Here is a 42,415-nt window from a genome sequence, read left to right as displayed (position 1 = left end):
CGCCATCCAAGCGAAGAAGTTCGCCCGCTATATCGAGCCCAACGACACCCGCCTCGTCACGGTGGGGAACGAGCGTGATCATGTCTACCGCTACGAAGGCGCGCTCAACGGTCTTGATGACGCGGTGGTGCTGCTGGCTTGGAAGGCAGATCAACCGATGACACCGGATCACTTGAGCACCGACCGGAAGCTGAGTGACGAAGACATCTTGCGTTACGATGCCCAGCGCTGGACGATCAAATGCTTTTTCCGGCAGGCCAAAGACCAGCTGAAGCTCGATGGGTACCGTGTTCGTCACATTCGGGCGGTGAAACGGTATTGGGCCGTGGTGCTGTTCGCCTGCGTATACAGCATCGCCGAATCTCAGCAAGACCTCTCTTCCGGCCTGGAGCTTCTTCGGTCTCGGAAAGAACACAGCATCGTCGAGTTCATCGATGACGCCGCAAAGCAAGAGATTCCCATTGATGTGATCAAAAAAACAGCTCCATGTCGCCTAAGGGGTCCCCTGTTTGTTTCTTAGGGCATGGAAATTATTGTAATGAAAAATGCTCATCTACAGTATTTAAATTAAACTAGACAGTACTAGTAATTATAGAACAAGGATAATATGTATTCTTACTAAGAACTTATAGTAAGTTATTACTAGTAATTTCTACTTTTATCTTACAATAAATACATAGTATTTCCAATATGGTGCTGTCAAGAATTTTTTGTAATATAAGCTATCTAGACAATTTTTGTACTTGTTCCATATAATATAAGGCATCTTCAAGACGTTTCCACCCTCAAAGATGCCTTAACACCGAAGAAAAACAAAATATATTGAAACGTTAGCAACAACCCCAACGGCTAACTAGATTACCACAAGGAACGCTTTTGCTACGCCCCCACAATATCTTCCGAATTCCGGTTAATCTCATCGATAATGCGAATGATCCTCCGCGCGTCGTCCATGTTGTCTTGAAAGAGTTCAACGATGCTGCCGACGGTTTTAAACGGTTCTTCCTGCAGCACGCGCTTGTCCATGACTCCGTTTTTTACAAAGTAATCGACGATCAATTTGACAAAACGGCTTTGTTGGATGTTCAACCGTTCGCTTGATAAAAATTCGGAAAACGCTTCGTTGGCGGCCTGCGGGTCAAGGCCGACGATTTGGCGGACGAGCTTTGTAATCGGCGTGGCGCCGAATTCTCTTTGATAATCTTCCTGTGTGCCAAGCTCATTCCAAAGAATATGCTCCAACGTTTTTACGTCTTGGATGGTCAGCTTTTTATTATTCCGCAGCTTGTAAATGGCCATCTGGTCGCGGTGTTCGTGCAGATAATGTTCCACCTTTTTGCGATAATTTTTTAGATCATTGACAGTAAACATCGGGCCGTTTTCTTTGACTTCCAAAACTTGGTCTTTGAAGTTCGTATAGTAAATTTTTTGCGTTTCTTTTTCAAGGAATTTCACTAAATCACGCAACGCTTCGCGAACGGCTTCCAATTCAAAAATATCGGCTTCGCTCCAAAACTCTTCCGTCTGCACCTTTTCGATGATGTATTTTTGTTCCTGCACTTGCGGGATCGAGCCGAGCTTAGATAACGCCTCTGCGGTGCGAATCACGCTGCGGATCGGTTTTGTGGCATTATTCGTTTGCAGCTTCGCCAGCTCAATCGTATACATCAGCAAATCAAAGCGCTTGGCCAGCTCATCATCGTTGAGCGGAACGATGAGCGGCGCCAGATGTTCTTTGATTTCATTGACATCCATGGCCGTTAAACCGTTCCATGCTTCCCGGTTTTGGAACTTGTGTACGTACTGAATATGTTGGCGCACGCGGAAGTTTTCTTCGTTTAACCGATTGATTTCCGCCAGCAGCTCGTCAATCAATTGATGGCGATAGGCAATATACTCTTCTTCTTGATATTGTAAATGCTGCAGCTCTTTAACGATTTCCAGTTTGGCGGTAAACAAACGCTCCGTTAAGCTTTCTACCGCTTTTCCTTCGATTCCTTTCGGATTTTCGCGGAAAAACGCAAAGTTGCCGCAATAATCAAAAATAAGGAAATGCGTTTTATCTTGCCCGGGTCCGAACAAGTCTTTGCATAAACGGGTGCCGCGCCCGATCATTTGCCAAAATTTCGCCTTCGAGCGTACTTTCTTAAAGAACACAAGGTTGACGACTTCGGGAATATCCACTCCCGTGTCGAGCATATCGACCGATACGGCAATTTGCGGCCATTTGTTGCGGTCGGAAAAATCATCGATTAATGTTTGGTAGTAGTTCACGCTGTAATCAATCACCCGCGCAAAGCCGCCCTTGTATTCGGGAAACAATTGATCAAAGCGCTCCACGATCCGTTCCGCATGGCGATGGTTTTTCGCAAAAATGATCGTTTTGCCGAGTTTGTCTCCACCTTCGACGCGAATTCCTTTTTCCATTACATCTCTCAGCACCGTATCAATCGTATCATCGTTAAACAGCCATTCGTTTAACGCGGAGCTGTCAATATCGTCGCCGACGTCCTCATCAAATGTTTCTTCATATCGTTCTTTTTCTTCATCAGATAACTCATCGTAACGAATGCCTTCTTCGAGAAACTTTAGCGTTGTTTCAATCGTCCGATAATCGACCAAATAGCCGTCTTGAACGGCTTGGTCCAGCTCATATGCATACGTCGGCACACCGTTTTCCAGATCAAACACTTCATACGTATTGCGGTCAATTTCATCTTTCGGTGTGGCGGTGAGCCCGAGCAATATGGCGTCAAAATAGTCAAAAATCGCTCGGTACTTCTTATAAATACTGCGGTGGGACTCATCGACGATGATTAAATCAAAATGCCCGACGGTAAAGAGGCGTTTGCCGTCTTTTCGTTTCGCTTCGTCAATCGCGTTCATCATCGTCGGGTACGTCGAAAACACCATGCGGCTTTCCTCGGGATTGTCTTTGTTGTCAAGCAAATTGCAAAGCGTCAAGTTCGGCAGCAGATGGCTAAAGCTGTTTTTCGCCTGCGTAACTAGCGTTTTGCGGTCGGCTAAAAACAAAATATTTTTCACCCAATTGTGACGGGTAAGAACATCGACAATCGAAATCGCCGTCCGCGTTTTGCCACTCCCCGTTGCCATGACCAGCAGCGCTTTGCGCCGTTTGTTCTCAAGCGCGTCACAGACCGCCAGCACCGCTTCTTTTTGATAATAACGATTCGCGATGTTGTCATTGATTTGCACATGTTTTAGCGGCTTTTTCATCGTCCGGCGGTCAATCAGCAAGCTTAATTCTTCCTTGTTGTAAAAGCCGGAAACCTTCCGCGCCGGATAGGCAAGGTCGTCCCAAAGATACGTTTCAAAACCGTTTGTGTAAAAAATGATCGGACGTTGGCCGTGCATGTTTTCGATACAGTCGGCATATAGTTTGGCTTGTTGCTTTCCTTTGTTCGGGTCAGCGGTTGTCCGTTTCGCTTCCACGACCGCCAGCGGCTTTCCGTTGTCGCCAAACAAGACGTAATCGACATAGCCGACCCCTTCTTGATTCGGCATGCCAACGACGGGATATTCGACCACAACGTCCTTTTGAAATTCCCAGCCCGCTAATTTCAAATCCAAATCAATGTATTTCTTCCTTGTTTCCCATTCGCTCAGTGCATCGACTTGGAAATGGGACTCTTTCGTGTTTTCTTCCCGTTTGGCAGCAAGCAGAGCGCGAAGCTGTTCGTTTTCTTTCATCATCTCTTCCAGACGCTTGTCTTTCGAACTGAGCCGCTCGTATAAATCTTTCAGCTCTTCCGGACGCTCGCGCTTTTCCTCGCCAATTGGCAGCAACGATTCATCAAAATCCGCCGCCGTATAGTCATCTGAATAACAATAATCAATCCAAGAGACGAACTGATGAAGATTGTGGAGAGAAAGAATCGCTTCTTCCCTCGTAATCATCGAGTTCGTATGAACCGCGACATTTCCCAGCTTGACAATGTAACGCAACGGCGGCAGCAACGCTTCATCAATAATGGCCAAAAAACCGGGGTCATGAATCAAGCTCGAAAGACGATCTTGATACGGAACTTTCAGCGCGCCATCAAAGCTGTACACCCACTTCACCGCCAGCTCCAGCGCCCGGCGCGTCAAAATCGCGCACGTCGCCGGACTGACAACCAAACTTTTCTCCGCCTCCAAACACGCATTCGCAAAGCTCTCATAATGAGGTTTGCCGATTAAAAACTGAAAGTTGGATCGCAATCAACGCCCCTCCTTAACCGGTACGAATTCCTTTCCTGTCGGTTAATCGTTGAACAACTCTCCCTTGAATGCGCGTTGCATGAGGGAGTTGAACATGTTCTCTAGTTCCAATAGCCCTCTTTGTAAAATAGCTTTCTTAGCATCTATTAATTTGATCTTTCTCGCAAAATCCTCTTGTAAATTCAATGGAGGAACAGGAATTAATATGTTTCCTAATCCTTCTGTATTTATATTATATTGTCCTGCAGAAGTTGTTGCCTTCTGTATAATTTCATGTCGTCCAAAAACTGAATTCATATATTTAGTAACATACTCGGTATTCAGCTTATCTAAATCAATTCTAGCTCTTATTAAATATGAAGCATACACATATCCTTCTTGTTTTTTTGTTACTGAAGCACATCTTCCTACATAATTAGGGTTCCCATTTGTACGTACAAAAAGAAGATCATTTTCCTGTAATTTTAACTTTAGAAAATCTTTCTCAGGAAGTTCACAATATTTTAAGTCAGATTCATCAATTATTCCATTCACTATATTTGGAATTCTTAAAATAGGATATCCAAATTCACCTGATTTAACCGATGTTCCATATCGAAACTCTTTCACAAGCTCACCGAAAAACATTTTATTCCTGTTAGATGTTAGGTAAGTCCCAAACATCTCCCAAAACAAACTTTGTACTAATTGCTCTAACGCTTCAATTTGGGCTTTTCGTTTATCAATTAACTCTTTAGATTTATTTAGAATTGAGACTACTCGTTCTTGTTGGTTTATAGTAAGCAAAGGAATCTCGATATTTCTAAGGATGCTAATAGAGATATTAGGTTGAGCACCGCCAACTGCTAATGAAATTAGCTTTTCTTTAATACTCGTTAGGTAGTAGTATAAGAATTCTGGAATAATTCTATTATTAGGTTTAAAAGCGGCACAAGCTTGGTTGGTAGCCGCATTTATTGAAAGTATCGAGCAATTCCCTATAGTAGCACCATACATAGCGATGAGCACAGTACCTTTTGGAAATAGTTTAGCTGAGGACTCATTTAGCGCCTGTTGAGTTATATACTCATCTGCATCAACTAAATACATATTCTTTAAATCCCCAGTTTTTACCCAAGGAATATCCCCATTTTCATAGTAAGCTTTATTTTTTCTAGAAGGAGTACCACCAGATGTAATATCAAATAAACTACCTAGTTTTACATATCTAAAAGACATAAAGTTTCACTACCCTCTAATCATTTCTTTCAACTCTTGTAATCCTTGCATAATCTCTTTTTCCAACGTTTCCACTCTTTCCAGTATCACACTCGGCGCTTCATACTCCACTTCCTCATAATCAATCTCTTTATACTTGTTAATCGAAAGGTCATAGCCGTTTTTCCGAATTTCTTCCACCGGCACGAAGAACGATTGGTCTGTTCGTTTTCGGTCTTTTTCCGCTTCACGGTTATGGAAGCGCGCAATGATGTCCGGGATGTCGTTTTCTTCGATTGGGGTGCGTTTGTCGTCCAATGAATAGCCGTCGGCTTTCATGTCGTAAAACCAGACGTGATCGGTTCCGCCGGCGCCTGTTTTCGTGAAAATCATAATGGCTGTCGATACGCCGGCGTACGGTTTAAACACGCCGCTTGGCATCGAAATAATCGCTTCGAGCTTATGGTTTTCGACGATTTCTTTGCGAATCGCTTTATGCGCCGTCGAGCTGCCGAACAATACCCCATCTGGCACGATGCAGGCGCAGCGGCCGCCCGGTTTTAAGATGCGCAAGAATAACGCCAAGAATAATAGCTCCGTTTTCTTTGTTTTGACCACTTTTAATAAATCGCTCGATACCGCTTCATAGTCGAGCGAGCCTTTAAACGGCGGATTGGCTAAGACAAGGGTGTATTTGTCGCGATCTTTGTTTTGTTCCGACAAGGAGTCGCGATATTCGATATTCGGGTTTTCAATGCCATGGAGCATCATGTTCATCGCGCCAATCCGCAGCATCGTGCGGTCCATGTCAAAACCGTAAAACATATGGTTGTGAAAATGTTCTTTTAAACTTTGCACTAAAAATAAGTCGCTGCGATGGTTGCGCAAATATTCGCCGGCGGCGACTAAAAACCCGGCGGACCCGGCGGCCGGGTCGACGATGATGTCTTCCGGCGTCGGTTTTACGAGTTCGACCATCATGTTGATAATATGGCGCGGTGTCCGGAATTGGCCGTTCGTCCCCGCGGTGGCGATTTTCGATAACAAATACTCGTACAAATCGCCTTTTGTATCGCGGTCTTTCATCGGAATGTGGTCAATGCCGTCGACAATTTTGACGAGCAGTTGCGGCGTCGGGATCATGAACATGGCGTCGCCCATATATTTCGCATAGGCGGACTCCCTGTTACCATGCAAGTTTTTGATAAACGGAAACACTTCGTTGGAAACGACCTCATACATATGGGCGGCTTCAAAATGTTTGAATTTGCTCCAACGCAAGTGCTGCTTATCGGGCGGAAAGATGCGTTCCGATTCGATGCCCAGCAAAGCATCTTCCTGTTCGCGCTGCGTTTCGACTTCGTCGAGACCTTTGATGAATAACAAGTATGTAAACTGTTCAATAACCGTCAGCGGGTTCGTAATACCGCCCGTCCAAAATGTTTCCCATATTTTATCGACTTTGTTCTTTAATTCTCCTGTCATCATATAGATGCCCCCTTATTATTTCCAAATTTAATTATACATCGTTTTATCGTTGGTAGAAACTTCGATTTGGCAAGATTTCGTCATTCATGATGGATGGACAACGAAAATTCTCCCCTCGCCTCATCGGTCGTGTGGAAACCCGATGGAACGCCCAAAACGTTTTTGTCGATTCTCTGTTCTGAAAATGAAATAGCAGGAAACAAACCCGTTTCCTGCTTACGTTTCTCGTAACACGATCTGCGCGACACACTCCACATGCGCCGTATGCGGGAACATGTCGACCGGCTGGATGTAGGCGACGCGATAGGCGGCCGCTAGGGTGTCGAGGTCGCGGGCGAGGCTGGACGGGTTGCACGAGACGTAGACGACTTTTTGCGGGCGGACGCGGAGGATCGTTTCGAGCAGCGCCTGGTCGCAGCCGACGCGGGGCGGGTCGACGATGATGACGTCCGGCTTCCAGCCTTCGTTCACCCATTTCGGCAGCCAATATTCCGCTTTGCCGACGACATAGTGCGTGTTCGTGAACCCGTGTTTTTTGGCGTTTTTCTTTGCGTCTGCGATCGCTTCTGGAATCGTATCCATGCCGCGCACTTCGTTGGCGTCGCAGGCGAGCCACAGCCCGATCGTGCCGACGCCGCAATAGGCGTCAACGATCCTCTCTGTTCCGGTGAGAGCGGCTGCTTTTTTCACTTCATCGTACAATTTCACCGTTTGGATCGGATTGAGCTGGAAAAACGCGCGCGCGGAGAGCTCAAATGACAAGTCGCCGAGCGTTTCTTGAATGTATTCGTCGCCGGCGAGCACTTCCGTCTCATCGCCGAAAATGAGCGATGTTTTTTCGCCGTTGATATTTTGCACGATCGATTTGACTTCGGGGAGACGGCGGCGAATTTCGTCAATGAGCAGCTCTTGGCGCGGAATGTCTTTCGTCGCCGTGACGAGAACGACTTGGATGTCGCCGGTATGAAAGCCGACGCGGGCGACGATCGTCCGCACGACGCCGGTTCTTGTCCGCTCGTTGTAAATCGGGATGCGCAAGTCTTGCAAAATCGTTTTGATGATGTTCGTCACGCGCGTCGTTTGCGGGTGTTGGACGCGGCATTCCGACAAGTCGATGAGCCGATGGGAGTTGAGGCCGTACAGCCCGGCGAGCACCTTCCCTTCTTTCATCCCGACTTGGAACTGGCTTTTGTTTCGGTAATGCCACGGGTCATCCATGCCGATTGTCGGACGGATGTCAAGTTTGTCAACATCGAGGCGGCGGGCGTGGCGGCGCAGCGCCTGGATGACAATGTCGCGCTTCGCCTCCAGCTGCGCTTCGTACGCCAAGTGCTGGAGCTGGCAGCCGCCGCACTGGTCATAGAGCGGGCATGGCGGCTTGATGCGGTTTGGCGAGCGCTTGCGGATGCGCTTGATGTTCGCCTCGGCATAGGTAGGGTGGATGTCGGTCGCCTCGACGATCACTTCCTCGCCCGGCAAGGCACCGGGGACGAAGACGACTTGTTTTTGAAAATAGCCGACCCCTTCGCCGTTAATGCCGATTCGCTGAATCGTCAGCGGAAATTGGTCTCCCTTTCGAATCTTCACCTTCGTTTGTCGCTTTGCCATATCGGTCCCTCTCATTCAATGCTTCTCCATAAATAAAGCGCCGCGTAGCTCGCATACGGCTTCCACCGCTCGCCGAGCGCCGCCAGCTCGTGGGCGGTCGGCCGCTTCGGCAGCTGAAAAAGTTGTTCCACCGCCCGCTGCAAGCCAATATCCGCCGGCGGGAAGACGTTCGGGCGGCCGAGTCCGAACAGGAGGAAATTTTGCACGGTCCATGGCCCGATGCCGCGGACGGCGGTCAGCCGTTCCATCACTTCGCCGTCCTCCATCTGCCTGAGTTCATCAAGCCGCAGCTTCCCCTCGGCAATGAGGCGCGACACATCGACGATATATTCCGCTTTCCGTCCGCTCAGCTGCAAGGCGCGCAAGTCCTCGTACGAGCGGGCGGCGATCTCTTCCGGGCGCGGGTAAAACCAAACGCCGTCCCGCTCCTCGCCGAACGTTTTCACAAACCGCTCTGTGAGCCGATAGCCGACTTTGAGATGAAGCTGTTGGTGGATCAAACATTTGACGAGGCAAAAATACAAATCAAAATCAAGCACCAACGGCAGCCCTTCATAACGGGCAAATAGCGGCGCCAGCTCGGTCGCCTGAAAATGGCCGTGCACCGAAGCGAGCGGCGTCCGCCATTGAAACAGATCGGAAATCCGTTCAATGATCTCCTGTTGCCGCTCGGGATGTGGCCCCGACACGATCAAGCGCGGGGCGTCTTTCGTACCGATGCTTTCCACCGCGACGGGCACCTTTACGTCATCGAGATGAAGCGGAACGGTGACGCGCTGCCGCTCTAGATCAACCGCCAGCAGCGGATCGAGCGCCAATCGCTCCAACGCATGGGCAAAATCGTACGGCGCGGGCACGGTAATCGTTTGTTTCCACATCGTTCTCACCTTTCTCGTTCGTCCGTGCCCTTATTATAACGAAAAACGCCCCGCCAAACCAACGAATCGGACAAGCAGCCGATCCGTTTCTGGTGGCGAGGCGGGGAATAGCCTAGCGGCGCACCCTGTTGTTTTGACCATCCGCAACGCGACGACGACGGACACAGGGACAGAAGCTGTCGGCACTGACTTCTGCACCGAAAAGCGCTCACTTCCATGAGCAGACAGGCCGCGCTGAAGGCGTTACGGACGAAACAGCCACGGATGGAGGCCCATCTTTTTCGCCATCAACTCATCTAAGCTGGCAAACGTATACCCTTGTTTGCGCAAGTCGTCGATCACCTTCGGCAGCGCGTCGGCGTTGTCTTTTGAGACCGAGTGCAAAAGCAAAATCGCCCCGGGATGGATTTGCTTCATGATTTGATCGTACGCGTATTGCCAGCCGCGCTGGCGGTCGGTCTGCCAGTCGACGAACGCCAGCGACCAAAAGACGTGGTAATAGCCGAGCTCGCGGGCGAGCGCCAACGTCCGTTCACTGAAAATGCCGCGCGGCGGGCGAAGGTACGCCATCCCTTTTTGCCCGGTCAATTTCTCGGTCTTTTCTTTTACTTTTTCCAGCTCTTCACGGAACCGCTCTTCGCTTGCCGTTGTCAAATCGGGGTGGTGCCATGAATGATTGCCGATGATGTGCCCCTCGGCGGCCATTCGTTTCACCAACTCAGGGGCGGTTTGCAAGTAATGGCCGGTGACAAAAAAGGCAGCCGGCACGTTCTTTTCTTTTAACACGTCTAAAATTTGCGCCGTATAGCCGTTTTCATAGCCGTTGTCAAACGTCAAATAAATCGTTTTTTCGCTCGTATCGCCTAAATAAAAGGCATCGTATTTGGCGAGCAGTTCGTCAAGCTCTTTTCCCGCCGATGGGGGCTGATGGTTTTCGCTCCGCTTGAATCCCCAATGGATCGGGGCATGGCTTGCCGCGAACGCGGGGGCGGGGATCAACGTGAACAGCAACAAAAGAGAAAGAAGCCATTTCATGCGCACAATGCCTCCTTGGCTGCGATCGTTTCCTTTTTCTTATTGTTTTCCCGCCTCCGCGCTTTACGCGCGCCATTTTTTGCAAAAAAAGCCCCAAACGCGCCTGCGGCACACGCGTTTGGGGCCAGGTGAGCTGAGCGACCAGCCGTTCGTTTGAAATCGCTTCTTTCTTTTTATTTGAACACCGGTTCTTTGAATTGAGCGAGCTTTTCAAGTGACGATTTTTCCACATCTTCATGCAAGCTGTTGCCGTGCGAATCCATCGTGACGACGGCGGTGAAGTTTTCGACGCGCAAATGCCACATCGCTTCCGGGATGCCGAATTCCAGCAAATCGACGCCTTCTACGGATTTGATGCAATCGGCGTAATATTGCGCGGCGCCGCCGATGGCGTTCAAATACACGCCGCCGTGTTCTTTTAAGGCTTGCAGCGTTTTCGCGCCCATGCCGCCTTTGCCGATGACGGCGCGGACGCCGAATTTTTTCATGATGTCGCCTTGGTATGGCTCTTCGCGGATGCTCGTCGTCGGGCCGGCGGCTTTGACGTGCCAGCGGCCTTCCTCATCTTTTAACATGACCGGGCCGCAATGGTAAATGATTTGCCCGTTCAAGTCGACCGGCGCGTCATGGTCCATCAAATATTTATGAATAGCGTCGCGGCCGGTGTAAATCATGCCGCTGATGCGGACGACATCGCCGACGCGAAGCTGGCGCACTTGTTCTTCCGACAGCGGCGGAACGAGGTCGATGACGCGTGTGTCGCCTTGTTCAAGCGCCGCGGCGGCTTCCACTTTTTCCAGCTCCTTAGTTAAATCGACGTCTTCGCCGTCTTGGTACAGCCATTCAACGATTTCGCCGGTTTGCGGGTCGATTTTCACGCCCATGCGGCGGAACGCCCAGCAATTGTAAGCGACGGAAACGAAGAAGCTTGCCGGGATGCGGTGCATGACACCGATTTTACAGCCCAGCAGCGTCGATTCGCCGCCAAAGCCCATCGTGCCGATGCCGAGCTTGTTGGCGTTTTCCATAATGTATTCTTCGAGTTGGCGCAGTTCTTCGATCGGATTGACGTCATCGACCGGGCGGAACAGCTGCTCTTTGGCGAGCTCATAGCCCGATGAGCGGTCGCCGCCGATGCCAACGCCGATGAAGCCGGCGCTGCACCCTTGCCCTTGCGCTTGGTACACCGCATGCAAAATGCATTTGCGAATGCCGTCAAGGTCGCGGCCGGCGCGGCCGAGCCCTTCGAGTTCACACGGCAGGCTGTATTGAATGTTTTTGTTTTCACAGCCGCCGCCTTTTAAAATCAAACGGACGTCAATGTAATCGTTTTCCCATTGTTCAAATTTGATGACCGGCACGCCTTCTCCCAAGTTGTCGCCGCTGTTTTTGCCGGTAAGCGAGTCGACCGAGTTCGGACGCAGCTTGCCGTTTTTCGTCGCTTCAACAATGGCGGCGCGGATCGCTTTTTTCATTTCGATTTGATTCACGCCGACCGGCACTTTGATTTTAAACGTCGGCAAGCCGGTGTCCTGACAGATCGGCGACACGTTTTCGTCCGCCATTTGAATGTTCTCAACGATCGTATCGAGCGCCATCGCCGCCCGAGTGCCGGCGTTTTCGCGCACTTTCGCCCGAGCGATCGCTCGGCGAACGTCCTTCGGCAGCTTCGTTGACGTCTCCACGATCAAGTCATACATGCTTTGCTGGAATTTTTCCATGTCGGTTCCACGCCCTTTCCCTTTGGATCGCCCTATCGGCAGTTGTCTCATCTCCTTCTATTATACTGCTTTTTCTCGGTTATGGAAAAAATCTTTCTTTTCTGTCTCATCAGCTCCACGCCCGCCTCATAGGAATGGGATAGAGGTTCGGTAAAACGATTGACAAGCGGAGTGACTGTTGCCGATAATGAACGTTGAGACTTTGAATGGAAAGAGGAGAAAGACATGCGTGCATCGACCATGCCAGCGATTACACCGATGTATGACCCGTGGGAGGCGTATGTCGATATTGAAGAATACGGACAACTTGAACTGACGAACATCGAGTTCACGACCACGACGCTTTGCAATATGCGCTGTGAGCATTGCGCCGTTGGCTATACGCTGTCGGCAAAAGACCCCGAGGCGCTGCCGCTTGATTTGTTGCTCCGCCGCTTGGAAGAAATCCCGCATTTGCGATCATTAAGCATCACCGGCGGCGAGCCGATGCTGTCATTAAAATCCGTCGACCAATACGTCGTTCCCCTTCTCCGCTATGCGCACGAGCGCGGGGTGCGGACGCAGCTGAATTCAAATTTGACCCTTGACTTGGCGCGCTATGAACGAATCATTCCGTATTTGGATGTGCTGCACATCTCCCATAACTGGGGAACGATCGATGACTTTATCGACGGCGGATTCGCCATGATGGAGCGGAAGCCGACGCGCGCCCAGCGCGAAAAGTATTTTCAGCGCATGCTCGACAACGCGAAAGCATTGGCGAAAGCGGGGGTCTTAGTGTCGGCGGAAACGATGCTCAACAAGCGGACGGTTCGCCATTTGGAAACGATCCACCGCCAAGTGGTCGAGGAAATGGGCTGCCGGCGGCATGAAATCCACCCGATGTATCCGAGCGATTTTGCCAGTGCACTTGAGACGTTGAGCTTGGACGAATTGCGCGAAGCGATCCACCATTTGCTTGACATTCGCAACGAGGACGTCTGGATGCTGTTTGGCACGCTGCCGTTTTACCCGTGCAGCGACAACGAAGAAGATGTGGCCCTATTGAAGCGGCTGTACGAAAGCAAAAACGTCACCGTGCGCAACGATCCGGACGGCCGCTCGCGGCTCAATGTCAACATTTTCACCGGCGATGTCATCGTCACCGATTTCGGCGATGAACCGCCGCTTGGCAACATCATCCGCGATTCGCTGCCTGACGTGTATGACCAATGGCGCCGCTCGAAACTGGCCAATGAGCTGCTTTGCCATTGTCCGGCGGCGCGCTGCCTCGGGCCGAACGTTCTTGTGAAGCAGACGTATTATCGCGACATCGATTTTACGAAGCGATCCGCGCGAGTGGCCCGATAAGCGGTATGACTAGCAAATGGAAAAGGTGCCCGTCTTTTGGGCACCTTTTACCTCGGTTGCTCGCTGACAACGTAAGACATATACAGCCGGTCCTGCACCGGGATCCACGCCCCGACTCCTCTTGTCGTGACGTTTTTGACGACAATGTTCTTTTTGTTTCCGCGCAAAACGACATACACTTCGCCGTAAGTCACTTTTCCTTTTTCATTGACCGCTGGAACATAGGCGTACAAATACCCCATCTTTTTCGCCGGCACTTGGTACGGCTGGTCTTTTTTCGTGCCAAGGCCGACGACCGTGCTGAACGCAAGCGGCAAATTCGTTTTTTCCATCGCTTTGTTCAGCATCATCCGCTTGACAGCATCCTCATTCGGCACTTTGGATGTCAACCCGCCGCGGACGTGTTTTTGCATTTCTTGTTTATAATACAATTTTTGTGCGGCATCGCCGCCGCGATTATCGAGGAAATTCGTGTTGACTTTTTGGTATTCCCAATTCGTTGATGTCTCCAGCGACTGGTAATTGAGCGGCCATTGACCTAAATAAATCGTCGCTCGATAGCCGATGGCCCATGGCGTGTCCGTCGCCGACGATTCGTTTAAAAGATGAATCAATTCAGGATTTTCGATTTTCACGTTGGCCGATTTCAACAGCTGTTTCGCAAACGAGCTTGGCTCTAAATGCGGCAAGTCTTGCGTTGGATTTGGGTACGTATTTTCTTTCGATATATCGATCACCGCGGTGGGCGCCGGTTTGCCGGAGGACGCCAACGTCGGCGCTGCGGCCGCATATAGAAGCAGCGCGCTCACGAGCAACGAAACGGACCATTTTTTCATCCCGCATGTTCACTCCTTTCGCTCCTAGGTATTCATGGTTAGTTTCTTTCAAAACCTGCTCTTTATCCGCGGCGATGAAAATTTTGTCCTGCTTCGGCGTTTCGTTTTCTTCGTCTGTCCAAACCACTAGGAGGCCGTTTTTAACGGAAGCCCCGTCACAGCAAGTAAAAGCCGATTCCCATAATCGTATACGCCGCCAGCAGCGTCGCCCCTTCAAACCAATTTGTATCCCCGTCATTGGAAAGGACGATGATGAGCAGCACGGAAGCGGCCATCGCGACCAGCTCAGGAAGCGAAAAGACGAGCGGCATTTTTTCCGGAAACAGAAGCGAAACGAGCACAAGTACCGGCGCGACGAACATGGCGATTTGCAATGTCGAGCCGATAGCGATTTCGACGGCGACGTTCATTTTGTTTTTATACGCCATAATGACGGCCGAAGCGTGCTCGGCCGCATTGCCGACAATGGCGACGATGATGATCCCGATAAACAGTTCGCTCCAGCCGAACGATTCGGCGACCGTTTCAAACGTATGGACAAGCCGTTCCGATAAGTAAGCCACCGCCACCGTGGCCAGCGCCAAAATGGTCGTCGCTTTTCCTTTTCCCCATTCCGGCTCTTCGTGTTCTTCCGTTTTATCGGATTGATGCTGATAAACGCCGCGGTGAGTGACAAGCCGAAAATACAGGGCCGCGATATAAAGCAAAATCATGATGATGGCGATGCCGACGCTGAGCGCCAGCTGCTCTCCGCGGTCCATCTGCATCGTAAACACCTCAGGGATGACAAAGGCGACAAAAATGGCAAACGTCAACAACCCCGCGTTATGGCGGGCATCATAAATGTTAAATCCTTGCCGTTTGTATTTGAGCCCACCTACAAAAAATGACAGCCCGGCAACGAGCAATAAGTTGCCAAGCACCGAACCGGTCAAGGAAGCGAGCACAACGTCAACGAGCCCAGCCTTCAAGGCAAAAATGGAAATAATCAGCTCGACGGCGTTCCCGAATGTCGCATTCAACAACCCGCCGATGCGCGGCCCGGCGACAATCGCCAAACTTTCCGTCGCCCGCCCCATATAGCTGGCGAGCGCAATGATCGTCAAACAGTATAGCCCAAACAGCAAAACGGTCGGCCAGTGAAGAAGTCCGCCGATGACGGACACCGGCACGCCGATCCATGTCAGCCAAGCGAATACTTTGTTCATTTTCGCTTCTTCCACCTTTCCATTCATTTTCGTTGCACAATCCGGCATTCGCCTGTACGATGAAGAGTGGCGCATCTACTACGATGAAGAGTGGCGCATCTACACCGAAACATTTGAAGGGCAGCGTGATCGGCCGCGGGGGAACCTTACCGCTTGGTAACGGGATTTTTGCGGAGGGCCCACGGGCGACGCTTTGCCCTCTGCCCAGGGGATGAAAGCGACCGCTTGCCGACGAGATTTCCACAGAAAATTCGACGGGTAGCGTTTTCCCTCCATCCAGGGCTGAACATCACGCGCCAGTGCGGCCTTTTCACGGAAAAGATCCATGGGCGGTGATCGGCCCTCCACCCAGACATGAAAATCTCGCGACAGTTCGGCATTTTCACGGAAAACAGGCATACCGCTGCCTTACCTCTGTCGTTCGGCAGCGGCAACGCGAACAATCCACAGAAACGGGGGCTTGCCAATGCGTTTCGCTGTTTTAACCGGAATCGTCGCCATTTCAGGCTTGTCTCAAGGAATGCTGCTTCCATTGTTGGCTCTTTTGCTTGATAAACAGGGGATTTCTTCTTCGGTGAACGGAGGGCATGCGGCCGCGCTGTATGCCGGTGTATTGCTCATTTCCCCTTTTTTGGAGCAGCCCTTGGGCAAATATGGGTACAAGCCCATGATTCTCCTTGGCAGTTCTATTGTAATATGTTCGCTTACCCTTTTTCCACTGTTCCCTTCCTTTTTCATTTGGTTTGTTCTGCGCTTTCTCATTGGGGTGGGCGATCATATGCTTCATTTTGCGACTCAAACGTGGATCACTGACTTTTCGCCGCCGGAGAAGCGCGGACGACGGCTGTCGCTGTACGGTTTAGCGTTTGGCCTTGGCTTTACCGTCGGGCCGCTGCTCGCTTCGCTCGCTTCGGTCAACGAAGCGTTGCCGTTTTTCATCGGCGCTCTGCTCAGTCTGATCGGCTGGGTGGCCGTGTTTTCGCTGCCGAATGAAAAACCGCGGCCGCTGGAACGAACGTCCACGGCGGCCGGGCGGTGGCTAGGGGCGTGGAAGGGGGCATGGCCCGCGCTCTTGTTGCCGTTTGCTTACGGCTTTTTGGAAGCAGCCATTCACTCGGTGTTCCCGCTGTACGCCTTGGATCAGCGATTGAGCACAGAACAAATCGCGTTTTTATTGCCTTGCTTCTCATTGGGAGGCATCCTGTTTCAGCTGCCGCTTGGAGCTTTGAGCGACTGGCTCGGGCGCCGCATTACCATCACTGGGGCGCTGTTGGCGGGCGCCGGCTGTTTTTTGGCGGCGTTTGCTGCCGGTCCTTCTCCCGTCAGCCTAGCGATCTGCTTATTTGCCGCCGGGATGTTTACAGGGTCGCTGTTCTCGCTCGGCATCGCCTACATGACCGATCTGCTGCCAAAAGCGCTCCTCCCGGCTGGGAATTTGTTGTGCGGAATGTTGTACAGCCTCGGTAGCATGATCGGCCCGCCGCTTTCCGGCAGCGCTGTCGATGTTGCAGCGGACGCCTTTTTCCTAGCGGTCAGCGCCGTTCTCCTGCTCCCGGTTCTCGGCCTTGTGAAGCGACGAAAGCAGGAAAAAACGGCCTAACCGCTTCCTTTCATTTTCTGTTTTTTTAAAAAAATCATTGACCGTTTTCTCTTTTCTGTTATATAATAAAAACAAGATAATCATGATGTGTTTTAAAACAGTATATGAAAGGATGTGGCGATGATGAGCCGGACAGAACGGAAAAACATGATCGAATTTATTGAAAAAGTGCGGGGCTTGTCGCGAGAACAACTTGCTTGCATGACCGACGCCGAGATTGAATACCTTTATGAACGCTCGTATCATCATCACGAAGAAATTGTGGAGTAATAGCGATCGCTCGAATGGGCACAAAACGGAGCCGACCCAAAACAGACACGTTTTGGGTCGGCTTGATGTTCAATGGTAACCGTTTTGGCCGTTGGCACTCCCGCTCGTTTTATGCTTCGGCCGATTTTTCCCTTTTTGCTTCGTTCCCCCGTCTTTTTTCGTATGCTTCGCCATCGTCATCCCCCCTGTATGAAAATCCCCACACCATTACATTGTCCGGTCGGCACTCGTTTTATACACGTTTAACGGACCCGCTTTCTCCCTTCCCGTTCGCAATCGAACAGAGCGTTCAGCTCTCCTCCCAAGATCAAGATCATGCCAGACAAATAAAACCACACCATCAGCACGATCATCCCGCCAAGGCTGCCATACATCGCCGTATAATTGGCGAAGTTGTTGACGTAATAGGAAAACGCCGACGAGGTGGCAATCCAGCCGGCCGTGGCAAACACGGCGCCGCGCACCACATTGACACAGCGCAGCCGCTTATTCGGGGCAAAATAGTAAAGCGCAGTAAACACCGCAAACAAGAGCAGGGAGCTCGTCACCCATCGCAATGTGTTCCAAACATCCAAAAACGGCCGTGACAACCCGAGCGCCGAAAACAAAAACAGCCCGATCATCCTTCCAAAAACGGGAAGCACGAGAGCGACGATAATGACAGCGATCATGCCGAGCGTCAATACGATCGACAACCCCCTTACTACCCAAAACGGCCGATCTTCTTGCACGTCGTAAGCGCGGTTGAACGCCCGCATAATCGCGCTCATCCCATTCGAAGCAGACCAAACAGCGGCAATGATGCTAAACGACAGCAAGCCACCGTTTTGTTCATCCATGAGGCGATGAACGTTCGTCTCGATGAGACGAAGCGCCTCTTTCGGGGCGTATTGCCGCACGAGCGCGAGCACATCCTCATGCGGAATCGGCAAATAGGCTAACAGCGTCATTAAAAACAGCAAAAACGGAAACAACGACAGGAGAAAATAATACGCCAGCTCCGCCGATAGTCTTGGGATTTCATCTTCCTGAAAACGCCGGGCCAACTCGCGGATGAATGTCGCATTCACCAACATCGGCCGTCCTCCCTTCCCTTGCTTTTCGAACGACTGCATCGTTGACCGCTTTTTTCATCAGCGCCGTGAAAGAGAGCTCCCGCGCCAGGCGAAGCGGAAGCGGCTCAATGCTCCTCCGTCAGCCGATGATCGCGCATGATCGTTTCCAGTAAATGCTCGCATCCCGCTCGGATCAGGCGATACACTTCGGCAAAATTGCCCGTATAGTACGGGTCTGGCACGTCGTCCGTTTCCCGTTCCGGCACGAAATCGAGCAGCCGAGCGATCACCGCTCTCGACCGGGGGCCGGCCAACCGCCGCAAATCGTTCAAATTGGTGGCATCCATGGCGATGATATAATCGAACTCCTCCAAGTCGCGGCGGGCGACTTGCCGGGCGCGGATGCCGGAATAATCGATCTTGTTCTCGCTTAAAATTCGCCGCGTTCCCGCATGCGGTGGTTCTCCCACATGCCAGCTGCCCGTTCCCGCCGAATCAACGGTGATGACATGCTCTAGTCCCCGCTCTTTCACCAAATGGCGAAAAACAGCTTCCGCCATCGGCGAACGGCAGATGTTTCCAAGACAAACGAACAGCACTTTCACCATCCGAAACGGCCTCCCTTTCGCCATCGTGATGAACATCGTTTCATTCGGTATTGTTTCTTTTTTCTCGCCGGCCTAGCCTCTCTTTCACCGCACAGGCCCACCTCTCCATTTTACCATACCGTCTGTTTCTCGGCTGGGCAACAGACGATCTTCTCTCCCGCTTTTCAGCGCCGGTGTGGTACAATACATGATAACCGTTATGAAAGGAGCGCGAATCATGGACTTATCCAAACCGTCGGCGGAAAACGTCGAATACATGATTGACCAATTGAAACAAAAATTAAAAATGCTCAATTGGGAAGCGATGAAGCCATCACATTTTTCCGAGGAATGGTACGATGAATTGAAAGAGATTTTCGAGATGGTGATGAAACGCGAGGCGTTCAGTCCGAGTGAAATGCAAGCCATTGTGGAAGAACTCGGGAATCTGCGCAAAAAGTAAAGGCTTGCCGGTCGTAAGGACGCGCGGTTTTGAAGGGCGGAAAACGGGGCGTCTTTCCGCCGAACCGCGGGGTTCGCTGACATGACGCACCGGCCAGCCATGATCCAAAGGCGCTTGCCCGCCACGATAAACATAATTCCCATCGAAAAACTAGGATTGACATCGGCGGCAATTGTGCTAAAATTTTAATCAATTCCATCATTGCATACGCTTATCAAGAGCGAGGGAGGGACTGGCCCGATGAACTCCGGCAACCTGCTCTGGCTAGCAAGGTGCCAATTCCAGCAAAATGGGTTCCATTTTGAAAGATAAGGCGGCGCTAATTCTTCCGCTCTTTCCACAATCAAAATGGGAAGGGCATTTTTGTCGCCGAGCTGCCGCTTGCTGAGTAAATATCCAACTAATCACGTTGATTTTCTTTGGTTTTATAAGGAGGGAAAAACGATGCTCACGTACGATCAGTGGGAAACGGCAGAAAAACCGTCTTTTCCGTCTGACAATGAAACAAAAGGAGCGCTTGACGTTCTCGCTTGGGCGTACCGCGAGTACGGTGATGAAATGGTGTACGCCTGTAGCTTTGGCATCGAAGGCATCGTGCTGATCGATCTGATTTCCCAAGTGAAACCGGATGCGGAAATCGTCTTTCTCGACACGGGCCTGCATTTTCAAGAAACGTATGACACGATCGAAAAAGTGAAAGAAAAATATCCTTCGCTCCGCATCGTGATGAAACGCCCGTCACTGACGTTGGAACAACAAGCCGCCCAGTTTGGCGATGAACTATGGAAGCGCGATCCGAACAAATGTTGCGAGCTGCGCAAAGTCATTCCGCTGCGTGAAGCGCTGACCGGGGTGACCGCCTGGATTTCCGGCTTGCGCCGCGAACAATCGCCGACGCGGCGCCATGTCGAATACATCAATAAGGATGACAAATTCCGTTCGGTCAAAGTCTGTCCGCTCATTCATTGGACATGGAAAGACGTATGGAACTACGTGTATAAGCACGATCTTCCGTACAACGTGCTTCATGACCGCGGCTACCCGAGCATCGGCTGCGCTCCGTGTACAGCGCCGGCAGTCGATCCGAACGATTTGCGCTCCGGGCGCTGGGCCGGCCAAGGGAAGACCGAGTGCGGGCTCCATCTCACATAGGAGGAACCCATCGTATGCTCCTTGCGATTGCGTTTCTCATTTCCTTTTTCTTCGCCATGAACATGGCGGCATGTAAGCGATTTTTCAGTCTATCAATCTAGGAGGTTATGAACATGAGCGTAAGCATCCCGCATGGCGGCACATTAATCAATCGTTGGAATCCCGATTATCCGCTTGACGAAGCATCCAAAACGATCGAACTGTCGAAAGCGGAATTAAGCGATTTGGAATTGATCGGCACGGGGGCGTACAGCCCGCTCACCGGCTTTTTAACGAAAGCGGACTACGACGCGGTTGTGGATACGATGCGCCTCGCTGACGGCACCGTCTGGAGCATTCCGATCACGCTCGCGGTGACGGAGGAGAAAGCGAAAGAACTTGCCGTCGGCGATAAAGCGAAGCTCGTTTATAACGGCGACGTGTACGGCGTCATCGAAATCGCTGATATGTACCGCCCGGACAAAACAAAAGAAGCCACGTTCGTTTACAAAACGGATGAACTCGCCCACCCTGGCGTGCGCAAACTGTTTGAAAAACCGGATGTGTACGTCGGCGGGGAAGTCACGCTTGTCAAACGGACCGATAAAGGACCGTTCGCCGCGTTTTATTTCGATCCGGCCGAAACGCGGAAGCGGTTTGCCGAACTCGGCTGGAACACCGTTGTCGGCTTCCAAACGCGCAACCCGGTTCACCGCGCTCACGAATACATTCAAAAATGCGCGCTTGAGATCGTCGACGGCTTGTTTTTAAACCCGCTCGTCGGTGAAACGAAAGCAGATGACATTCCGGCTGACATCCGGATGGAAAGCTACCAAGTGCTGCTGGAAAACTATTATCCGAAAGACCGCGTCTTCCTTGGCGTCTTCCAAGCGGCCATGCGCTATGCCGGACCGCGCGAGGCCATTTTCCATGCCATGGTGCGCAAAAACTTCGGCTGCACGCACTTCATCGTCGGCCGCGACCACGCCGGTGTCGGCAATTACTACGGCACGTATGACGCACAAAAAATCTTCTCGAACTTTACGGCCGAAGAGCTCGGGATCACGCCGCTCTTTTTCGAACATAGCTTTTATTGCACGAAATGCGAAGGCATGGCGTCAACGAAAACGTGCCCGCATGATGCTGAGCATCATGTCGTTCTTTCCGGCACGAAAGTTCGTGAAATGCTTCGCAACGGCCAAGTGCCGCCAAGCACGTTCAGCCGCCCGGAAGTCGCCGCCGTCTTGATCAAAGGATTGCAACAGCGCGAAGCGGTCACCCCGTCAACGCGGTAAAGGAGGAGCGTCATGAGCACGAACATCGTTTGGCATCAAACATCGGTCACGAAACAAGACCGGCGCGAGCGCAACAGCCATCATAGCGCCATCCTTTGGTTCACCGGGCTGTCCGGCTCCGGCAAATCAACGGTGGCGAACGCCGTTTCCAGACGGCTGTTTGAGCTCGGCATTCAAAACTACGTATTAGACGGTGACAACATCCGCCACGGGCTCAACAAAGACCTCGGCTTTTCCGCCGCCGACCGGACGGAAAACATCCGCCGCATCGGTGAAGTGGCCAAACTGTTTGTCGACAGCGGCCAGTTTGTTCTAACCGCCTTTATTTCCCCGTTTGCCGAAGACCGGGCGCTCGTCCGCCGTCTCGTCGACGAGGACGAGTTTATCGAAATTTATGTTAGCTGTCCGCTTGAAGAATGTGAAAAACGCGACCCAAAAGGGCTGTACGAAAAAGCGCGCCGCGGGGAAATTCGCGAATTTACCGGCATCGACTCGCCGTACGAAGCGCCGACAGCGCCGGAGCTGACGATCGAAACCGACCGCTATTCGGTCGAAGAATGCGTCGAGCAAGTGCTCGCTTATTTGCGCGAACGGAGAATGATCCCGGCAGCGAAGGCGGACTGATTGTTCCTCCTTTGCTCAAAAGAACGGAAGAACATTTGCCAAAGTCGTTTGCGCACAAAAGCAAACGATGTACAATAAAAAGCACAGCTAGGCATTCACGCCGCGCTCCGGCGGTTGGCTGAATCATGCACGAAGGGGCGGAAACAACGATGGGAAAAGTCTACCTTGTCGGCGCCGGCCCTGGCGATCCGGAACTGATCACCGTCAAAGGACTAACATGCATTCAACGGGCGGATGTCATTTTGTACGACCGTCTCATTAACGAAGAGTTGTTGTCATACGCCAAGCCGGACGCTGAATTGATCTTTTGCGGGAAGCTGCCCGGCTGCCACGCCATGCAGCAGGAAACGATCAACCGCGCGCTCGTCCTGCATGCCAAAAAGGGGAAAACTGTCGTCCGCTTAAAAGGCGGCGATCCATTCGTGTTCGGGCGCGGCGGCGAAGAGGCGGAAGCGCTCGTCAAGCATGGGATTGAGTTTGAGATCGTTCCCGGTGTCACCTCTGCCATCGCCGCAGCGGCGTATGCCGGCATCCCGGTCACCCATCGCGAGTTCAGCTCAAGCGTCGCCTTTGTCACCGGGCACCGGCGCGAAGGAAGCGGCGACGAAATTCAATGGGAAAGCTTAGCCAAAGGCATCGACACCATTGCCATTTATATGGGGATTCAGCGCTTATCCTCCATCTGCGGCCAACTGATGAAATATGGGAAGTCGCCCGAAACACCGGCGGCGGTCATCGAATGGGGAACGACCTCCGCCCAACGCACGGTCACTGGCACGTTAGCGACGATCGCCGAAATCGCCGCCAACGAGCAAATGCGAAATCCGAGCATGGTCATCATCGGGGAGGTCGTGCGGCTGCGCGCGAACATTCAATGGTATGAGCGGCTGTTGTGGTCCTCTGCGGCCGCTGGCGCCACATCGTGAGGCGGTTCGCCATGGAAGCTGTTTTATACGTCAGCCACGGCAGCCGCGTCGCTGCCGCGCGCTTGGAAGCGACCCGTTTCTTCGAGCAATGCAAGGCAGCCGTCGACATCCCGATTCAAGAACTTTGCTTTATCGAACTGGCGGAACCGGATATCATCACCGGGGTTGACCGTTGCGTCGCCCAAGGAGCGACGCGCATCATTGTCATTCCGCTTTTGCTCCTATCGGCCGGACACGCCAAACGCGACATTCCGGCGGCGCTCGAGCTGGCGAAACAGCGCCATCCAGCAGTCGAAATCGTCTGCGGTTCCCCGTTTGGCGTTCATGATGCGATGATTGACATCATCATTGACCGCATCAGTGAATGCGCGTCTTCCCTCGATGGCGAATCGATGATTTTGCTCATCGGCCGCGGCAGCAGCGATCCCGATACGAAGCGCGACATCACCGCCATCGCCCGGCGTTTGCAAGAAAAAACACACGTCCCGCACGTTAGCGTCTGCTTTCTTGCCGCTATCGGCCCGACGCTTGACGAAGGGCTTGAGCAGGCGAACGCCTCACCTTGCCGGCGCGTGTTTGTCGTTCCATATTTATTGTTCACCGGGGTCTTAATGAAAACGATCGAACGGAAGCTGCGCGGGTTCCCTACTTCTGACAAACAATGGCATTTGTGTCCTTACTTAGGCTACCATCCGCGGCTAGTGACGCTCATTCGGCAACAAGTAGCGTCGCTGGCGCTGGCGAAAAAAGGAGCTTGACCGTCCAAGCTCCTTTTTTGTATGTACATTCATTCCCGTCTATTATATGATGAAAGCGGGACCGCAAAGAGCAGCGGCAACCATTGGCTGAACGCTCCGCACAGACCATTCCGTTAGGCACTGAAGCAACGTTCATAGCTGTCTGCCTTTGACCCGCGTCAAAGATAGGAAAATCGCCGGAGCGTGAGGCAACTAAGGAGGTGGCGATATGAAACGGGTGCATGTCATTGCCGAAGGACGCGTGCAAGGGGTCGGTTTTCGCTATTTCGTCCAGCACGAGGCGTTGAAGCGGCAGCTGACCGGCTGGGTGAAAAACAATGATGACGGAACAGTGGAAATGGAAGTGCAAGGGAACGAAAGCGCTCTTCAACTCTTTTTGGAAACGATTGAAGCGGGAACGATGTTTGCCAAAGTGACACGCCTGCACATCGAGCCGCGCGATGTTCGGCCTGATGAAAAACCGTTCCGCATTATGTACGGGAGCGGGTGCTGACCGCTCGGCCAATGAAATACCGCCTCTAGGAGGTCGGTGAAAAACCGCTGTCACACCCATTGGAGGCATTTTCATTCAGAAAAGAAAGCTGATTCTGTGAGGTTTCTCTCATTGAGAAACGGGCGGAACTCAGCAGTATTTTGCACGAAATCACCGGCCTTCTAGGAGGCCGATGATTTAAGGGAGCAGGTCGCTTACCAACCTCGTTTCTCAAATAGAAAAGCTCTGTCGCATCAGGATCATCTTTCAAGCGCTCCCCCATTGCTCAAAAGAAACAACCATTTTTCACCAGCTATCTATGAGGCCGGTGCGTTTCTCAAACTGAAAAACCCGGGAACGCGATCATTTCATTCCTTGATCGATTGTTTTTCACCAGCCTTCTATAGGGCTGATTGACTTGCGCAACCCTTTTCCGAATCGTTTCTCAAGTAGAAAAAACTTGTTGCATCAGCCGCTATGTTCACGCCTTCCATCATCTGCCCAATGTGTGTTGCGGGCGCAAGATGCCGCCCGGCGCGCGGCGCTGGCGAACGAACATGTTTTTCGCTTGCGCACAAAGCCGCTCGCCAGCTCCGGGGCAACTCGGCAGAATTCAAGCGGGCCGCAAATGGGGCGTTGCATAGCGGAAGCACGTCTCCAAAATGGCCATATTCGCCTGCTCGTTTTTCCTCTGCGCTTCACGACAAAGCGGATCAAACGCATCGACAGCGGATCGTGGATACTCCCCGCATACATCGACGCCCAATACGTTTTTCTGAAGCAGCAGCCGCCGCAGGCAAGCCAGCAGCACCGAAAGCGGCATCGTTCCGTGATCCCAGTTCGTGACGGCATCTTCGCGGCTTAGCGCATCTTTGTCAATGCTAATATAGACGCTTCTTGTCGGGACGACTTCTAGCAGCGCCCTCGGCCATTCGTCATCGTCAGCAAACGAAAGAACAGTGATGTTCGGGGATAACTGGAGATGATTCGGAGAAAACGTCGGACCAGCGATCACCACCTTCCGCAGCTGCGGATGGTCAAGCGCGCGGGCCACCCATGATCCGCACGACATGAGGAAGCCGTCGCTCGGATCCGCATCGGTATGGTGGTCAAACAACACAAGAGTGAACGGTTCCTGTATTTCTTGCAACAACAAATACGTGACATAATGATAGTTACCGCTCCCGATCAGCACCGCCCCGCGGGTTCGCCGTCGGCGCAGCCGACGTTCGATTTCAGCGAGCGCAGTCTGGCTGCAATACAAATTCGTTTCCGGCACGTCAGCGAGGTCCACCCACTCGTGCGGAAAACGAAGCAGCCGCGTTTGCGGCCGATACGTGCCATCGAGATGCAACAAAGCGACACCATTTCCTTGAAACCCCATTTCCCTTCACCTTTCCTTTCGTCGAACGGTCCGTCAACGCTTCTAGGTGTGGATGAGTCCAAGATGTGTCCGTTTCTATTATACAAAAAAAAGCGAAATAGTTCCGTTCTGATGCTTCGGTCATGTACAATATAGAAAACAGCAAAAGGAGGGACTTCGCGTGCAACCGATCGATGCCGCCGTCGTGCAAGAGGCGCTGAACCGCTTGGCCAACCGCGATGTGTACATTCATTTGGAGACGACGAACGGGGCGTACGCTGCTCACCATAATGAAGGGTTTTTTTCTGCCGGCGCTTTCATCCGCAACGCCCGCATCCGCTTCACCCGCGGCAAAATCACCGGATTAGGGCCGTACCGCATCGGGCTGAAGCTAGACATCGGCTGGGTGTACGCCGAAGGGTTAACCCATTGGGAATGGACGAAAGAAGAACAATTGCTGTTAGCGGGACATGACTATGAAGGAAAACTGGCTGTCGCCCTTGAACTGAGCGGCAAGCCGTTTGCCTAAGGAGGGCTTCCGATGAACGAACGACATGTACTCGTTGTCTTTCCCCATCCGGACGATGAGGCGTTCGGTGTCTCGGGAACGATCGCCCAGCATGCGCAAAGCGGCACACCGGTTACATACGCCTGCTTGACGCTTGGCGAAATGGGGCGGAATATGGGCGTGCCCCCGTTTGCCAATCGCGAAACGCTGCCGTTCATTCGTAGACACGAACTCGAAGAAGCATGCCGCGTTCTCGGCATTCATGATTTGCGCTTGCTCGGCTATCGTGATAAGACGATCGAGTTTGAGGATGAAGAAGAGCTGGCGGACCGAATCGCCGCCATCGTGGCGGAAACGAACCCATCGCTTGTCATTACGTTTTATCCCGGCTACAGCGTCCATCCCGATCACGATGCATGCGGAGAAGCCGTCATTCGCGCGTTGAAGCGATGGCCCAAAGAACAGCGGCCGACCGTGTATTGCGTCGCTTTTGCCAAAAACTGCGAGCAGGAGCTCGGCCAACCGGACATCATCCGCGATGTCAGCTCGGTCATCGACACCAAACTCGCCGCCATACGCGCCCACCGCTCGCAAACCGAAGGGCTGATGCAGGCGGCCGCGACGCGCGGCGACGCGCTCGCGTGGCTGAAAACGGAGCGATTTTGGACGTACCGCTGGGATGATTAACAGAAGGAGCGGATCTATACAGTCTAAAAAGGGGATCCCAATGCAACCGATCCCCTTTTCGTTTCGCGCCCGCGTGGGAACGATGCCCATCTAGCCGCTGTCTTGGCTGAAGCTTAGAAGGTTGGGGAAAAACCGCTGTCACACGCCGAGCGGCTGCATTTTCATTCAGAAAAGAAAACTGATTCTGCAAGGTTTCTCTAATTGAGAAATGGGTGGAATCAGTAGTATTTTGCACGAAATCGCCAGTCTCTTAGAAGGCTGGTGAAAAAACGCCGATCCCTTTATCAATGAGAGAACGCGCGAAAAGCAGGGCCGATGCATCAGGGTTTTTCTAGTTGAGAAATGACATGGCCAAGCCGTATCTAGAAGGTTGGTGAAAAACCACTGTTTTCCTTGATCAATGATTGAACGTGTAAACATCAGGGCTGATGGAACAAGTTTTTTCTACTTGAGAAACGATTGGGAAAAGCGGTTGAGCAAGTAAATCACCGGCCTTCTAGGATTAATAGAAACTAACCGCTGCAGCCAGCGCTCCTTTCAACACGGTGACCGCTTCGCCTTCGAGTTGCCCCCGCTCCCCCGCTACCGTCACCCGCACAACGCCGCCGCTAGTTGTCAAAAAAGAAATGGTCTCTTCACAGCAACGTTCACCCCGCTCCCATAACACATGGGCGCCCGCTAAGGTCGTATGCCCGCACGGATCGACTTTCCCTTTGGGCGTGAACTAGCGCAGGCGCTAGCCATCTTCGTGTGGAATGAAAAAGAAGGTCTCGGATCAGTTCATCACTGCGGCAACACACTGCATCTATTCGTCCCGAGCCGGCTGCGGCAGCAGACAGGCCGCGGCCGGATTGCCGGCGAACGGCCGAGCGGTGAACGCATCAACAATGTACATTGGGATCTTCATCGTTCCTGTCCTCTCTTTCTCCGCTTCGTTCTTTTTCCTTCGCCAACAAGCCGGCCAACTCCTCATCCCAGCGGCCGTTTTGCCGAAACGAATCCGCAGCGAGCGCCCGAAACAGCCGCTTTCGCCCCTCAGCGTCCGCCACCTCGCGCAGCACGATGGCGCGGGCTCGCTGCAAAAACTCCAAATACGCCCCGTACTCTTCCCCATACCGCTCTTCAAGCTCGCGGCGAATGCGGCGAGCGACCGCCGGGCTTGCCCCTTCAGTGGAGACGGCGATCGTCAGCGGGCCGCGGCGGATGACAGCAGGAACATGAAAATCACATTGTTCCGGAGCATCAACGATGTTCAGCAGCTGTCCCGACGCTGCCGCCTGTGCCACCGCCTCGTTTACTTCGCGGTCGTTCGTCGCTGCGATGACAAGAAACGCGCCGTCCAAGTCATGCGGCGCAAACGTCTTGACGCGCCAGCCAATCATTCCCGCCGCCGCTAACGCTTGCAGCTCCGGTTCAGCTTTGGGAGCGATCATCACCACATCCGCCCCTGCCGCAAGCAGCCCGCGAATCTTCCGCGCCGCCACCTTCCCTCCGCCAACAACGACCGCCCGCCGGCCGCGCACTTGAAGCATCACCGGATATCCCATGGCCCACTGCTCCTCTCGCGATCAACTTTCTTTTTTTCATAGGAAGCTGTTCATTTCATCGTGGCTACGGCTTTACCATGTCATTTTTCAATTAGAAAAACCTTGTTGTAGTGATCCTGCTTTTCACTCATTCTCCCATTGATGAAGGGAATCAGCAGTTTGTCACCAGCCTTATAGGAGACCGGTGATTGAAGGGAGCAAGCCGCTGATCAAGCCCGTTTCTCCAATAGAAAAACCTCGTCGCATCAGGAACACCTTTCAAACGATCCCCTATTGCTCAAAAGAAACAACCGTTTCTCACCAGCCTTATAGGCAAACGTGGAAAAAAGAAGCCGTGCATGAGACACGGCGTTTTCCCTAATATTACATCACCCTTGTGCAACCCTTCCAATACCAACCGATGTACATCGAACCTCCCATGTTTATTGAGAAAACTCGTTCAGCGGAATTTTTCCTCGATGCGCCGCCCGTAATCGCGCAGCGCCTTGGTGTTCGTCGGCTGCCGCTTTTTCATCAGTTCCGCAAAGCGGAGTTGTTTTTCCGTCCATTTTTTCGTCAGTTCTTGTTTTTTCTCGTCGTCCTCGCAACAGCGAAGCAAATCTTCAAGCGTCATCAGTTCTTTTCGCAATTTTGTCTCTTCCGTCACATACCCGGCATTTTTCAGCAACAAATACCCGAGCCGCAACTCTTCGGGAATATGGGAAATATCCTCAAGTTCGAGCGGCTTTCCAAAACCAGGCAAATGATCAAACTCGCCGTTGTCCATCGCCTCGCGAATTTTCTCCTCAGCAATGCGCCAAAATCCATCCATTTCACGTCAGCTCCTGTGTCTGCCGCCTCGCATGCTGCTCGGTTAAAAAACGAACCAATTCCTCATACGGAAGCGGCGGGGAAAAATAATACCCTTGCGCCTCATCGCACCGTTTTCCTTGCAAGTAAGCCGCTTCAGTCTCTGTTTCTACCCCTTCAGCCAGCACTTTTACACCTATATTATGCCCGAGGCGGATAATGGCGGGCAAGATGACATCTTTTTTTCCTTGAATATGCTGGACGAACGAGCGGTCAATTTTCAACCGGTCGATCGGCAAATCGGTCAGGTAGCTGAGCGAGCTGTAGCCGGTGCCGAAGTCGTCCATGCTGATCGTTACCCCGAGCGCTTTTAGCTTCGGCAGGATATCGAGCGCGCGTTCAGTATCCATCGTCATTCGCTCCGTAATTTCCAAATCTAAATGGTGCGGTGGCAATCCGATCTCATCGAGCAGGCGAGCCAATTTATCCACAAAACGGCGGCTTTCGAATTCGTACGGCGATAAGTTGACGGAGACAGACAAGTGGGGAAACTGGCTGAGCAGCTGCTTCGTCTGCCGGCATGCCGTACGCATAACCCACTCATTGATCGGAATGATCATGCCGGTCTGCTCTGCCAAAGGAATAAACAGTGACGGCGGAATCATCCCTTTTTCCGGATGACGCCAGCGAATGAGCGCCTCCATGCCGATCACGCTTCGGTCGTGCAGCCGAATTTGCGGCTGGTAGTACAATTCAAACTCGTCCCTCTCAAGCGCCCGCCGCAAGTCGCGTTCCATCGCCATGTTTTCATGCAACCGATTGGCCATCGGCTCGGTAAAAAACACAAAATCACTGACTGCTTTTTTCCGTACTTCATAGCGGGCGATGTCCGCTTTGCGGATCAACGTTTTCGCTTCTTCCCCATCTTTTGGGTATATGCTAATGCCAGCGTTCACCGTGATGTACAATTCGATTCCGTTGACTATAATCGGCTCATCGGCTACCTCGACGAGTTGCTTCGCCATTTCCTCCGCCTTTTCCAGCGAGCTGTCTGGAACGACAGCGAGGAATTCATTTCCGCTCCAGCGCCCGATGATCATCCCCGCCTTTTCTTTCCACACCTGCGCCAAGTACAGCAATACTTCATCGCCGACGGCATATCCGTAAAAATCGTTGATCGTCTTAATGCCAGACACTTCAAAAAAAATAATTGCTGCTTCCTGGCCGTTTCGTTTCGCCTGCGCCAAGCAGCGTTCGACGGTCTTGTACATCGCTTCTTTATTGGGCAGGCCTGTCAGCTCATCATGATTGGCAATGTATCGAATCCGCTGTTCCTTCTGTTTTTGCTCCGTCAAATCACGGACAGCGGCCACCGTCACATTTTCCCCTTCGTAGTCATAGCGGCGGCGCACGATTTCCGCTGGAAACACCGTCCCGTCTTTCCGACGCAGGTCCATCTCCAGACGTTCGCGCTCCTCATGCGGCTGGCTGAACTTGATAGAGCCGTGAACGATCAATTCATCGATCGGCAAATGAATGAGCTCGCTTTCTGCATAACCGAGCAGACGGCAGGCCGCTTCGTTGACTTCAATAATCCTCCCGTTTGCGTAAACAATAATGCCTTCCATCGTCATTTCCGCCAAGCGCCGCAACCGATGCTCGTTGGCCGCCAGCCTCTTTTTGTAAGCGGCGAACGCCTTCCGCTCCATTTGTTGATGCAAAGCAAGCAAATAAATGGCAGCAGCGATAAAATAAACGGCCATCATCATACCCATCGCTTTTTGCCGCTCTTTTTGCAGCCGATGTTCGTATATCGCGGCATCATAATCGATGCCAACGACGGCGTCGACCGTCCCATCCGCACGGCGCACCGGCATAAACGCGCTGATGCTCCTTCCCCATTTATCGGTCGTTGGGCGCGGCTGCATCGCAAAGTGGCCGCCAAATGCCTTGTCGATTTCCGGAACATCATAGCGATAAATCGTTCCGGGCGACACCGCTTGTTCCTTGTCGCTGTCAATGCGCCCGTTTCGATTGTAATCTGTCGGCGGCGCGACGACAAAATACAGTTGGCCGTTTTTATTCTTTTTCATCGTGTATATGCTCAGCACGCGGCCGCGGGATTGCCAGCGCTCCAGCGCGGCGATGATCCCGTCATACACAGGCAGACGGTCTGCGTGCTCATCGAGGCGCTCATGCCCCATAGCGGCCAAATCGCCGGCGACCATGGCCGCCACTTGCTTCGCATTTTCCTCGTATTCGCGATGCTCATGCTGTTCCATATAATGAATATAGCCCTCTCCAGCCCCGAGAAACAAAAGAGAAACCATGGCAAAACCTGTCGTCAACTTCGGCGCAGCTCGCCACGGCATCCGTTTCCAATGTCGTTTCGCCATCCAATGCCCATATATATAGACAACACCCGTTATCAACAACCATCCGAAGACATAGAACGCATATTCTATATGATTCGACATGATTCATCACCGCCACCTATTTTTCGACTCTCCTCTTTTTTTCAATTATACGGCGGCATTCCCTGTTTTCGCCCCCCTCCCCCGTTCCTATTCATTCGACAGCTTGCGACATTCATACACAGAGCATAGGACAATAGTGTCAAACAAGCGAGGCGTTGCTACAGGAAAGGGGGGACGATCAATGGCGCACAAAGAAGCACGTCGGTAGGATGAATCATTAGGACGAAGTACTATATCTGTAACTGTATTGTAACATTATTTAATTCAACTGTAAAAAACAACACAGCTTTCCTCTGCTATACTAGAAACGTCGAAACGAAACGGAGTTTGTCGGGGGTTAGGAAATGATGAAAAAATGGCTCACGTTTTTGTCGGTATCGATAACCTTTCTTTTTTCCTCCTTCTTTGTAAACACTTCCAACATAGATGCTGCCGCCAATAAAACGCGGCTCATCGCTGAAGCGAAAAAACTGTTGGGCACCCCTTACCGCTATGGCGGCACAACACCCAAAGGATTCGATTGTTCTGGATTTGTCTACTACACCCATAAAAAAGTGGGCGTTATCTTGCCGCGCTCTTCGAAAGCAATGTATCAAAAAGGTACATACGTACATAGGTCGAAATTGCAACCCGGCGATTTGGTGTTTTTCAACACATCAAAGGGGGGAAAAGGCGTCTCCCATGTAGCGATTTATATCGGCAACAATCAAGTCATCCACGCTGTATCGCGCGGTGTGAAAATCGACAATTTGAATAGTCCGTATTGGAAGCCGAAGTATATGGGAGCCAAGCGGCTGTAACGTTTGTCTTATAACAGCATAGAAAGCAGGTGAAAACCGGCTGATCCCCCTTAGTCAATCGGTAAATCGGTAAATGAGCGGAAAGCAGGACCGATGCAACAAGATTTTTCTAATTAGGAAATAACATGTCTCCTCACCAAAAGTTGTACTTGATTTTTTCATAACATACCCTTACTTATATGTCCAAGAATTATGTTTTGCATACACTTGTTCAGAGAAGTGTGCCGTCTGTCAAGTACATGTTGTAGTGATGAACCAATACCATTGCAAAGCCAGATCCCCGATTACATCACCAGCCTCATAGAGTGATTTCAAAAAAAAGCGGCTCTCCGCAATCGGAGAGCCCATATTTATTCATAGGGGATCGGGGGAATACTTGGAAAACGTTACGCTATTATTCCTTTCCCCTTTTTTCATTTTTTATACACAAAAACAAAAATTTTTCTTTCCTTCATCAGCTACGCCGCCGATCCCCCCTCGTGTCTCCCACCTCACCGTCATAAACAACTGTTTCGTGTCGAATGTTATAGATGATGGGCTGTCTGTTCATCGAACTTGGCAAAAGAGAGGTGTTTTGGTTGTTTGTTTCTTCAGAGCTCGGCATTGACTTAGGCACGATGAATGTCCGGCTGTTTAGCCAAACGAAAGGGCTCATTTTTGACGAACCAGCGGCGGTCGCCTATCATCGCCAAGCGGACAAGCTCATCGCTATCGGCCAACGAGCAAAAACGATGATCGGCAAAGCCCCGGCCCACGTCGAGGTCACCTATCCATTGCAACATGGCGTGATCGCCGATTTTGAGCGCGCCAAAACGTTGTTGCAGGAAGTGTTTAAACAGTCTAGCAGACAGCTTGGCCTCTCCTTCAAAAAACCGAACGTCGTCATGAGTGTCCCGTTTCACGCCACCTCCGTCGAGCGCCGTTCTTTTTACGAAATCGCCAAACATTGTGGAGCCAAACATATTCACCTGATTGAAGAGCCGGTAGCCGCAGCCATTGGCGCGGATTTGCCGGTCGGTGAGCCTGTCGCCAATGTCATCGTCCACTTGGGAGCCGGAAAAACGGAAGCCGCGATTATTTCGTTTGGCGGCGTCGTTGCCTGCCGCTCGCTCCGCATCGGCGGCAACCAGCTTGATGAAGACATTATGCAATATGTTCGCCAGCGCTACAATTTGTTAATCGGTGAACAAACCGCTGAACAAGTGAAAATCGAAATCGGCAGCGCTCCCGGGACGTCTTTGACACAAGGAATGACGATTCATGGCCGCGATGTGGTCACCGGATTTCTTAAAGCCATTTCTCTTGATCCCGCCGAAGTGCAGCATGCCTTGAAAGAATCGCTTCTGCAAATCGCCGAAGCCATTCGCGCCGTCCTTGAGGAATGCCCGGCCGAACTGAGCGGCGATATTATCGACCGCGGCATCGTTCTCACTGGGGGCGGGGCCTTGCTTCGCGGCATGGAACAATGGCTTGGCGCCATGCTGCATGTGCCGGTGTATGTGGCCCCCAACCCGGCCGAGGCGGTCGCCATCGGCACCGGCAAAGCGCTGCGGGCGATGCCGAAACAGCTCGGCGCGGCGCTGTAGCGCGCTCCTTTCTCCCAAAAACGAGCGAGCCGCCGCCTGATGCAGGTGGTCTTCGCCTTTCATCATGAAAACCGTGTGTCACCGTTTGGCCACACCGCCCATGAGCGCAACGGAAAGCTTCGCCACCATCACGAAAAACCCCGCTTCCATGGCGGGGCTTTTCGTTGAACATCGGACTTGTTGATAGCGGAAAAGGGGCCGGGCTTGGCGCCTCGCTTCCGGGCCAAGCCTCATCCCCCTTTGTTCCCGTCTATGGAATCATCCACGACAATACCGTCGATTGCAAGTATACAAGAATGCCGATCAAAATGATTAAAAATACGCTATGTTTGACCGTAAAGCGGAACAAGTCGGATTCTTTGCCCGTTAAGCCGACGGCCGCGCAGGCAACGGCGATCGACTGCGGCGAAATCATTTTCCCGACGACGCCGCCGGAGGAGTTGGCCGCCAACGCCAGCACTGGATCCATGCCGATCGATGTCGCCGTCACTTTTTGCAAGTTGCCAAACAACAAATTCGACGATGTATCGGAGCCGGTGATAAACACGCCAAGCCAGCCTAAAATCGGCGAGAAGAACGGGAAGAACGACCCTGTTTTCGCCAGCGCCATCCCGAGCGTCGTGCTCATACCCGATGAGTTGGCGATATAGGCAAAGCCGACGACCGAAGCGATGGTGATAAGCGGGTATTTCAGCTCATTCAACGTTTCCGCAAACGTCCGCGCCCACTCTTTCCATGAAATGCCGACAATGAACTTGCTCACGACCGCAGCGAGCAAGATGGCCGTGCCGGCCGCCCCAAGCAGCTCAAGCTTATACACCGCCGCAATCGGTTGGCCGCTCGCGTTCAAAATTTGGTTGTTCAACCCCGGCACCGGCGGCATAAACGTTAAATGCGAGCCAATCGCATTGACGGCCTTCAGCAACCCGTTCGTTCCTTCATAGTGGCCGGTGAGCGCCGCCTTCACTTGCGGGATGCCCCAAAGCGAGATCAAAGCTGTCAGCACGAGAAACGGCGACCACGCGCGGAACACTTCCCCGCTGCTGTGCGTTGTACGAACCGCTTGCCCGGCAGCCGCCACCTCCGACTCGGTCGCAAAGCGGAATATGCTTTTCGGCTTCCAATAGTGCAAAAAGACAGCCAACGCGACGATCGACACGAGCGAGGACAAAATGTCCGGCAGCTCCGGTCCTAAAAAGTTCGACGATAAATATTGCGTCAGCGCGAACGACACACCGGAGACGATGATGGCTGGCAGCACCTCAACTATTTTTTTCCATCCCGCCATAATGAGGACGAGATAGAACGGGATGAACACCGATAAAAATGGCAGCTGCCGCCCGACCATTTTTGAAATTTCCATCGCCGGCACGCCGGTCGGCCCTTCCATCGAGATGATCGGAATCCCGACCGCCCCGAACGCCACCGGAGCCGTATTGGCGATCAAACAGAGGCCCGCAGCGTAAAGCGGGTTGAACCCTAATCCAGCAAGCAATGCGGCCGAAATCGCCACCGGTGCGCCAAACCCGGCTGCCCCTTCCAAAAACGCCCCGAACGAAAAGGCAATGAGCAGCGCCTGTAGCCGCCGGTCTTCGGTGAGCGAAATGACCGAGTTGCGAATGATGTCAAAATGGCCGGTCTTCACTGTCAGCTTATATAAAAAGACAGACGTAATGATGATCCAGCCGATCGGGAGCAATCCGTACACCGCGCCTTGCGTCACCGACATGACCGCTTTTCCGGCCGGCATCCTGTAAGCGATTACAGCCAATACAACAGCAAGCAGCAACGTCGTCAGCCCCGCAACATGCCCTTTCATCCGTTTGACGGCCAACGCCCAAAAGAAATACAAAATCGGAATGAGTGCGACAATCGCCGATAACCAAAGCTGATCAGCAATTGGCGTAAAATCTTGCTTCCACATGCGGTTTTCTCCTCCCCTTTGTGCCCGACTTGCGGCGTCTGCAAATAATCACCCACTTATTTTCCCTTTCACTCTTCTAGTCATCAGATGACCGGATAATAGAGCTATCTGTCTCAAATTATAAAAGCGTTTTCAACAAAAGACAATAGGTATTTTTCTATTTTTTCGAACTTTCGATCGTTATGTTTCCTCACGCCGATGTTGACAGGCAGCGGGGATGACCATCCTGCTTGTCGATACGGTCAAAGTTTCTTGACGATGTTGACGACAACCCAGCCCGTCGCCTTCACACTTCGCCATGCGCGATGATGGAATGACTGGTTTTCCACGAACCGCTGACGCCCTCGTCTACCGGCAACAAAAAGCGCTTGTCTCGAGCGATGATGCTGTATCATAATAGACAGTGCAGGAGCTTTCCTTCCTCACAATCGGAAAGCTACTTTAATCGTATTTGAGGTGGATCCATTGGCATTTAAACGGATTAAAACAAAAAAAATTTACGAAGAAGTGGCGGAAGCCATTTTTGATATGATTAAAAACGGAGAGCTAAAACCTGGTGATAAACTCGATTCCGTGCAGCAGCTGGCCGAGCAGTTTCAAGTCGGACGGGCGGCCATTCGCGAGGCGCTCACCGCCTTGAAAGCGATGGGACTGATCGAGCTCAAACACGGGGAAGGAACGTATGTACGCGAGTTTGACCCAACGGTGATGACGTTTCCTTTATCGATTGCCGTCTTAATGAACAAAGAAGATATTTGGCATTTGCTTGAAGTGCGCAAACTGCTCGAGGCAGGCGCCGCCTCGCTCGCCGCCGCCAAGCGGACAGACCGCGACCTCGATGCGATGACCGAAGCGCTTCGCCAAATGAAAGAAGGGATTGGCAGCGATGAGCTTGGTGAAAAAGCGGATCTGGCCTTCCATATGGCGATTGCGGCGGCGTCGCAAAATCCGATGTTGATGAGTATTATGAACAGCGTTTCCGGCATGATCGTCGAAACGATGCGGGAGACGCGCCGCATATGGCTGTTTTCGAAACAAACGACGACCGAAAAGTTGCTTGCCGAACACCAAGCCATTTTCGAAGCCATCCGCGACCAAAATCCGGACGCCGCCCGGGCGCGCATGCTGGAGCATTTGACCAATGTCGAAAACGTGCTGCGTCGCTACATTCGCACTCAGCAACCGGACTGAGTGCGTTTACTGTGAAAATCCCGCCGGCAAGCGATCATTTTCACCCCCGGGTGGAGGACAGACCGCCGCCCATGGATCTTTCCGTAAAAATGCAGGACTGACGCGAGATTTTCATGCTTGGGTGGAGGACAGACCGCCGCCCATGGAACGTTTCCATGAAAAAAATCCTTTCTAACGTAGATTGTCCGTTAGAAAGGATACCGCGTTTTTAGTGATACACAAAGACCAAAATTCTTAACTTGATGGGGATAGGGGCACCCTGTTTGTCTCTTAGGGCATGGAAATTACTGTAACAAAAAAATACTCATCTACAGTTTATTTAATACTATCATTTACATTTATTATAATTTTTCCCGAGTGCATACGATTCTCCATTAGTGCATGAGCATTAGAAATTTCGCTTAACTCAAATACATGACCTATTTTTATTCTTAAATCCCCCTTCGAGATAAGTCGAATAACAGAATCTGCAATATGTTTTAAGTATTCTGGCCGCTCTTTTCTGGTTGTTCCCAAGCTGAAGCCGAGAACAGAACGACAACTTGCATGAACCTGATTTGTTAGAAATGTTCCCGGCTTCCCACTAGAATTACCAAAATGAATAAGACGCCCATAATTAGCTAAACAGTTCATACTCTGTTCAGAAACAGTACCGCCAACCGAATCTAAGATAACATTTACTCCTTGGCCATCTGTTCGTTCTTTTACTTCCCTAACAAAATTTTCATACGTAAATACTTCATCTGCTCCTGCATCTATTGCAATAAATGCTTTTTCTATATTTCCAACACTCCCAAATATTTGTTTAGCACCGAATATTCTTGCCAACTGAATAGCTGTAGTGCCAACACCCCCAGATGCAGAATGAATAAGTACGCTTTCTCCTTCTTGGATACGTGCCAAGTATTTCAGCAACGCATAGGATAAAAAACTGACAATCGGACATGCTGCCGCTGTCAACATATCCATATTATCTGGAATAGGAAATACAAGTTTTTCATCAGCAACAACATACTCCGTATAAGAACCATTTGATGGAAAAGCTATAACTCTTTGACCGACAGATATACTTTTCACTTGTTCCCCTACTTCAACAACAATACCTGCAGCATCTAGACCGAGAATTAACGGAAATTCTCCTTTAGCTTTTTTCCCTGTCCTATTTTTGATATCAGCGAAATTTAAACTTGTTTTGCTAACAGCAATAATAACTTCATTTGGTTTGGGTTTCGGTTCTTCTATGTCTTTTAATTTTAATACTTCTACTCCACCAAATTCCTCAATCACAACCGCTTTCATTACTAATTCACTCTCCTTACCATACATTTGTATATACATGCAACATGAAGAGTTCACCTCTCCGTTATCCTGTACACCCTAAGCGCTGTATCATTTCTTCCAAAGATCCTAAGGCCACGGGAGAGGAAGCTCGTTGCAGGAGAAGCCAAATGTTCATTTTTCAATGAGCATATATATAGTTTTCTGGGATCAAATCTAACCTTCATTCCAATTTCAGAATCGATAAGCTCTCGTGAACTAGTCGCCATTCCTTCTGGTGTAACATCTTTCCATCCTTTATTGATTAATTCCTCAGGATCCTTTGGCAAGTTATTTGTAGAAAATTTCGCTTTACCTGTACCCTTAATGGAAGAATTACTTGACTTGGGTTCCCTTGGGTGTAAAGGATTCATTCGACAGTGCAAACAAAAAATCCTCCCGATTTTCATCGGAAGGGGCCGAAATGTCAGGAATACTCAACAACCGTGCTAATCTTTCGTTCTTCGTTTTTTATATAAAGCCAGACCAATTATAGAGGCAACCACTCCGCTGCTAAAACTCACTCTAAGTACATTTATAATATATTCAGGTATTTCTTTATACTCTGTTGCCGTCACCCCTCCTGTCATATAGGTTACTGTTTTATAGGGGACAAATATCAAGGCTAAAGTGATTCCTATGACAAAACCGTACATAAAACCTTTTTCAATAAAATTATTCAATATGCATTTCTCCCCTCTATTAAAGTTTTGAACTAATGAGCATTTTTATTACAATAATTTCCACACTCTAAAAAACAAACACGTACCCCTTAGGAGACATCGAGCTGTTTTTGGTAGTTAAAGCGTCGACAAGATGAACGAGAGGCTTGATGACCGGCTTCGAGAAATCAAGCGCCAATCCCAGCATCATGAAAAACTTGTGGATTCCTTGATGATGTGCTCATCGATTCATGAGATATGAACCTGCTTGTGGGTAGTTGGTAGCACACTGATTCTAACCAAGGAATCGGGTTCATGCCTCCTTTTTTGTTTGGTTGTCAATTTATGTTAGCAAATTTGCTCATCTACAGTCAACTTATATCGATGTTGACATTAACTTATTGACCATGGCTAGCGATCCGCAGCACGATCAAAGAAAATATCCTCCAACGTCGCTTTTTCTACTCTTGCTTCATATATATCAATATTTTGACCCGACAAATAATGAATCAGCTTTGGAATGTCTGATTCCCGCCAAAGCTCACAACATAAATAGTCACCCGATGTTTGCACATTGGAAATAAAATCGCCGACATCGCGTTTTAACAAGTGCACAATAGAATGCTGCTCATCTTTCTTTATTTTTATCAATAACTGAATCGCTCGTTTATACATCCCTCTTAACTGTTCCATCGTCCCAATTTTCGAAATGACCCCGTCTTCCATAATCGCAATCGTATCGCATATTTTTTCTACTTCAGAAAGATTATGTGATGTTAGAAAAATCGTCATATCATTAGAAGCAAGTTGCTGAATAAGTTGCTGAATTTCGGCAGCCGATTCCGGGTCCAGACCAGAAGTCGGTTCATCGAGAAATACAACTGACGGTGTTCCTATGATCGCTTGGGCAATCCCAAGCTTCTTTTTCATACCAAATGAGTAACTGCCGACCTTTTTCTTCTCATGCCCTTTCAATCCTACACTATCTAATATAGTCAACGCATCAACCTTTTTGAGTTTCACGTTTTTCAATTTCGCAAAAAAGGTTAGATGTTCTAAAGCTGTGAAATCATAATAATAGTTTGCCGCATCGGGCATAACACCGATCATCTTCTTAATCTCGTTCATTTCTTTGTTCGTTTTCCCGCCAATCACAAAACTCCCTTCGCTAGGAAGCGTAATTCCTGTGAGCATGTTAATGGTCGTTGTTTTTCCTGCTCCGTTTTTGCCTAAAAAGCCGAAAATTTCGCCCTTTTCTACATCAAAAGTAACCCCTTTAACGACATAATGATCTTTAAATTTCTTTTTTAGGTTATGAACTTGTATCATTTTCATTACAAATCTCTCCTTTTAAATACCGCTAAGGCGATTAGCAGCATAAGCGCCGCGAAACAAGCAGGGACAAAAGTATAATAGCTTCCTTTCATAATGTAGTAATAAGGCAACACATATTTAACAATTTTTAAAACAAATTGCTTAGATGCGATAGACCATATCCCTAACACCGGTATAGCAATCCCTAATAAAATAGCAATGAATGTAGTATGGGATGGTTTTTTTACCACCAATGAAAGCAATATCGTCACACCGATAGCGTAGGCAAGAAAAGAGATCATTTTCAGAAAATCAAAAACAAACAGTTGTCTCGCAAACAAAGCAATGACAGTAAATGAACTTAGCACACAGACGAACCAAAACAAAAAAATCCCTAGAAACTTTCCAATTACAATGGCATTTCTTGAAGACTTTGTAACTAAAAAACGAATTGTCTGATTTTCCACTTCCCGATTTATCACATCATGGGATAACGATAAGACAAAGAGAAACCCAAAAAACATCACAAGTGCACGAATGCTGGAGACATACACGGATTCGCCTTGATCTTGTTGCAATAATTCTAAGTTATTGCTGAAAAATTTAGACGCGGCAAAACTCACAATCAGAAAAAACAAAATCACAGCAATCGACTTAAAGCTTTTAAATAAGCTTTTAAATTCTTTTTCAATAATGGCTCGCATGAATCATCACCTACTTTGTTCTCTTTTTCGAACTAAGCACAGAAACGAAAAGTACTGCAACAATAGCGATCAATATAAGTAACGGAAAATAATCATCTACAGTTCACGTATAAACTAATGATATTCATGCCATTGTATTGTCCTTAAATCATCATATTGTTCATCTTTAGAAAAGCCATAGTAATATTTTGGCTTTTTGTCGGAAGAAAGAGCTATTGGGTTGATATCTCTTTCATTAAACTTCCCTTCCCAGTAAAAAATCTCGATATTCCCCAAATGCATTGGACGCAAAAATCTTTCTCCATCCGGACCAGCTTCAACATATTTAATCTTATTTGTATTTGTTTTAAAAGCCAACATAAGTATATTAATGGTTTGATCATTTATCTTGGCGTAGCCCACCGTTTCAATATCATTTTTTAGATTCGATTGATAATTAAAGGCTATCTCACTTTTCCATAATGGACCAAAAGGCTTAGATATGACAGTTTTATAGGATTGATCGTTATCTCGAAAAATATATATTTTGTTTTCACGAGCACTTATTTCTTTTAGTAATATAGCATTCTTGTGTATATAATTGTTTTTCTTAGCAGCATCTAAAGGAGTAAGATATAGATCCCCAAAAGATATCATACATACAAATACAAAAACTACTATAAAGAAGACGATACCTACAAGATTTTTAACAGATTTTCTTTTGTTCATAAAGACCCCTGCCTAATAAAATATGGTATTGTCAAAAGTCTATCCTCCACACTCACGGTTTTCCCTTGAATCTCACACTTCGCGTCCTGAATAAAAATTCGAATTTTGATGCTAC

At 50.3% G+C, this 42,415-nt stretch carries 38 protein-coding genes, 3 pseudogenes and 1 riboswitch; of the genes and pseudogenes, 16 read left to right on the top strand and 25 right to left on the bottom strand.

All coding sequences use genetic code 11. From position 1 onward, the window contains the following. Nucleotides 1-497: pseudogene (locus B4113_RS20760) on the top strand (IS701 family transposase); the annotation flags it as partial. A 382-nt stretch (nucleotides 498-879) separates the two neighbouring features. Here the strand turns inward: B4113_RS20760 and B4113_RS14805 are convergent. The 7 genes from B4113_RS14805 to B4113_RS14775 form a co-directional block, all read right to left on the bottom strand. Next, the gene (locus B4113_RS14805) at nucleotides 880-4,221 is read right to left on the bottom strand and encodes a DEAD/DEAH box helicase family protein (RefSeq protein WP_033023379.1); all 3,342 of its coding nucleotides are present in this window, start codon (nucleotides 4,219-4,221) and stop codon (nucleotides 880-882) included. Between the two features lie 42 nt (nucleotides 4,222-4,263). Next, nucleotides 4,264-5,439 carry a restriction endonuclease subunit S gene (locus tag B4113_RS14800; RefSeq protein WP_033844614.1) on the bottom strand — a complete coding sequence of 392 codons (1,176 nt, stop codon included), beginning with the start codon at nucleotides 5,437-5,439 and terminating at the stop codon, nucleotides 4,264-4,266. A gap of 9 nt (nucleotides 5,440-5,448) precedes the next feature. After that, nucleotides 5,449-6,906 carry a class I SAM-dependent DNA methyltransferase gene (locus tag B4113_RS14795; protein ID WP_033023385.1) on the bottom strand — a complete coding sequence of 486 codons (1,458 nt, stop codon included), beginning with the start codon at nucleotides 6,904-6,906 and terminating at the stop codon, nucleotides 5,449-5,451. A 216-nt stretch (nucleotides 6,907-7,122) separates the two neighbouring features. After that, nucleotides 7,123-8,529, bottom strand: coding sequence for a 23S rRNA (uracil(1939)-C(5))-methyltransferase RlmD (rlmD, locus tag B4113_RS14790; RefSeq protein WP_033023387.1), 1,407 nt, complete (start codon nucleotides 8,527-8,529; stop codon nucleotides 7,123-7,125). After that, nucleotides 8,526-9,392: a DNA-3-methyladenine glycosylase gene (locus B4113_RS14785; RefSeq protein WP_033023388.1), complete on the bottom strand. Its 867-nt coding sequence runs from the start codon at nucleotides 9,390-9,392 to the stop codon at nucleotides 8,526-8,528. The genes rlmD and B4113_RS14785 overlap by 4 nt, the downstream gene beginning before the upstream one ends. Before the next feature lie 243 nt (nucleotides 9,393-9,635). Further along, on the bottom strand, nucleotides 9,636-10,427 hold the full coding sequence (gene pdaA / locus B4113_RS14780) for a delta-lactam-biosynthetic de-N-acetylase (protein ID WP_033023390.1): 792 nt from the start codon (nucleotides 10,425-10,427) through the stop codon (nucleotides 9,636-9,638). Between the two features lie 173 nt (nucleotides 10,428-10,600). Beyond that, nucleotides 10,601-12,148, bottom strand: a complete 1,548-nt coding sequence (locus B4113_RS14775) for a fumarate hydratase (RefSeq protein WP_033023392.1) — start codon at nucleotides 12,146-12,148, stop codon at nucleotides 10,601-10,603. 225 nt (nucleotides 12,149-12,373) lie between these two features. Between B4113_RS14775 and yfkAB the strand changes: the two genes are divergently transcribed. Then, nucleotides 12,374-13,498, top strand: coding sequence for a radical SAM/CxCxxxxC motif protein YfkAB (gene yfkAB / locus B4113_RS14770; protein WP_033023395.1), 1,125 nt, complete (start codon nucleotides 12,374-12,376; stop codon nucleotides 13,496-13,498). A gap of 47 nt (nucleotides 13,499-13,545) precedes the next feature. On the opposite strand, the gene B4113_RS14765 is transcribed toward yfkAB, so the two are convergent. Beyond that, nucleotides 13,546-14,334: a YfkD famly protein gene (locus B4113_RS14765; RefSeq protein ID WP_033023398.1), complete on the bottom strand. Its 789-nt coding sequence runs from the start codon at nucleotides 14,332-14,334 to the stop codon at nucleotides 13,546-13,548. Nucleotides 14,335-14,489: 155 nt separating this feature from the next. Continuing rightward, nucleotides 14,490-15,542: a calcium/proton exchanger gene (gene cax / locus B4113_RS14760; RefSeq protein WP_033023405.1), complete on the bottom strand. Its 1,053-nt coding sequence runs from the start codon at nucleotides 15,540-15,542 to the stop codon at nucleotides 14,490-14,492. Nucleotides 15,543-16,008: 466 nt separating this feature from the next. On the opposite strand from cax, the gene B4113_RS14755 reads away from it, so the two are divergent. Beyond that, entirely contained in the window at nucleotides 16,009-17,142 is a 1,134-nt protein-coding gene (locus tag B4113_RS14755; protein WP_061912627.1) for an MFS transporter, read from the top strand. Between the two features lie 123 nt (nucleotides 17,143-17,265). Next, nucleotides 17,266-17,412, top strand: a complete 147-nt coding sequence (locus B4113_RS14750; RefSeq protein ID WP_033020583.1) for a BH0509 family protein — start codon at nucleotides 17,266-17,268, stop codon at nucleotides 17,410-17,412. Between the two features lie 242 nt (nucleotides 17,413-17,654). On the opposite strand, the gene B4113_RS14745 is transcribed toward B4113_RS14750, so the two are convergent. Next, complete coding sequence (locus B4113_RS14745) at nucleotides 17,655-18,488, bottom strand: YihY/virulence factor BrkB family protein (protein ID WP_061912626.1); 834 nt, start codon at nucleotides 18,486-18,488, stop codon at nucleotides 17,655-17,657. 104 nt (nucleotides 18,489-18,592) lie between these two features. Next, a complete protein-coding gene (locus B4113_RS14740; protein WP_061912625.1) occupies nucleotides 18,593-19,075 on the bottom strand; it encodes a low molecular weight protein-tyrosine-phosphatase in 483 nt (160 codons plus the stop codon). A 217-nt stretch (nucleotides 19,076-19,292) separates the two neighbouring features. Here B4113_RS14740 and B4113_RS14735 point away from each other — a divergent pair, with 217 nt between their 5' ends. The 7 genes from B4113_RS14735 to B4113_RS14705 all read left to right on the top strand — a co-directional run bounded on the left by B4113_RS14735 (nucleotide 19,293) and on the right by B4113_RS14705 (nucleotide 24,744). Beyond that, on the top strand, nucleotides 19,293-19,517 hold the full coding sequence (locus tag B4113_RS14735; protein ID WP_061912624.1) for a DUF1128 domain-containing protein: 225 nt from the start codon (nucleotides 19,293-19,295) through the stop codon (nucleotides 19,515-19,517). 208 nt (nucleotides 19,518-19,725) lie between these two features. Further along, nucleotides 19,726-19,832, top strand: a riboswitch (SAM riboswitch). 129 nt (nucleotides 19,833-19,961) lie between these two features. Beyond that, nucleotides 19,962-20,669, top strand: a complete 708-nt coding sequence (locus B4113_RS14730) for a phosphoadenylyl-sulfate reductase (protein ID WP_033020587.1) — start codon at nucleotides 19,962-19,964, stop codon at nucleotides 20,667-20,669. A 113-nt stretch (nucleotides 20,670-20,782) separates the two neighbouring features. Continuing rightward, nucleotides 20,783-21,943 (top strand): sulfate adenylyltransferase, encoded by a 1,161-nt coding sequence (gene sat, locus B4113_RS14725; protein WP_061912623.1) that lies wholly within the window; start codon nucleotides 20,783-20,785, stop codon nucleotides 21,941-21,943. Nucleotides 21,944-21,955: 12 nt separating this feature from the next. Continuing rightward, nucleotides 21,956-22,567, top strand: a complete 612-nt coding sequence (gene cysC / locus B4113_RS14720; protein WP_061912622.1) for an adenylyl-sulfate kinase — start codon at nucleotides 21,956-21,958, stop codon at nucleotides 22,565-22,567. Nucleotides 22,568-22,716: 149 nt separating this feature from the next. Further along, complete coding sequence (gene cobA, locus B4113_RS14715) at nucleotides 22,717-23,493, top strand: uroporphyrinogen-III C-methyltransferase (protein ID WP_061912621.1); 777 nt, start codon at nucleotides 22,717-22,719, stop codon at nucleotides 23,491-23,493. Between the two features lie 11 nt (nucleotides 23,494-23,504). Beyond that, entirely contained in the window at nucleotides 23,505-24,251 is a 747-nt protein-coding gene (locus B4113_RS14710; RefSeq protein WP_061912620.1) for a sirohydrochlorin chelatase, read from the top strand. A 208-nt stretch (nucleotides 24,252-24,459) separates the two neighbouring features. Continuing rightward, complete coding sequence (locus B4113_RS14705) at nucleotides 24,460-24,744, top strand: acylphosphatase (protein WP_033020594.1); 285 nt, start codon at nucleotides 24,460-24,462, stop codon at nucleotides 24,742-24,744. Nucleotides 24,745-25,336: 592 nt separating this feature from the next. On the opposite strand, the gene B4113_RS14700 is transcribed toward B4113_RS14705, so the two are convergent. Then, complete coding sequence (locus tag B4113_RS14700; protein WP_061912619.1) at nucleotides 25,337-26,107, bottom strand: arginase family protein; 771 nt, start codon at nucleotides 26,105-26,107, stop codon at nucleotides 25,337-25,339. A 160-nt stretch (nucleotides 26,108-26,267) separates the two neighbouring features. Here B4113_RS14700 and B4113_RS14695 point away from each other — a divergent pair, with 160 nt between their 5' ends. Together B4113_RS14695 and bshB2 are read left to right on the top strand one after the other, a co-directional pair. Next, nucleotides 26,268-26,615 (top strand): YojF family protein, encoded by a 348-nt coding sequence (locus tag B4113_RS14695; RefSeq protein ID WP_061912618.1) that lies wholly within the window; start codon nucleotides 26,268-26,270, stop codon nucleotides 26,613-26,615. 12 nt (nucleotides 26,616-26,627) lie between these two features. Continuing rightward, nucleotides 26,628-27,281, top strand: a complete 654-nt coding sequence (gene bshB2, locus B4113_RS14690) for a bacillithiol biosynthesis deacetylase BshB2 (RefSeq protein ID WP_061912617.1) — start codon at nucleotides 26,628-26,630, stop codon at nucleotides 27,279-27,281. A gap of 502 nt (nucleotides 27,282-27,783) precedes the next feature. On the opposite strand, the pseudogene B4113_RS20755 reads toward bshB2, so the two are convergent. The 5 genes and pseudogenes from B4113_RS20755 to B4113_RS14670 all read right to left on the bottom strand — a co-directional run. Continuing rightward, a pseudogene (locus tag B4113_RS20755) lies at nucleotides 27,784-27,993 on the bottom strand (hypothetical protein); the annotation flags it as partial. 93 nt (nucleotides 27,994-28,086) lie between these two features. Continuing rightward, nucleotides 28,087-28,188, bottom strand: a complete 102-nt coding sequence (locus tag B4113_RS20750; protein WP_235598022.1) for a PhzF family phenazine biosynthesis protein — start codon at nucleotides 28,186-28,188, stop codon at nucleotides 28,087-28,089. Next, nucleotides 28,163-28,828: a bifunctional precorrin-2 dehydrogenase/sirohydrochlorin ferrochelatase gene (locus tag B4113_RS14680; RefSeq protein WP_061912616.1), complete on the bottom strand. Its 666-nt coding sequence runs from the start codon at nucleotides 28,826-28,828 to the stop codon at nucleotides 28,163-28,165. The genes B4113_RS20750 and B4113_RS14680 overlap by 26 nt, the downstream gene beginning before the upstream one ends. Before the next feature lie 439 nt (nucleotides 28,829-29,267). Then, complete coding sequence (locus B4113_RS14675; protein WP_061912615.1) at nucleotides 29,268-29,639, bottom strand: DnaJ family domain-containing protein; 372 nt, start codon at nucleotides 29,637-29,639, stop codon at nucleotides 29,268-29,270. 1 nt (nucleotide 29,640) lies between these two features. Next, entirely contained in the window at nucleotides 29,641-32,094 is a 2,454-nt protein-coding gene (locus tag B4113_RS14670) for a bifunctional diguanylate cyclase/phosphodiesterase (protein ID WP_061912614.1), read from the bottom strand. Between the two features lie 347 nt (nucleotides 32,095-32,441). On the opposite strand from B4113_RS14670, the gene B4113_RS14665 reads away from it, so the two are divergent. Together B4113_RS14665 and mreBH are read left to right on the top strand one after the other, a co-directional pair. Further along, nucleotides 32,442-32,894 carry a C40 family peptidase gene (locus B4113_RS14665; RefSeq protein ID WP_061912637.1) on the top strand — a complete coding sequence of 151 codons (453 nt, stop codon included), beginning with the start codon at nucleotides 32,442-32,444 and terminating at the stop codon, nucleotides 32,892-32,894. A gap of 578 nt (nucleotides 32,895-33,472) precedes the next feature. After that, the gene (gene mreBH, locus B4113_RS14660; RefSeq protein WP_061912636.1) at nucleotides 33,473-34,480 is read left to right on the top strand and encodes a rod-share determining protein MreBH; all 1,008 of its coding nucleotides are present in this window, start codon (nucleotides 33,473-33,475) and stop codon (nucleotides 34,478-34,480) included. A 250-nt stretch (nucleotides 34,481-34,730) separates the two neighbouring features. On the opposite strand, the gene B4113_RS14655 is transcribed toward mreBH, so the two are convergent. After that, the gene (locus tag B4113_RS14655; RefSeq protein ID WP_061912613.1) at nucleotides 34,731-36,404 is read right to left on the bottom strand and encodes an L-lactate permease; all 1,674 of its coding nucleotides are present in this window, start codon (nucleotides 36,402-36,404) and stop codon (nucleotides 34,731-34,733) included. A 465-nt stretch (nucleotides 36,405-36,869) separates the two neighbouring features. Between B4113_RS14655 and B4113_RS14650 the strand changes: the two genes are divergently transcribed. Continuing rightward, nucleotides 36,870-37,595: a FadR/GntR family transcriptional regulator gene (locus tag B4113_RS14650; RefSeq protein ID WP_061912612.1), complete on the top strand. Its 726-nt coding sequence runs from the start codon at nucleotides 36,870-36,872 to the stop codon at nucleotides 37,593-37,595. Between the two features lie 315 nt (nucleotides 37,596-37,910). On the opposite strand, the gene B4113_RS14645 is transcribed toward B4113_RS14650, so the two are convergent. From B4113_RS14645 to B4113_RS14625, 7 genes and pseudogenes are all read right to left on the bottom strand, one after another. Then, a complete protein-coding gene (locus B4113_RS14645) occupies nucleotides 37,911-38,894 on the bottom strand; it encodes an NADPH:quinone oxidoreductase family protein (protein ID WP_061912611.1) in 984 nt (327 codons plus the stop codon). Between the two features lie 53 nt (nucleotides 38,895-38,947). Next, entirely contained in the window at nucleotides 38,948-39,298 is a 351-nt protein-coding gene (locus tag B4113_RS19665) for a hypothetical protein (protein ID WP_153017166.1), read from the bottom strand. Between the two features lie 63 nt (nucleotides 39,299-39,361). Next, the gene (locus B4113_RS14640; RefSeq protein WP_051962763.1) at nucleotides 39,362-39,595 is read right to left on the bottom strand and encodes a hypothetical protein; all 234 of its coding nucleotides are present in this window, start codon (nucleotides 39,593-39,595) and stop codon (nucleotides 39,362-39,364) included. A 100-nt stretch (nucleotides 39,596-39,695) separates the two neighbouring features. Next, nucleotides 39,696-39,827 (bottom strand): annotated as a pseudogene (locus tag B4113_RS19660) (IS701 family transposase); the annotation flags it as partial. Nucleotides 39,828-39,985: 158 nt separating this feature from the next. Beyond that, entirely contained in the window at nucleotides 39,986-40,909 is a 924-nt protein-coding gene (locus B4113_RS14635) for an ABC transporter ATP-binding protein (protein WP_061912610.1), read from the bottom strand. Beyond that, nucleotides 40,909-41,592 carry an ABC transporter permease gene (locus tag B4113_RS14630; RefSeq protein ID WP_061912609.1) on the bottom strand — a complete coding sequence of 228 codons (684 nt, stop codon included), beginning with the start codon at nucleotides 41,590-41,592 and terminating at the stop codon, nucleotides 40,909-40,911. The genes B4113_RS14635 and B4113_RS14630 overlap by 1 nt, the downstream gene beginning before the upstream one ends. A 114-nt stretch (nucleotides 41,593-41,706) precedes the next feature. Beyond that, a complete protein-coding gene (locus B4113_RS14625) occupies nucleotides 41,707-42,300 on the bottom strand; it encodes a hypothetical protein (RefSeq protein WP_033020624.1) in 594 nt (197 codons plus the stop codon). Nucleotides 42,301-42,415: the final 115 nt, after the last annotated feature.

The sequence above is a fragment of the Geobacillus sp. B4113_201601 genome (genome assembly GCF_001587475.1).
GTDB lineage: Bacteria > Bacillota > Bacilli > Bacillales > Anoxybacillaceae > Geobacillus > Geobacillus icigianus.
Note: the sequence above shows the minus strand (reverse complement) of the source record. Positions and strands in the feature narration are given on the sequence as shown.

Bases quoted from the DNA above. Each gene is read 5' to 3' on its own strand.
- B4113_RS14800 (WP_033844614.1), bottom strand. From the start codon at position 5,439: ATGTCTTTTAGATATGTAAAACTAGGTAGTTTATTTGATATTACATCT.
- pdaA (WP_033023390.1), bottom strand. From the start codon at position 10,427: ATGAAATGGCTTCTTTCTCTTTTGTTGCTGTTCACGTTGATCCCCGCC.
- B4113_RS14665 (WP_061912637.1), top strand. From the start codon at position 32,442: ATGAAAAAATGGCTCACGTTTTTGTCGGTATCGATAACCTTTCTTTTT.
- rlmD (WP_033023387.1), bottom strand. From the start codon at position 8,529: ATGAGAGGGACCGATATGGCAAAGCGACAAACGAAGGTGAAGATTCGA.
- B4113_RS14775 (WP_033023392.1), bottom strand. From the start codon at position 12,148: ATGGAAAAATTCCAGCAAAGCATGTATGACTTGATCGTGGAGACGTCA.
- B4113_RS14675 (WP_061912615.1), bottom strand. From the start codon at position 29,639: ATGGATGGATTTTGGCGCATTGCTGAGGAGAAAATTCGCGAGGCGATG.
- B4113_RS14670 (WP_061912614.1), bottom strand. From the start codon at position 32,094: ATGTCGAATCATATAGAATATGCGTTCTATGTCTTCGGATGGTTGTTG.
- cysC (WP_061912622.1), top strand. From the start codon at position 21,956: ATGAGCACGAACATCGTTTGGCATCAAACATCGGTCACGAAACAAGAC.
- B4113_RS14705 (WP_033020594.1), top strand. From the start codon at position 24,460: ATGAAACGGGTGCATGTCATTGCCGAAGGACGCGTGCAAGGGGTCGGT.
- B4113_RS14745 (WP_061912626.1), bottom strand. From the start codon at position 18,488: ATGTTGGTGAATGCGACATTCATCCGCGAGTTGGCCCGGCGTTTTCAG.
- B4113_RS14655 (WP_061912613.1), bottom strand. From the start codon at position 36,404: ATGTGGAAGCAAGATTTTACGCCAATTGCTGATCAGCTTTGGTTATCG.
- B4113_RS14740 (WP_061912625.1), bottom strand. From the start codon at position 19,075: ATGGTGAAAGTGCTGTTCGTTTGTCTTGGAAACATCTGCCGTTCGCCG.
- B4113_RS20750 (WP_235598022.1), bottom strand. From the start codon at position 28,188: ATGAAGATCCCAATGTACATTGTTGATGCGTTCACCGCTCGGCCGTTC.
- B4113_RS14700 (WP_061912619.1), bottom strand. From the start codon at position 26,107: ATGGGGTTTCAAGGAAATGGTGTCGCTTTGTTGCATCTCGATGGCACG.
- B4113_RS14680 (WP_061912616.1), bottom strand. From the start codon at position 28,828: ATGGGATATCCGGTGATGCTTCAAGTGCGCGGCCGGCGGGCGGTCGTT.
- B4113_RS14710 (WP_061912620.1), top strand. From the start codon at position 23,505: ATGGAAGCTGTTTTATACGTCAGCCACGGCAGCCGCGTCGCTGCCGCG.
- B4113_RS14635 (WP_061912610.1), bottom strand. From the start codon at position 40,909: ATGAAAATGATACAAGTTCATAACCTAAAAAAGAAATTTAAAGATCAT.
- cax (WP_033023405.1), bottom strand. From the start codon at position 15,542: ATGAACAAAGTATTCGCTTGGCTGACATGGATCGGCGTGCCGGTGTCC.
- B4113_RS14765 (WP_033023398.1), bottom strand. From the start codon at position 14,334: ATGAAAAAATGGTCCGTTTCGTTGCTCGTGAGCGCGCTGCTTCTATAT.
- B4113_RS14630 (WP_061912609.1), bottom strand. From the start codon at position 41,592: ATGCGAGCCATTATTGAAAAAGAATTTAAAAGCTTATTTAAAAGCTTT.
- B4113_RS14735 (WP_061912624.1), top strand. From the start codon at position 19,293: ATGGACTTATCCAAACCGTCGGCGGAAAACGTCGAATACATGATTGAC.
- B4113_RS14730 (WP_033020587.1), top strand. From the start codon at position 19,962: ATGCTCACGTACGATCAGTGGGAAACGGCAGAAAAACCGTCTTTTCCG.
- B4113_RS14755 (WP_061912627.1), top strand. From the start codon at position 16,009: ATGCGTTTCGCTGTTTTAACCGGAATCGTCGCCATTTCAGGCTTGTCT.
- B4113_RS14795 (WP_033023385.1), bottom strand. From the start codon at position 6,906: ATGATGACAGGAGAATTAAAGAACAAAGTCGATAAAATATGGGAAACA.
- yfkAB (WP_033023395.1), top strand. From the start codon at position 12,374: ATGCGTGCATCGACCATGCCAGCGATTACACCGATGTATGACCCGTGG.
- B4113_RS14625 (WP_033020624.1), bottom strand. From the start codon at position 42,300: ATGAACAAAAGAAAATCTGTTAAAAATCTTGTAGGTATCGTCTTCTTT.
- B4113_RS14785 (WP_033023388.1), bottom strand. From the start codon at position 9,392: ATGTGGAAACAAACGATTACCGTGCCCGCGCCGTACGATTTTGCCCAT.
- cobA (WP_061912621.1), top strand. From the start codon at position 22,717: ATGGGAAAAGTCTACCTTGTCGGCGCCGGCCCTGGCGATCCGGAACTG.
- bshB2 (WP_061912617.1), top strand. From the start codon at position 26,628: ATGAACGAACGACATGTACTCGTTGTCTTTCCCCATCCGGACGATGAG.
- B4113_RS14750 (WP_033020583.1), top strand. From the start codon at position 17,266: ATGAGCCGGACAGAACGGAAAAACATGATCGAATTTATTGAAAAAGTG.
- B4113_RS14645 (WP_061912611.1), bottom strand. From the start codon at position 38,894: ATGAAAGCGGTTGTGATTGAGGAATTTGGTGGAGTAGAAGTATTAAAA.
- sat (WP_061912623.1), top strand. From the start codon at position 20,783: ATGAGCGTAAGCATCCCGCATGGCGGCACATTAATCAATCGTTGGAAT.